Here is a 56,619-nt window from a genome sequence, read left to right as displayed (position 1 = left end):
GCGCACTTCGCAGAGGTTCCGCTCGAGGCCATCACCCCCAACCCTCGTCAGCCTCGTGAGGTCTTCGACGAAGACGCGCTGGCGGAACTGGTCACCTCCATCAAGGAGGTCGGTCTTCTCCAGCCGGTCGTCGTACGGCAGTTGGGGCCGGAGCGCTATGAGCTCATCATGGGTGAGCGGCGCTGGCGGGCCTGCCGTGAGGCCGAGCTGGAGCGGATCCCGGCGATCGTCCGGGCGACCGACGACGAGAAGCTTCTCCTGGACGCGCTCCTGGAGAACCTGCATCGTGCGCAGCTGAACCCGCTTGAGGAAGCCGCCGCTTACGACCAGCTTCTGAAGGACTTCAACTGCACGCACGATCAGCTCGCCGACCGGATCGGCCGCTCGCGTCCGCAGGTCTCCAACACGCTTCGGCTGCTGCGGCTTTCGCCATCGGTGCAGCGGCGTGTGGCTGCAGGCGTTCTGTCCGCCGGTCACGCACGTGCGCTGTTGTCGGTGGAGAACGGTGAGGAGCAGGACCGCCTCGCTCATCGCATCGTGGCCGAGGGGCTGTCGGTGCGTGCGGTGGAAGAGATCGTCACGATGTCGGGCGGCTCCACACCGAAGAGCACGTCGAAGTCGAAGGGCCCCCGCGCCGGAAAGCGGTCCCCCGCGCTGGACGAACTGGCCGGCCGTCTCTCGGACCGCTTCGAGACCCGGGTGAAGGTCGACCTGGGCCAGAAGAAGGGGAAGATCGTTGTCGAGTTCGCGTCGGTCGACGATCTCGAGCGCATCCTCGGACAGCTGGCCCCGGGCGAGGGTCGAGTGCTCGGTCAATTGACGGCGGAGTCGGAAGAGGAGGCTGCGGAGGAGAGCGAGGACTGAATCTGTGCTCGGGAGCCGCGAGAGCGGTGAACCTCGGATACTTCGATACCGGCCCGCAAGAACCAGAACGAGCTGTCGCCCCATGGATACGATGGATCCATGGGGCGACAGCTCGTTCCGCTCACACTGGACAACCTCGCGGATCTTCCCGGGCGTTGCCGCGCCTGCGTGTTCTGGGAGCTTGATCCCGTCAGCGGTGAGGCCGCGGTGCGAACCGGGCGGCCTGAGGTTGAGAAGGAGTCATGGATCTCCGCGGTCTTGCTGGAGTGGGGGTCCTGCGGACGCGTGGTCTACGTGGACGAGAAGGCGGTCGGCTTCGTCCTGTACGCACCTCCGGCGTACGTCCCCCGGTCCTTCGCGTTTCCGACGAGCCCGGTCTCCCCTGACGCCGTTCAGTTGATGACGGCCTCGCTGTTGCCGGAGTACCAGGGACAGGGACTGGGACGGGTCATCGTGCAGACCGTGGCGAAGGATCTGCTGCGGCGAGGCTTCAAGGCGATCGAGGCGTTCGGGGACTCGCGCTGGAAGGAGCCGGCGTGTGTGATCCCGGCGGAGCATCTGCTGGCGGTCGGCTTCAAGACCGTCCGCCCGCATCACAGCTTCCCGAGACTCCGGCTCGAGTTGCGCTCGACGGTCTCCTGGCGGGAGGACGTGGAGCGGGCACTCGACCAATTGCTGGGAGCGGTGCAGAAGGATCGAGTGCTTCGGCCGTTGTGACCGAGGCGCGGCTGTGCACCGCCAGGGACGTGACCGAGGGAAGGTGTGGCAGCGAGTGTCGCGGGGCCGAGAAGTGCGGCACCTACGGATGCGGCATTCATGAAAGCGGCACCGAGAAGCATGAAGCGCGAGAGGTGAGTCCCCACTCGGTGGTTGGACTCGGCGCTGGTTTCACGTGAAACAGGGCCGGGGAGTCTCGCAGCACGGAGGCGGCGGGTGATCGCCGCAGACCGTTCGGCGACGGCGACATGTTGGACGGTGCACCCGGATCACAGCTTCCGAGGCGGCGGTTCGAGCAGAAGGCCGGGGTGAATCGTTCCCAGGGTCGGCGACTTCTGGGTCCCCGCGGGGCGCTCCTGACGACGGACCGGTGGCCGGGAGGTCGGCGACCGAACCGGAGGCCCTCGCAGATATCGCCCCGTAGAAAGTCGCCCCGCGAGGGTTGGGCGCCCATCTCGCTGATGAGGTTCTGCATCCGGAACGCCGAACCGCGCAGGGACCGCGCCGTGGTGATCGCGCTCCAGAAGCGCACTGCCGCAGGACGGGGTACAACGAGAAGCGCGCCGCCGAGAGGCGCGGTGACTGAGACGCGCGGCAGAGCGACTAACGCGCCATCGAGAAGCCCGGTGCCGGGAGGCGGGGTCGACAGGCGCGCACCGAGAAGAGCGGCGCCGGCGAATGCGGGACCGAGCGCGGCCCTGAAATCACCTCGCCCGTGAACGCCGCATCGCTTTGGCATGGGGGCGCGGGAGGGGGCGTGCCCTCCCCCGTGGATGACTCGCGCTCGGTTTCACGTGAAACGGCCCGGCGTTCGTACGCCGGGCCGTCCCGTGGTTCTGTCTGGCGCGGCGGAATCCGCCGCCCTCGCTCAGCCGATGAACTCGGCGAGGTCCTTCTCGATCGCCGCACGCGGCTTCGCGCCGACGATGGTCTTCACGACCTCGCCGCCCTTGTAGACGTTCATCGTCGGGATGGACATGATCCCGTACTTGGCGGCGACAGCCGGGTTCTCATCGATGTTGAGCTTCACGACGGTGAGCTTGTCGCTGTTCTCTTCCGCGATGGCCTCCAGGGAAGGGGCGATCTGACGGCACGGACCGCACCAGGCGGCCCAGAAGTCGACGAGCACAGGCTTGTCGCTCTTGAGCACGACCTCTTCGAAGTCGGCATCGGTCGCGGTCACGGTGGCACCGGCCATTGTGGTTCTCCTCGTTTCTCGTGATGGTGCGTGTGTTGCGTTGATGTCTGTGTGGGTCCCCTGGAAGTCCGTCAGAGCGCCGCGGCCTCTGCCTCCGCGGCCTCCTGGGCCTCTTCGGCCTTCTCGGGCTCGGCGACGTGGTCGCTGTGGGCGCCGTCGAGCTGGGCGGCGAGGTATCGCTCGGCGTCCAGGGCGGCGGAGCACCCGGTGCCGGCCGCAGTGACTGCCTGCCGGTACGTGTGGTCCACGACGTCGCCCGCGGCGAAGACGCCCGGCACGTTGGTACGGGTCGAGGGGGAGTCGACCTGCACGTAGCCCTCGTCGTCCAGAGTGAGCACGTCCTTGAACAGCTCGACGCGGGGGTCGTGGCCGATCGCGACGAAGAGCCCCGTCACCGGGAGTTCGGACGTGGCACCGGTCTTGGTGTTCCGGAGCGTCAGGCCGGCCAGCTTGCCGTCCTTCTCGTGGATCGTCTCGACCGCGCTGTCCCAGGCGAAGGTGATCTTCGGGTCGGCGAAGGCGCGCTCCTGCATCGCCTTGGAGGCGCGGAGCGCGTCGCGCCGGTGGATGACGGTGACGGAGTCGGCGAAGCGGGAGAGGAACGTCGCCTCTTCCATGGCCGTGTCTCCGCCGCCCACGACGGCGATGTTCTGATTGCGGAAGAAGAAGCCGTCACACGTGGCGCAGTAGGAGACGCCACGACCGGACAGCTCCTCCTCGCGGGGCAGCCCCAGCGAGCGATAGGCGGAACCGGTGGAGACGATCACGGTCCGGGCGCGGTGCACCGTGCCCGCCGAGTCGGTGACGGTCTTGATCTGGCCGGAGAAGTCGATGGCGGTCACGTCGTCCGGGATCAGCTCGGCCCCGAAGCGCTCCGCCTGGCCGCGCATCTGGTCCATGAGCTCCGGGCCCATGATCCCGTCCGTGAAGCCCGGATAGTTCTCGACCTCGGTGGTGTTCATCAGCGCACCGCCCGCTGTGACGGACCCCTCGAAGACCAGCGGCTTCAGTGATGCCCGCGCTGTGTAGAGCGCGGCGGTGTAGCCGGCGGGCCCTGAGCCGATGATGATCACGTTACGGACGTCGCTCACGGGAGTCTTCCTTGTCTGCCGACTGCTTTCCGGTCTGTGAGGTTCTCACCCCACCCAACGGATCCTAGGGGGCAGACATTCCCGCCGTGCCGGCTGTCAGGCCTCCGGGCGAAGCGTGTCAGGGGCGGTCGTAGGTGTGCCTGGTGAGCACCTCTCCCGGTCCGGTGCCCTCGTCTCGTACACAGGACGGGTCGACGACGTAGGCGTCGACGCGCTGGGCGTCGTCCTGGTTCGGGAGGACGACGAGGTAGGCGGTCTCTCCCTTGTACGAGGCGTGCTGATCGACGGCGAGTGGCGTACCTGAGCGGCCGATGCCCGCGCGCACACAGGACGGCATGGATGCTGCACCTCCCGCGAGCGGAGTGTTCCCCTGGCTCTCCTGCGTCTTGAAGTCCCGCGACGGGCCATCGCCGTTCCCTTGCGAGGACTCCCGGGCCGCATGCTTCGCGAGTAGACCGTGGACCTGCTTTTCGAGCGCGCTGCCGGCCTGCGTGCGCTCACTCGCATCGGAGCCCGATCCTGCGGTGGGAGGCGCCGAGTCGTTCATGGACTGCAGGACGACACTGCCGAGCCCAAGAGCGACGACCGCGCCCGCACCCGCGAGAATCGCTGACCGCCACCGGCGTACGCGGCGGGCCGGACGGTGACGCCCGGGACCGGTGCCTCCGCCAGAGGGTCGTCCTGCCGGACGGTCGGCGGGACGGCGCGAGGCGCTTGTTTCACGTGAAACAGCGGCCGCGGAATGCCTGTGCGCCGCTGCTTCCCGTCCGGGCTTCGCGTAGGCAGCGCTCCGGTCGGAGGTCGCGTCGGTTTCACGTGAAACAACGGCTCCGTCGCCGCGCGGTGAGCCCAGCGTTGCCTCTGCGGCGAGCGCCGCGTCGATGCGGCCCGCGATGTCCTCGGGCATGGAGGACGCATCCGGCAGCGTGCCGAGCGAGTCGCGGATCTCCTCCAGCGAGGTCAGTACATCCGCACAGAGGCGGCAGCCGGCCAGATGAGCCCGAAGCTCGGACGACCGGTCCCGGGGCAGCAGATCCTCATCGAGGGCGGAAATCTCGGCGACGTCCGGATGGCCGTCGATGTTGCGCGCGCCGGGCGTGAAAGGGGTGGGTGTCATGCGTGCTCTCCTCCTCCCTTCACGGCTCCGGGGCGTTGCGTGATGCCTTCCGAGGGTGGGACGGATGGCTCGCGGGTCCGGTTCCTTCTCCCCTCTCGCTGTGGCTTCTCCCGCTCCACGCCTTCCGGACGTAGATGGGTGACGAGGGGCAGCAGTCGGGCCCGTCCACGGGCGCAGCGGCTCTTCACGGTGCCGACGGCGATTCCCAGAACTTCGGCGGCCTCGGCGACCGGGTACCCCTGCATGTCCACGAGAACGAGGGCCGCCCGTTGTTCCGCGGGGAGTTGGGAGAGCGCGTCCACGAGTTGCCGGTTGAGGTCTTGGCGCTCGGCGGGCAGTGCCGCGGACTCGTGCGGTTCGAGGAGCAGATCCAGGCGCTCGGTGTCGTCCGTGAGCTGAGTGCGGCGCGAGGCGGCCTTGCGTGCGCGGTCGAGGCAGGCGTTGACGGTGATGCGATGCAGCCAGGTCGTGACGGCGGACTGCCCGCGGAAGGTGTGTGCGGCCCGGTACGCGGAGATCAGAGCGTCCTGCACAGCGTCGGCGGCCTCTTCCCGGTCGCCGAGGGTGCGTATCGCCACCGCCCAGAGCCGGTCGCGGTGGCGTCGTACGAGCTCGCCGAAGGCTTCGGGGTCGCCGTCGACGTGCCGCGCGAGGAGCGTCTTGTCGTCCGGTGCGTCAGGGCCGCGATCCTGGGCGGGGACGGGCGGCCGTGCCTGTCTCTCGCCCGCGCCGGCTCCGCCGCGGCCATGTCTGGGGCGGCGGCGCATTCCCTTGCCCCCGCTGTCGTCGCTCACCGTCGGACGCCTCCCGTCATCCTCGCCCGCCGGCCGTGCCGTGCGTCAGTGCCGAGGGATCAGCTCGATACCTGGATCTCAGTGATCCGGCCACGGTAGTTGCCGTCGTCCGAGAGCGGGAGCTTGGTGAGCCATACCAATACGTATTGAGTCCTGATGGGTTTCTTCGCCTTGAGGTTCAGATGCTCACCCGTGCCGCTGCTGACCTTGCTGAATCCCGCGAGCGAGGCCGGCATCGAAGTGGTTCCCCTGGGTGCGGCGAGGAAGTGGGCCTCGGTGGCGCCCATGAAGTCGACCTTGACCGAGCTCACCTGCTGCGGCTTGCCGAGGTCGAGCACGATCCCGGTGCCCGGCTTGAGGTTTCCGAAGTCGGGGCGGCCGTAGTACTTCTGCGTCAGCCAGTACGTATTCGGGGCGCCGTCGTAGGCGTCGGGGACCTTCGCGGGGTTCTCGCTGCCGTTGCCGCCGGGCGGCGGGTCGAAGTCCTTGGCGTCGACGATTTTCACGGACTTGCCTGAGGCGCCGGACTCGTCGTTGCCCTGTGTCGCGCCCGTTCCCTGTCCCTGGGAGTTGTCGCCCTTGAGGAGCGTGTCGGCGACCTGCCAGCTGCCCAGGCCGAGCGCGGCGATCAGCAGCGCGGAGACTCCCCATTTGAGGATCTTGCCCGTACGGCCCGGGAGGGCTGGTGGTGCCGCGGACTCGGCGGGTGCTGCGGGACCGCCCCTGCCGGCGGCCGGGCGGGCGTGGGCGCCCTGTCCGTACGCGCCCTGCTGGAAGCCGCTGCGCTGGTACGGACGCGGTGAGCCGAAGCCGGTCTCCGGCGGAGGGATCCGCGGCAGCGCGGAGGCGGCCTTGGCCAGCTCCTCCGGAGTGGCGCAGGGCTGCTCCTGACTGGATGCGGTGGCTCCGTCGTTGACGAGGGCCCGCATCGCCAGCTGGGAGAGCCCCCGGTGCACGCCCGCACGCACCTGGTCCGGCGCGACGAGGGTGCGCTTGGCGAGCGAGCCGACGCCGGTGAGCCCGTACGCGTCCTCCTCGTACGGCCAGCGCTGGGTCAGCGCCGCATAGAGCACGGCTCCGACGCCCTCGGTGTCGGCGCGCTGCGGGGAGTCGCTGGTGATGCCGCGCAGCGCGGCGCTCACGGCCAGCCCGCGGATGCGGTACTGCCCGGAGCCGGTGCGCAGAACCGTGCCCGGCGTCAGCCGCAGATGGGCGAGACCCTCGCGGTGCGCGGCGGCCATCGCCTGGGAGAGCTGGATGACGAGCTGCTGGGCGTCATGGGGCTCCATGGCGCCGGTGGCGAGGATGTCGCTGAGGGGAGTCGCGTCAGGAAGCCACTCGTGGACGATGTAGACGAGATCGTGGTCCTCCACGGCGTCGAGGACCTGCACGAAGCGCGGGTCGCCGAGAAGGGCCGAGGAGCGGGCGGCGGACAGCACCGTACGGGCACGAGGGTGGCCCGAGGGAAGGACGTGAACCCCGACAGCGCGGCGCAGCTTCTCGTCGACGGCACGCCAGCTGCTGAATCCGTCCAGACGGGTGACGCACTCCTCCAGACGGTACCGCCGTGCGAGCTTGTGGCCGCTGTGCAGCTCCGGGGGCGCGGGCGTCTCCGTGGTGCCGGGGGAGACGGCTTCCGGGCCGTCACCGGCGCTCTCGTCGGTGCCCGGCTGCTGGTCCTGCGAGTGGGCCTGCGGCTGCGTTTCTGCGGGCACGGCGGAGTCTGGGCCCGTGCTCCCGCTGCCGGCGCTGTCGCCGTCCTGTCTGGTGTCCTCCGGGGGCCGGTCGCTGCCGCTCTTTCCGTCCGTAGCGCTGTCGACGCTGGCCTTGTCCGCCCTGGTGGCGAGTGTTTGCTCGTCACCGTTGTTCTCAGCCACGCCGACGGCAGCTGTGCTCCGTTCCGCCACCGTCGTTCCTGCCTCCCCAGTTCATTGCAGCCACTCTGTGAAACGGCTCGACAATTGTGCCCACAGTCCGCCGCTATGCACGACACGCAGTGGCCGCGGATGGTTGTACGGTCAGCGCCCGAGACGGGCACGCACCATACCGACCATGGCCGTCATTTCCTCGATCCGCATCCTCTTCGCGGCTAGGACGAAAACCACGGCCAATGCGATCCCTCCGGCGATCAGGGAGGCCAGCGAACCGAGCGTTCCGCTGCCGAGAGCCACGGTGACGCCGTAGACGGCGGCACCCGCGGCGGCGGTGGCGGGCACTGCGGCGCCGGCGAGCCTGATGTACGTACGCAGCACGTGCGCCGTGTCCAGGTCACCGCCCAGCCGCAGACGCAGGCGCCGCCACGCGATCCCCACGCCGACGACGTAGGCGAGGCCGTAGGAGGCGGCCATGCCCACGACCGCCCAGCGGGCCGGTAGCAGCAGGAAGCACGCCGCCGAGGCGACGGCGTTGGCGATGGCGACGACGACGGTGTTGAAGAACGGGGTGCGGGTGTCCTCGTACGCGTAGAAGGCACGCAGCACCACGTACTGCACGGAGAAGGGGATCAGGCCGACGCCGAACGCCATCAGCGCGTAGCCCATGGAACGTGCCGCGTCGATGCCGGAGGGGCCGTAGATCAGGGTGCACATGGGCACGCCGAGGGCGAGGAAGCCGAAGGCGATGGGCACGATGGCGACCGCGGAGTTGCGCAGACCCTGCGAGATGTCGTCGCGGACGGCGCCGGTGTCGCCGTCGCTGGCCGCGCGGGAGAGGCGCGGCAGCAGGGCGGCCATCACGGAGACCGTGATGATGGCCTGCGGCATGTTCCAGATCAGCTGGGCCTGGGAGTAGGCCGTCCAGCCCGCTCCGGCGTGGCCCTCCGCGGCGGCCGACTCCTGGGCCCACGTGGAGAGCTGAGTGACGACGAGGACGCCGGCCTGGTTGGCGAGGACGAAGAAAACCGTCCACTTGGCGAGCTTCGCGGCCTTGCCGAGGCCGTGGCCGCGCCAGTCGAAGCGGGGCCGGATGCGGAAGCCGGAGGCCCGCAGGTACGGAATCATCGCGAGGGCCTGCACGACGAGTCCGAGCAGGGTGCCGATGCCCAGCAGCCGCACGCCCTCCGGCGGGATGTTGCCCACCGTCAGGCCGGAGTCCTCAGCGGTGCCGTAGACCCACAGGAACGCGCCGACGGTGGCCATGATGACGATGTTGTTCAGGACCGGAGTCCACATCATGGCGCCGAAACGGCCGCGGGCGTTGAGGATCTGACCCATCACCACATGGATGCCCATGAAGAAGATGGACGGCAGGCAGTAGCGGATGAAGGTGACGGTCACCGCGTTCGCCTCGGGGTTCTCCGCGAGGCGAACGGACATGACCCGTACGAGCAGGGGAGCCGCGAGCACCGCGAGCACGGTCAGCGTGCCGAGGATGACGGTGACGAGGGTCAGCAGGCGGTTCGCGTACGCCTCGCCGCCGTCGCCGTCCTCCTTCATGGCGCGGACGAGCTGCGGGACGAAGACCGAGTTGAGGCCGCCGCCGACGGTGAGGATGTAGAGCATCGTCGGCAGCGTGATGGCGAGTTGGTAGGTGTCGCCGAGCACGGCGGCGCCGATGGCGGCGACGACCATCGCGGAGCGGATGAAGCCCGTCAGGCGGGAGACCATCGTGCCGGCCGCCATGATGGCGCTGGAGCGCAGCAGTCCCCCGGCTCTGCCGCCGCCTCCGCCCTTCGACGCCGCTCCCTGGGCGGCTTCCTGCGCGGCCACGGAGGCGGGAGCGTCCGGCTCCGGGGGCGGCGGGGTCGCCTCGGCCGGTGCGGCGTGTGCGGCCTCGAAACCGGGGCCCTGGCCGGGCCCGGCGGGCTCCTCGTCCGGCAGCGGCCGACGCCCTCCGTGCGGCCCTGAGGCGGACGCACGCGGTGCCTGCGGGGGCATGCCCTCGGAACGCGGCTGGGGCGGCGAAGCGGACGTGTGTGAGGCGTGGCCGCGGCCCTGGTCGCGGAAGAGGTGGGCGAAGGCGTCCTCGGGGTCGCGCCCCTCGGTGCTCACCTGCGGTGTCGCCTCCCGAGCCGGTTCCTGCGCGGACGGTTCAGGGTGCCGTGGGCCGGACGGGTCGGGGTGCTCTCCCCGCGGTGCGCTCCCCTCGTCGTCGCGTGAGCCGCTGAGGAGTCCGTCAACACCCGTGTACCGGACGGAGGCGGGGTCGTCGCCGTAGGGCAGGCGCCGGGACGGGCCGTCGGGTTCGGGCGCGGGTGTGGCGGCCCAGCGCCGGGGATCGGGCGCGTCCGGGCCGGGTTCGGGCCGTTCGTAGAGCGCCTGCGGGTCGGGGAGGGTGCCGGGCGGAGGGGGAGGGTCGGCGGCACGGTCGTCGAGGGCTTCGCTCACCGGGTCCTTGGCGGCCGGGTCGCGGTCCCGGTACGGGTCACGCGTGCGGGCGTCCCGTACGTACGGGTCCTCCGGCGGCTGCGAGCCGTCACCGGCGGCCTGGCTGCCCCGGTCACCGTCGTGCGGCGCATTCATCGCTACCTACCCCTGCCCCTGCTCGCAAGCTGACTCAACGGTCCACTTTCTCACCCGCGTCGGGAACGGTTCCGCTTCCCTTACCGGTGTCGGCAGGCCCGGCCGTGCCGTCCTCGTCGTCCCGGCCGTGGCTCCCGGCTGCCGGAGACGCCTCGTCCGCCTCGTCCGGTTCTCCGGGGCCGTCCGCCGGGCCCTTGGAATCGGCTGTGCCGGCGTCGCCGCGCTCCTCGGAGCCCGAGCCGGAGTCCGCATCGGAGCTCGGCTGCGCCGCGTCTCCCGCATCGTCGTCGGGGCCGGAGGGGTCCTGCCCGTGCGCCGAGCCACCGTTCCGCTTCCGAGTCGTGTACATCCGCACGCCCGCGAGTACGACGAGCAGGACACCGCCCGCGATGACGAGCAGCACCGTCGACGTGATCGAAGTGACGTTCACCTGGAAGACCATGCGCTTCCCGTAGGGCTTGCCGTCCTTCGTGTACAGCTGGGCCTCCACGAAGGCACGCCCGTTGGCCTTGGACGTCGTGGAGAACTTCACGGACTGGCTGTGCTCACCGTCGATCTTGACGGCCTGCGGCTCACCGACGTCGAGTCCGATCCGGCGCCTGGACGTCAGGCGCAGTTCCAGGTCGTCGACCCCCTGCACGAGGTTGTTCTGCACCGTCACCGGGATCGTGGCGCTGCGGCCGGAGAGGGTGATGGGCGACTTCTGGATCAGGTGGACCTCTTTGGTGAGTCCCATCAGGTAGCCGCGCACTCCGTCCCGGTAGTTGGCGGCTCCCTTCGGGTCACCGCGCCAGGAGTTGGACTCGCCCCGCTCCACCGCGCTCCCGAACGGGGTCTCCACCCGGTCCTCACGGGTGAGGATCTTCTGAAAGTCGCCGACGAGCCGGCTGGTCTCCTGCACGTGCCGGTACGCGTCGCCGGACAGTTCCTGCTTGCGGAGCGAGGCCGGGTACTGGCTGCCGCTCGGCACACGGCGGTTCGCACCCGGGTCGGGCTTCGCCTTGGCCGCCTCCGAGAGGTCGCTGCCCTCGGCCCAGCGGCCGTCCTTCTGCAGGGAGCTCAGCGCCAGCGCCATCGCCCGCGCCTGTCCGGCGCTCGGCTTCCTCTGGGGCGCGACGAGGATGCTGCGCTGCTTGTTCGGGACCTGGGCGTTGACGGCCTGGGTCTCGCCGAGGAAGCGCTGCACGGCCTTGGACGTCGCGCCGGGGCGGGACATGTCGCCGTCGAAGGCCTTGGAGAGGCGCGCGTCGGCGACCAGGGCCGTGTTCCCGCCCCCGATGGGACGTGCGGAGGTCGGCGTGTACGAGAGGGCCGTGTCGCGGAGGCTGTCGCTGCGCGCGATGACGTTGTGGGCGCCTGCGGAGGTCGCCACGTCCACGATGCTCGGGTCGAGGGCGCCCTCGACCGGCCAGGCGTAGTCGGTGCTGGGCTTGGCGTGCAGGATCGGCTCGACGGTGTTGGTGGCCCGCTTGGTCGCGGAGTCCAGGTCGCCCAGGGCGCCGGGGACGTTCCTGCCGCGGTGCGCGAGCGAGGCGACATCCGCGTCGGCGAAGGGCAGCGTCGCGACCTCCTCGCCCTTCACGGCGCTCTGCAGGTCCATGAGCCACTGCTTCGCGTACGCCTGGCCCTTGCCGGCGGTCGTGCCGCCGCCCTTCTTCTGCACGCGGTACCGCTCGGTCATCGCGTCGACGGTGGCCAGCAGGTCGGGGTCGATCATCCACGTGATCGGCAGGTCCTTGCCGAGGTGGACCAGCTGCTGGAGGCGGCCGCCGGGGGCCAGTTCCTTGGCGAGGCCGTCGTTGCGGAAGACGGGGGTCTGCTCCTCGTCGGACTGTGTCTGCGCCGTCAGATGCGACGAGGAGATCAGCGGCCAGAGATAGGTCAGCTCCGTCTTGTTCTCCGAGTCGGAGGTCTGCCAGGGCAGGAAGCTCCGCTCGATGCCGAGGATCTGGTCGTACGGGCGCTCCCGCGTCTGGCCGGTGAGCGTCACGCCCAGCTGGTACACGCCGGCCGAGCGCATCTTGAGCGCGCTGACGGGAAGCTTGATCGAGAAGGAGCGGCGGATGCCCGGGCGCATGCTGCCGACCTTGACCGTCGCGCGCTTGCCCTCGACCTTCTTGCCGTCCGCCCCGGGCAGGTAGTCCTTGCGGGCGGCGTTCTGCTCGAGTGCGCCGCGGCTGTTCTCGGCCTCGCCGATGCGCAGACCGATGCGGCCGTCGGTGATGGACGAGCGGCCCTTGTTGGTGACGGTGCCGGTGACGCTGAGCGTGTCGCCCTTCTGCGGCGTGGCCGGAGAGAGAGTGCTGATGGAGATGTCGGCGGTGCGGGAGCCGGTCCCCGTACGGTCGGCGGCCGTCGTGTGCGCCGCGGACCGGGCGTGGCTCTGCGCGGTGGACGCGACTGCGGCGGCGGGTGGGCCGACGGTCTCGGCGGCCGCGGCCGGACCGGGCAGCAGGCCGCCGATGAGGGGCCCCGTGGTCAGCAGTACGACGGCGGTGCCTCGCAGCCACCGGCGGGCGGGAGCGGTCGGGGTGCCCTGGTTCTCAGCCGCCTCGGCCACGCGCTCGTCCGTCCTCGTGTCGTCGTGGATGCGTCTCGTTGGTCTGATGGTAACGATGCCCGCTGAGGGCTCGCGCCGCGGTCTGCGTCACATGATCGCCCGGAGTTGTGACCGGGCGCGGGGCGGGGTCCGGGGGTGGCAACGTACCCTGTTCTGTCGTGCCGAACGCCAATGATGACATCCAGCCGACACCGCCCGCCCCCGCCGCCAAGGAGCACCTCAGTGCGGCGCAGCGACGTGCGGTGAGTGAGCTGCTGCGGGTCTCCCCTGTCGCCGACGACCTGGCCCGGCGTTTCCGGAGCGCGGGTTTCCAGCTCGCGCTGGTCGGCGGCTCGGTGCGGGACGCGCTCCTGGGGCGGCTCGGCAACGATCTGGATTTCACCACCGACGCACGCCCCGAGGACGTTCTGCGCATCGTCCGGCCGTGGGCCGACGCGGTGTGGGAGGTCGGCATCGCCTTCGGCACGGTGGGCTGCCAGAAGAGGACGAACGACGGGGGAGAGACCCGCACCTACCAGGTCGAGATCACCACGTACCGTTCCGAGGCCTACGACCGCACCTCACGCAAGCCGGAGGTCTCCTACGGCGACTCCGTCGAAGAGGACCTGATCCGCCGCGACTTCACTGTGAACGCGATGGCTGTGGCGCTGCCGGAGAAGGACTTCATCGACCCCCACGGAGGTCTGGAGGACCTGGCGCGGCGTGTGCTGCGCACCCCGGCGGCCCCCGAGACGTCGTTCTCCGACGACCCGCTGCGGATGATGCGTGCGGCGCGCTTCGCGGCGCAGCTCGACTTCACCGTGGCCGACGACGTGCTCGCGGCGATGAAGTCGATGGCGGAGCGGCTCGGCATCGTCTCTGCCGAGCGCGTGCGGGACGAGCTGAACAAGCTCCTGCTCTCCGACCGTCCGGTCAAGGGGATCCGGCTGATGGTCGAGACGGGACTCGCCGACCAAGCGCTGCCCGAGATCCCGGCGATGCGACTGGAGCGGGACGAGCACCACCGTCACAAGGACGTCTACGAGCACTCGCTGACCGTTCTGGAGCAGGCCATCGACCTGGAGGAGAACGGCCCCGACCTGACGCTGCGGCTCGCCGCGCTGCTGCACGACATCGGCAAGCCGAGGACCCGGCGGTTCGAGCCGGACGGACGGGTCTCCTTCCATCACCACGAAGTGGTGGGCGCGAAGATGACGAAGAAGCGCTTGGTCGCGCTCAAGTACCCCAACGACACGGTCAAGGACGTCTCGCGGCTCGTGGAGCTGCATCTGCGCTTCCACGGGTACGGCACGGGCGAGTGGACCGACTCCGCGGTGCGCCGCTATGTGCGGGATGCGGGGCCGCTGCTCTCCCGGCTCCACAAGCTGACGCGTTCGGACTGCACGACCCGGAACAAGCGCAAGGCGGGCGCCCTCTCGCGTGCGTACGACGGCCTGGAGCAGCGGATCAAGGAGCTGCAGGCGCAGGAGGAACTCGACTCCATCCGCCCGGACCTCGACGGCAACGAGATCATGTCCATCCTCGGCGTGAAGCCGGGACCCGTGGTCGGCAAGGCGTACAAGCACCTGCTGGAACTCCGGCTGGAGCACGGCCCGATGGAGCATGACGAGGCGGTCTCTGCCCTCAAGGAGTGGTGGGCCGACCAGAGTCAGGATCCGGAGTCAGAGCGCACCCGGTGACGACGGGGGCGGCGCCGAGGACGAGGCGGTGCTCCGGGCCGGTTGCGAGCGTTTCACGTGAAACATCAGCGCAGCGACCCCGGCGTACAGCACGGCGACTCCTATGACGAGCGTGACGGAGCGCCCGTCCGGCGGGAGTATCAGCGCGGCCACTCCGGCGGCGCCGACGAACGCGACGTTGAAGAGCATGTCGTAGAGCGAGAACACCCGGCCGCGGTAGGCGTCGTCCACCGTCGACTGCACGGCCGTGTCGGCGGTGATCTTCGATGCCTGCGTGACCAGTCCGAGGACGAACGCCGACAGCAGGATGGGCACCGGAGCGAAGCTCAGCCCGAGGGCGGGCTCCAGTACGGCAGCCGCCGCGGCGCACAGTGCCAGCCAGCCGAAGCGGCCCGACCGTCCGACGCCCCAGGGCGTGACGACGGCAGCCGCGAAGTAACCGATCCCTGACGCGGCCACCGCGAGGCCGAGCAGCTTGAGGCCGGCGCCGACGTCCACCGCTTCGACCGCGTCCCCCACCTTGCCGTCGGTGCCCCACGCGTACCGGCACAGCATCAGCACCATCACGGTCAGCGCGCCGTAGCAGAACCGCATCAGGGTCATGGCGGTGAGCGCGTACGCGGCGGTGTGCCGTTGCCCGAGGTGCCGCAGGCCGTCGACGAGGCCGCGGGTGGTGGTGGCCAGCGTCGTGAGCAACCGCAGGGGCACCCGTGCGGCGTCGGGACCGGGGCCGAGACGGTCGCGGCCCATCCGCAGCGCTGTCGCGCCGGCGAGGAGATAGACCACGGCTCCGGTCAGGACCACCCAGGCATTCGTCGCCCGGCCGCCGTCAGGTGATGCCAGCCTGATGGCGAAGGCGATGCCACCGCCTGCCGTCGCGGCGAGCGTTCCGGCCGTCGGGGAGAGGGAGTTGGCGATGACGAGACGGGGCTCGTCCACGACGCGGGGAAGTGCCGCGGAGAGGCCGGCCAGTATGAAGCGGTTCACGGCGGTGACCGAGAGGGCCGAGAGATAGAACAGCCACGCGGGAGTGGCGCCCAGCACCAGCGCCGCGGTGCCTGCGGCGAGCACCGCCCGCAGGAGATTCCCGTAGAGCAGGACCTGGCGTCGGCGCCACCGGTCCAGCATCACGCCGGCGAACGGGCCGAGGAGTGAGTACGGGAGCAGCAGAACGGCCATCGCAGACGCGATGGCCGCCGGTGAGGTCTCGTTCTCGGGAGAGAAGACGACGTAGGCCGCGAGAGCGACCTGATATATGCCGTCGGCGAGTTGGGACAGCAGTCGCACCGCGAGGAGTCGCCGGAAGTCGGGGAAGTGCAGCAGGCTGCGCAGATCTCCGACGACACTCATGGGCCCAGCTTCACACACGCCGGGGTGGCTGCGCGTCCCGATCCGGAGCGGGGTGGAGGCTGCGCGCGGCGGACGCCTGGTCCTGTTTCACGTGAAACAGGGAGACGCACGAGCGGGGGCCCGTGATCCGTACCGCGTCCCGCCCTCGCCCGGCCGGGCCAGTGCCCGGTCCTCAGTGGGGCGTCGTCGTCGTGCCCCAGCGCACCTGCGGATCCTCGAAGGGCACGGGCTTCCCGTGCTGTGCCCGCCGTCCCCCACCGCCCAGCGTGAAGACGTCCGGCGCCCGGTCCAGTACGCCGCCGCCGGGGTCGTCCGAGCCGTTCCGGCGTACGACGTCCCGCTCCGGCATCAGTGCGTCCCGCACCACCACCGCGCACAGGTAGAGCGTGCCGGCCAGGTGGATGAGGATTACCAGCTGGTAACCCTCGGGTGGCAGGCCGTGGTGCTTGTCCCCGCTGCCCGTGTAGGCGAGGTAGAGCCAGATGCCGATGAAGTAGATCACCTCGCACGCCTGCCAGATCAGGACGTCCCGCCATTTGGGGCGTGCGAGGGCCACGAGCGGGATCAGCCATAGCACGTACTGCGGCGAATAGACCTTGTTGGTGACGATGAAGAGCGCCACCACGAGCAGCGCCAGCTGAGCCAGGCGCGGCCGGCGCGGCGAGCGCAGGGCCAGTGCGGCGATGCCCGCGCAGCCGAGCGCCATCAGCAGCGTCGCGTAGGTGTTGGCTTCGGGGACAGGGCTGTCGGTCCGCTGGGAGATGATCAGCCAGATCGAGCCGAAGTCGACGGGCCGCTCCTGGCTGAAGCTGTAGAACTTCGACCAGCCCTGGGGTGCCAGAAGCATCACGGGCAGGTTCACGCACAGCCACGAGACCGCGGCGCCGCCCAGTGCCTTGCCGAACGCCCGCAGATGTCCGGCGCGCCAGCACAGCACCAGCAGCGGGCCCAGCAGCAGGACCGGATAGAGCTTGGCCGCCGTCGCCAGCCCGATCAGCACGCCCGCGGCGAGCGGGCGGCTGCGGGACCACATCAGCATCGCGGCGGCGGTGAGGGCCACGGCAAGCAGGTCCCAGTTGATGGTGGCGGTCAGCGCGAGAGCGGGTGCGAGGGCGACGTGGAGTCCGTCCCAGGGGCGGTCGCGGTGGGTGCGGGTGGCGCACACGAAGAGCACCGCCGCGCAGACCATCAGCATGCCGCCGTTGACCATCCAGTAGAGCTGCTCGCGATGCTGGAGGTCACCGCCGCCCGGTGTCAGCCACGACGCGACCTCCATGAACACGCCTGTCAGCACCGGGTATTCGAGGTAGGTCATGCCGCCGGAGACGCGCTCGGGGATGCGGTCGAAGTACGGGACGAGCCCGTCGGCGAAGCCCCGCCCGGCGAAGAGATGCGGGATATCGGAATAGCACGCGTGTACGTATTGGCTCGTCTGGCCGGTGAACCAGGCGCCGTTGAAACAGGGCGCCTTCTGCACCATGCCCAGCACGAACATGCCCAGCCCCAGCAGCGCCACCACCCGTACCGGCGTCCACCAGCCGCCCGCACCCGGCGCGACCCGGCGGCCCACCGGGCCCCCGATCAGCTCGCTGCCGGCGGCGGCGACCTCGTCCTGCTCCGTGGGATGGACGGGGGCGGCGTTCCGGTCGGGGCGGTCCGAGAGGTAGGCGCGCGTCATGGGGCACATCCTGCCGTACGGCCGCGGACGCCAGCAGCCCCGTCACGGTATGACCCGTGACGGGGCTGCGAGGTCCCGCTCCGCGGCTTGCGGCGGGAGGGTGCCGGGGGCTGGGGCCTGGCGGCCCTTAGTCCCTTTCGCGGCCTCCCGACGGTCCGCCGAAGAGTCCGCCGTTGTCACCCCCACCGGTATCGCCGCCGGTGTCTCCGCCGGTAGCGCCGCCGTCCTGGCCCTGGTTGGTGCCGGCGTCCTGACCTTGGTCGGTGCCGGCGTCCTGGCCCTGGTCGGTGCCGGCGTCCTGGCCCTGGTTGTTGCACAGGATGCCGTTGCAGCTGTCCGTCGGCGACGGCGACTGCGAGGGCGACTGCGAGGGCTGTTGCGACGGTGTGTCGCTCGGCGTCGGCGTCGGCGACGGGCTGGCCCCGGCTCCGAAGACCCTGTCGCCGATCGGCTCGGGCACCGGGAAGGGCTTGGCGTAGGTGCCCTTCAGAGCGCCCGTCATGTACTTCGTCCAGATCTCGGCGGGGAAGGACGCACCGTGGATCGACTCCTGGCCGCCCACGCCGTACATCTTCTGGAAGCGCTGCGTCTTCGCCTTGTCGTTGACCCGCCACATGCCGATCGACGTCGACAGCTGCGGCGTGTAACCGGTGAACCAGGCCGACTTGTTGTCGTCCGTCGTACCGGTCTTGCCCGCCGCGGGACGGCCCAGCGCACTCGCCGCCTTGCCGGTGCCGCCCTTGACGACCGTCTCGAGCACGTTCGTGACGTTGTCGGCCACGCGGGCCTCGAACTTGCTCTTGACGTTCTTCTGGTGCGTGTAGATGTTCACGCCGTCCTCCTCCACACGTGTGACGGAGTACGGCTCGGACTTGTTGCCGCTGCTGGCGAAGGTCCCGTAGGCGTTGGCCATGCGGATCGCGCTGGGCGCCGACGTGCCCAGCGAGAGGGTCGGAGTGCTGCGGGCCAGGCTGTCCTCGTTGAGGCCGGCGTCGAGCGCCGCCGCCCGCACCCTGTCGACTCCGACGTCCATGCCCAGCTGGATGTAGGGCGTGTTCACCGAGAACTGCATGGCCTCGCGCAGCGAGATCCGGCCGCGGTTCTCATTGCCGTCGTTGCGCTGGCGCCACTCCTTGCCTTCCTCGTTGCGCCAGATGCTGCGGTCGTAGTTGCGCAGCTTCAGCTTGTTGTCGCCGTTGTAGATGCTCTTGGGCGAGACCGGCGTGCGGGTGTCCGCGGTCTGCACGTCCGGGCCCTCGGGGTCACGGACACCGTCGCGCATCGCGGCCGCGAGGACGAACGGCTTGAACGTGGAGCCGACCTGGACGCCGGTGTAGTCGGCGTTGTTGGTGAAGTGGGAGGTGGCGTCCTCGCCGCCGTACATGGCGACGATCGCGCCGTCGTTCGGCTTCACCGAAGCGCCGCCGAACTGGACGTACTTGTCGACCTCGCGCTCCTTCGGCTTGATGTTCGCCTTGCGCACCCGCTCGACGGCGGCCTCCATCTCCTCCATCTTCCGCTTGTCGAAGGTGGTGTGGATCCGCAGGCCGCCCTTCTTGAGCCTGCGGTCGGAGATGTTGCTGTTGGCCGTGATGTAGTTGTTGACCGTCTCGACCATGTAGCCCTTCTGGCCCTTGAGTTCGGTCGACTTCTTCGGCTGCTTGGGCATCGGGAACTTCGTGTACTTCGCCCGCGTCGCCCCCTCCAGCCTGTTCGTCTTCACCATCCGGTCCAGCGTCCACGACCAGCGGTCCTTGGCCCGCTCCAGGTTCTTGTCCTGCGTGGCGGCGGAACCGATGCCGCCGGCCGGGTCGTAGAGGTTGGGGCCGTTGAGCGTCGCGGAGAGGAACGCGCACTCGCTCGCGGTGAGGTCCTTGGCGTCCTTGCGGTAGTACGCCTGCGCCGCGGCCTGGATGCCGTACGCGCCGCGCCCGTAGTAGCCGGTGTTGAGGTAGCCCTCGAGGATCTTCTGCTTCTCCACGGTCGCGCCGACCTTGATGGAGATGAACAGCTCCTTGGCCTTACGCGTCAGCGTCTGCGACTGGTCGAGGTAGGCGTTCTTCACGTACTGCTGCGTGATCGTCGAACCGGACTGCGTCTCGCCGCCGAGCGCCATCCTTCCGACGGCGCGGGCGATGCCGATCGGGTCGACGCCCGGGTCCTTGTAGAACGACTCGTTCTCGGCCGCGATCACCGCGCTCTGCATCGCCTTGGGGATCTGGGCGAGCGGCACGATCTGCCGGTTCTGGTCGCCGCCGCCCGCGACGACCATCTGCTTGCCGTTGGCCCAGTAGTAGACGTTCTTCTGCTGCTTCGTCGCCTCGTTGACGCTCGGCGTGCCCACCATCGCCAGTGCGATGCCGGAGAGGCCGATGATCAGCCCGAGGAAGCCGGCCATGGAGCCCAGCACCAGCTTCCAGGACGGCACCCAGCGGCGCACGCCGGTCTTGTTCCAGCGCGGGTAGTCGACGAACCGCTTGTTGGGCGGCGGCTGGAAGCGGCCGCGGGCCCTGCCGTACGCGCCCGCGGCTGCGCGCGCGCGACCCCCTCCGCCGAGGCCGCCCGCTGCCAGGCCGGCGCCGGCTGCGGCGCCTGTTCCGGCCGCACGCCGGCGGCCGCCGCCGCCTCCTCCGCGCGGTGCCCCTCTCCGTGCCTCGGCGCGACCCCCGTAAGGGCTGCCGCCGGCCCTGGGCGGCGGCGCGGAACGGCGGCCGGTGCCGGATGGCGGCTGCGCTGCGCGCCGGCCGCGTGGCGGCTTTCGACGGTGCTCGCTCATGGAACAGCTACTCCTCGGGCAGGCGCTCGCGCCTGAAGGTGGCAGTTGACGTCGTCTGGTCCCCCGAGCGCGACCCGCGGACACACGGTCTGCCGGTCGCACTGCACCCAGGACGATGACGCACTCGAGCGTCGTCTGGTTCCCGGTGGTGGTCTGCACGCGCACAGACTACGCAGATCCAAAACGCCCGTTAGCAAGCATTCATCTCAATCGAGGCAAGTTGCCTTCAACTAATCAGAGATGTGAGTCCCTTCACCCGGGGCCCACTTGTCGCCCGGGTGACAGAGTTCTATCGTGCTGATGTATCGAGCCGATACATCAGCACGACACAAGTCCACGATCGATGCTCGGGGTTGAGGGGGGCGGTGCAGCATGAGCCGGCGCTCGGGAATCCTTGAGTTCGCCGTACTCGGCCTGCTTCGCGAATCACCCATGCACGGCTATGAGCTGCGAAAACGGCTCAACACCTCGCTGGGTGTCTTCCGCGCCTTCAGCTACGGGTCGCTCTACCCATGCCTCAAGACCCTTTTGCAGCGCGGATGGTTGAGCGAGGAGCACGAGCCGTCCCGCCCGCCGGCGGAGAGCGAACGCACCGAACGGGAGGCCCTCTCGGCGTCACTGGCGGGCCGCCGGGCAAAAATCGTCTACAGATTGACCGCGGCCGGAAAAGAACACTTCGAGGAGCTTCTTTCACAGACCGGACCGGACGCGTGGGAAGACGAACACTTCGGTGTCCGCTTCGCCTTTTTCGGGCAGACCTCGCGGGACGTGCGGATGCGCGTCCTGGAGGGGCGCCGCAGCCGCCTCGAGGAACGCCTCGCGAAGATGCGCGCCTCGCTCGCCCGCACACGCGAACGGCTCGACACCTACACCCTCGAACTGCAGCGCCACGGAATGGAATCCGTGGAGCGCGAAGTCCGCTGGCTCACCGAGCTCATCGAGAGCGAGCGGACCGGGCGCGACCTGGAGGCGGGCATCGAGCCCGGTTCTCCACCGCGCCGGCAAGGAGACGCGGGAGGCCGGCCCCGGCATGGGGATCGCACCCCGCCGGATCCGTCCGAGGACACCGCATGAGGCCCCGTACGAACGCGGGTCTCACCGACCAGACACAGGGAGCAACCGGAATGGGTTCGGTTCGTGTAGCCATCGCAGGCGTGGGCAACTGCGCCGCCTCGCTGGTGCAGGGCGTCGAGTACTACAAGGACGCCGACCCGGCCACCAAGGTGCCGGGTCTGATGCACGTTCAGTTCGGCGAATACCACGTGCGTGACGTGGAGTTCGTCGCCGCCTTCGATGTCGACGGCAAGAAGGTGGGCCTCGACCTGTCCGATGCGATCGGCGCGAGTGAGAACAACACCATCAAGCTCTGCGACGTCCCGCCCTCCGGCGTGACGGTGCAGCGCGGCCACACGCTCGACGGGCTCGGCAGGTACTACCGCGAGACGATCGAGGAGTCCGACGCTGCGCCGGTCGACGTCGTGCGCGCCCTGCGGGACTCCGAGGCCGACGTCCTGGTCTGCTACCTGCCCGTGGGCTCCCAGTCGGCGGTCGAGTTCTACGCACAGTGCGCTGTCGACGCGGGCGTCGCATTCGTCAACGCACTGCCCGTCTTCATCGCGGGCACGAAGGAGTGGGCGGAGAAGTTCACCGAGGCCGGTGTGCCGATCGTCGGCGACGACATCAAGTCGCAGGTGGGCGCGACGATCACGCACCGCGTGCTGGCCAGGCTCTTCGAGGACCGCGGCGTCATCCTCGACCGCACCATGCAGCTGAACGTCGGCGGCAACATGGATTTCAAGAACATGCTGGAGCGCGACCGGCTGGAGTCGAAGAAGATCTCCAAGACTCAGGCCGTGACGTCCCAGATCCGCGACCGCGAACTGGGCGCCGACAACGTGCACATCGGCCCGTCCGACTACGTGGCGTGGCTGGACGACCGCAAGTGGGCCTACGTACGGCTGGAGGGCCGCGCCTTCGGCGACGTGCCGCTCAACCTGGAGTACAAGCTGGAGGTCTGGGACTCGCCCAACTCCGCCGGCGTGATCATCGACGCCCTGCGCGCAGCGAAGATCGCGAAGGACCGGGGCATCGGCGGGCCGATCCTCTCGGCCTCCTCGTACTTCATGAAGTCGCCGCCCGTGCAGTACTACGACGACGAGGCGCGGGAGTTGGTGCAGGCGTTCATCGACGGGAAGACGGAGCGCTAGGCGCTGCCCGGCGGCCGTTGGCCGCCGGGTCCGGCGGACCGGCCCCGTCCCCTTCAGGGGCGGGCGGGCATTGGTCCGCCGGACTTTCCCCGATGTCACCGCTACTTGCGGTCTCCGCCCGCGCGGCGGAGACCCCCGGCGACGGCGGGCCCGGCCAGGGCCCCTCCCGGTGCGTGCCGCCTCAGCGGTCGACCGTGCGGTCCACCATCGTGGTCGTGTGCCGTAGTTGGGCCGTCAACTCCTCGCCGACCTTGGGCTCCGCTGCGTCCCCCGGTACGAACAGGATCGACATCTGCATGTGCGGCGGCTCCGCGAACCACCTCTGCTTGCCGCCCCAGAGGAACGGCGAGAGATTGCGGTTCACCGTCGCCAGCCCCGCACGGGCCACGCCCTTCGCCCGCGACGTCATCCCCTGCAGCGCCTTCGGCGACTCCAGGCCCACGCCGTGCGACGTGCCGCCGGCGACGACCACGAGCCAGCCGTCGCCCGGAGCCTTCTGCTGCCGGTAGCCGAACCGGTCGCCCTTGACGACGGGCGTCACGTCCAGGATCGAGCCCCTGTACTCCGTGGCCGTGTGATCCCCCAGCCACAGCCGCGTACCGATGCGCGCCCTGAACTTCGTCCGCGGGAACTGCTGTTGGAGCCGGGCGAACTCATCGGGGCCCAGGTGCGAGACGAACATCGTCTCCAGCGGCAGCCTCGCCGCACGCAACCGGTCCATCCAGCCGATGACTTCCTCCACCGCGTCCGAACCGTCCGTACGGTCCAGCGGCAGATGGACGGCGAAGCCCTCGAGCCGCACCTCGTCGATCGCGGCGTGCAGCTTCGGCAGGTCCTGCTCGGTCACGCCGTGCCGTTTCATGCTGCTCATGACCTCGATGACGACCCGCGCACCGCGCATCAGGCCGACGCCCTCCACCGAGGACACCGAGCGGATCGCGCGGTCGGGCAGCGGCACCGGCTCCTCGTCCTTGCGGAAGGGGGTGAGGACCAGCAGGTCACCGCCGAAGAAGTCCTTCATGCGGGCGGCCTCGTAGGTCGTGCCGACAGCCAGGATGTCGCTGCCGAAACGCGTGGCTTCGTCGGCCAGCCGCTCGTGGCCGAAGCCGTAGCCATTGCCCTTGCAGACCGGAACGAGGCCCGGGTACTGCTGGATCACCGACTGCTGGTGCGCCCGCCAGCGATCGGTATCGACGTAGAGGGTGAGCGCCATGGCCGGTAGGGAACCTTTCTTCCGTCACTCGTCTCGGTCATCTGATTGCGACCTCTCATACAGCGCGTCCCCCCGCGCCGTCAGCGTCGCGACATGTAGATGTCGAGCGCCTTGTGCAGCAGCTTATTGAGCGGGAAGTCCCACTCGCCGAGATACTCGGCGGCCTCTCCCCCTGTGCCCACCTTGAACTGGATCAGCCCGAAGAGGTGGTCGGACTCGTCCAGCGAATCGCTGATGCCGCGAAGGTCGTAGACGCTCGCGCCCAACGCGTACGCATCCTGAAGCATCCGCCACTGCATCGCGTTCGACGGTCGTACCTCACGCTTGTGATTGGCCGATGCACCGTACGAGTACCACACATGGCCCCCCACGATCAGCATCGTGGCGGCAGCGATCCGCTCGCCCTCGTGCTCGGCGAAGTACAGCCGCATGCGGTTCGGGTCCTCGGCGTTGAGCACCTTCCACATGCGTTCGAAGTAGGCCTTGGGCCGCGGACGGAACTTGTCGCGCTCCGCGGTGATCTCGTACAGCCGCTGCCAGTCGTCCAGATCCTGCAGGCCGCCCTGCACGACCTCGACGCCCGCCTTGTCGGCCTTCTTGATGTTGCGCCGCCACAGCTGGTTGAAGCCCTTGTGCACCTCTTCCAACGACCGTCCCTCAAGGGGCACTTGGAAGACGTAACGAGGCTGCACGTCACCGAATCCGGCGCCGCCGTCCTCGCCCTGCTGCCAGCCCATCCGGCGCAGCCTGTCGGCGACTTCGAACGCGTGCGGCTCGATGTGCGTCGCCTGCACGTCCCTCAGCCGCTTCACGTCGGGGTCCTGGATGCCGCTCTTGATCGCGGGCGCGTCCCAGCGCCGGATCACCACCGGCGGGCCCATCTTCACCGAGAAGGCACCCTGTTGCTTGAGATGGGCGAGCATCGGCCGCAGCCAGTCCTCCAGTTGGGGCGAGAACCAGTCGATGACCGGGCCCTCCGGGAGGTACGCCAGATACCGCTTGACCTTCGGCAGCTGCCGGTAGAGGACGAGGCCCGCGCCGACGAGCTCTCCGTTGCCGTCGAACCAGCCCAGGTTCTCCGACCGCCACTCGCCCTTCACATCTGCCCAGGCCGGCACCTGGCAGTGGCTGGCCGAAGGAAGGCTGCGGACATAGGCCAGATGCTGCTCACGGCTGATGGCCCTCAGGGTCAGACTCATGCGGGACGCTCCTCCGGCGCAGGTGGGTGACTCGCCGGGAAGCCTACTGTGCGTCGGGTGCGCATCACGTCCCGCCGCCGGGCTCGGCACGCTCGGCACGCTCGGCGGCAGGAGGCGGCGCGGACAGGGAGCACGACCTGCACACGGCGTCCACCGTCTCCTGCGTCGGCACCGCGGGCCTGACGAACAGCCAGGCCGTGGCACCCGCGGCCGCGAGCAGTGCGGCGCAGATCAGCATCGAGCCCTGGAAGGCGGCGTCGACATCGGCGGGCGAGCGGTACTCGTCGCCGGACAGGCCGACGATCGCGGGAATGGCCGCCACGGAGATCAGGCCCCCGGTACGTGCGGCGGCGTTGTTGATGCCGCTCGCGGTCCCCGACCTGTCGACGTCCACTGAGTCCAGCACCGTCGCAGTGAGCGGAGCGACCAGCAGCGTCATGCCTGCCCCGAGCCCGATGCCCGCGGGCAGCACGTCGGCGAAGTAGGAGGAGTCCGGACCGATCCGGAGCATCAGCAGCACGCCGATGCAGGCCAGTACCGGCCCTGTCGTCAGCGGGATGTGCGGCCCGATGCGCTTGCCGAGCTGGGCGGCCCGGCTGGAGAAGGCCAGCATCAGCAACGTGAGCGGCAGCAGCGCGAGCCCGGCCAGCAGCGGCGAGAAGCCCGCGGTGGTCTGGAGCTGAAGTACGAGGAAGAAGGACACCGCGGCCAGCGCCCCGTAGATCAGCACCGTCACCACGTTCGTGTACGTGAACAGCCGCACGGAGAACAGCCCGAGCGGCACCATCGGATGCGGCGAGCGGCGCTCCGCCACGATGAACGCCGCACCGAGCAGCACGGCCGACGCACCCGTCACGATCGCGGCGAAGGGATGTGTGGAGGCGACCGTCAGGGCGTAGGTGAGGGAGCCCAGCGACAGCGCCGCGAGCACGGCACCGGGGACGTCGAAGCGGCCGCTCGCCGTCTCATCCCTCGTCTCCGGTACGTGGCGCAGGGCGACGGCCGCGGTCAGGACGGCGAACGGAAGGTTGATCAGGAACACCCAGCGCCAGCCCGGCCCGCCGGCCAGCCAGCCGCCCAGCAGCGGCCCCACCGCCCCGGCCACTCCGCCCAGACCGGCCCACGTCCCTACGGCGGCGGCACGGTCCTGGGGACGGAAGACCGCCTGGATGATCGCGAGCGAGCCCGGTGTCAGCAGCGCGCCGCCCACCCCTTGCAGGCCGCGTGCGCCGATCAGCAGCGGCGCGCTCGGAGCGAGCCCGCACATGGCCGAGGACACCGCGAACCACAGCACCCCGGCGACGAAGATCCTGCGCCGCCCGTACCGGTCACCGAGGGAGCCGCCCAGCAGGATCAGCCCGGAGAGCGTCAGCAGGTAGGCGTTCACGGCCCACTGCAGCCCCGCGAGGCTCGCCCCCAGGTCCTCGCCGATGCGCGGAAGGGCCACGTTCACGGCGGTGCCGTCCAGCAGCACCATGCTGGAGCCCAGGACGGTGGCGAACAGCACCCAGCGCCCGGTGGCGCCGGACATCTTCACCTCTCCCGCGCGCGCAGATGTCATGGCACCCATCCTGCTGCCCGCACCCGGGATCAGCAGCGCCGCGCACGCACATGTCCGGCCCTCCCATGGCCGCCCGGTCGCGCATGCACGGTGCGGCCCGCCGCGCACATGCCGGACACCTGCGATGTCGTCATCATGGGAAGTGCCAGGCCCGCAGGCCCGGCGCGAGGCGTGCCGGAGCAGGAGGGCAGGAAGCACCACAGCAGGAAGGGGGAGGACGCCATGGAGCTCTTCCCGCCCCTGCCTCTCACCGAGTGGCGGGACACCAAGGAGACCCTGCACCGCTTCGAGCAGCTCGTCGGCAAGATCCGGCTCACCTCGAGCAGCCGCCGGAACCACTGGTGGAACGTGCCGTTCCACATCACCGGCCGCGGCATCACCACGCGCCCGATGGGCCAGGCCGACGGCAACCCCGTCTTCACGATCGACTTCGACTTCGTCGATCATCAGCTCGTCGTCGCGGCGCTCGACGGCACGGAGATCTCCTTCCCCTTGCTCGGCCAGTCCGTGGCCTCCTTCCGCCGGATGACGCTGGAGGCGCTCACGGACCTCGGCATACACGCCGAGATCCCCCACCCCGAGCCCTTCGATCTGCCCGACTCCGCAAGGCCGTTCTCACGGGACACCGAGCACGCCACGTACAACCCGGAGCACGCCAACCGCTATTGGCAGATCCTCAGCCAGGTGGCACTGGTGCTCGAGGAGTTCGCCGCACGCTTCTCCGGCAAGAGCAGCCCCGTGCACCACTTCTGGCACACCTTCGACATCGCCCATACGCGCTTCTCCGGCCGGCACGTGGAACAGCCGCCGCAGACGGACGCGGTGACCCGCGAGGCGTACTCACGCGAGGTGATCAGCGTCGGCTTCTGGTTCGGCGACGACTCCTTCCCGGAACCCGCCTTCTACGCCTACGCCGCCCCCGAGCCCGCGGGACTGGAGACGGAGCCGATCCGTCCGGAGCAGGCGCGCTGGGTGCCGCAGAACGGCGGTCATCTGGCGCTGCTGCGCTATGACGACGCGCGCGCCTTCGCCGATCCCCGCTCGACGGTGCTCGACTTCTACGAGAGCGCGTACCGGGCGGCGGCCTCGCGTGCCGAATGGGACATGGAGGCGTTCACGAGCCCGCACGGCGTCACGGATCAGCAGCTGGTCGGGCACCACCGCTGACGGCCCAGGGCGAACTCCGGGCAGGCTCCCGAGGGGGCGAACTCCGGGCGGGCCCCCGAGGGGCCCCGACGCGCGTCGGCCCGGGGCAGTGCGCGGCGCGCAGATTCCGCGCCGCGCACAGGCCCGGGGCCGGGCCCGCATCCGGAGCGCAGGCTCAGTGCAGCTGCCGCTGCCAGTCCGCGGGGACCTTGCCCTCCGGGCCCGGAGTCGGCTGTGACTGCGGATGAGACGTGGGCGGGGCGAGCCGCGGGCCCTCGTAGATCTGCTCGGTGTCCGCGTTCCAGAACCAGTCCTCGCCCGGCTCGAAGCTGGCCAGGAAGGGATGCCCGGCCTGGTGTGCGTGCATCGTGGCGTGCTGTCCCGGCGAGGAGTCGCAGCACCCGATGTGCCCGCACTCCGCGCAGCGCCGCAGATGGAACCACCACCCGGGGCCGTCGCCCGCCGAACACTCGACGCACCCGGTGCCGCTCGGCGGCGCGGAAGGATCGATGCCAGGGACTCCGTCCTGCTGTGACATGTGCAGACTCCTCTCGCTCGCCCCCGTCCCTCCCCTCGGACTTCTCCCTCGGCCGCGGGGGCCGCGTCGTTGCGACGCCGGCGCGACGAAGGCGCACGTACGGGCGCGGGAGGCGCGGGCCTGCGCGGTGAGGCGCGCATGCGCCCTGAGCCGGCAGCCATCGGCCGAGTGGTCACACGATCGGTTGATGACCGGACGCCGACCGCCCGCAGCCGTACATCCGCCAGAGTAAGGAGAGCTGGCATTCCCGGCATTTCGGAAGGCGGCGGACAGCCCGACGGCCGGTACGACGCCCGGCCCGCCGTCGGAGGAACAGCGAGCCCGGGGCCGGACCGGCCGTGTGCTGGGGGCCTGGTTCCGGGGCCGCGGTCGCGGCTGGGCTCAGACGAGCAGTCCGCCGTGAGCCATGCCCAGATAGAAGCCGAAGGCGGCCCCGCCCAGCCCGATGATCAGTGCGAAGCGCTCACCCGTCGTGGCGGAGATGAACTGCCCCCACGCCCCCGTGACGATGCCGACCAGGCCCGTCCAGGCGCTGAGCACATGCAGCTCCGGCGACAGCAGTGCCGTCAGGAATGCGACCACGCCCACAACGACCGTCACCGCCGCGAGTGAGCTCTCCAGCGGGTGAGCCCTGCTGTCGTCGAGGACCATGGAAACCGGGTTGTGCCGTACTGCCTGTGCCATGCGGCACCTCCTGACAGAGGCCAGCAACGGCGGCGCCCCAGTGACGCCGCTCACACCGTTGCGTCCAGGTTGCGGCGACTTGCCCCCGGATTTCAACCGGAAGGCTCAAGCCGGGTAGTCTGAACGGTCTGCACCCACCCGCCGCCGAGCTGAGGCGGCGCCGGTGCGGAACGCATCACGAACCTCCTGCCACGGAACGACCGTGGCCGCGAGTCCGAAGGAGGTGGGTTCCACATGCGTCACTACGAGGTGATGGTGATCCTCGACCCCGATCTCGAGGAGCGCGCGATCTCGCCGCTGATCGAGAGCTTCCTTTCCGTCGTCCGCGACGCAAAGGGCAAGGTCGAGAAGGTCGACACCTGGGGCCGTCGCCGGCTCTCCTACGAGATCAACAAGAAGCCCGAGGGCATCTACTCGGTCATCGACGTGCAGGCCGAGCCTGCGGCCGTCAAGGAACTCGACCGCCAGATGAATCTGAACGAGTCGGTTCTGCGGACCAAGGTTCTGCGCCCCGCCGCCCACTGAGCCTCACGGCACACAGGGCACCACGGACGGGCACAGCACCGGACACCGAGTAGCAGCAAGCCACAGCACGAGCCACAGAAGCCACAAGCAGCCAGCAGCACCCCGCCGAGAGGTTCCCCATGGCAGGCGAGACCGTCATCACGGTCGTCGGCAATCTTGTCGACGACCCCGAGCTGCGCTTCACCCCCTCCGGTGCGGCGGTCGCGAAGTTCCGTGTCGCGTCCACCCCCCGCACCTTCGACCGCCAGACCAACGAGTGGAAGGACGGCGAGAGCCTCTTCCTGACCTGCTCGGTCTGGCGGCAGGCGGCGGAGAACGTCGCCGAGTCCCTCACCAAGGGGACGCGCGTCGTCGTACAGGGCCGCCTCAAGCAGCGTTCGTACGAGGACCGCGAGGGCATCAAGCGCACGGTCTACGAGCTGGACGTCGACGAGGTCGGCGCCAGCCTCCGCAATGCCACCGCCAAGATCACCAAGACCACGGGCCGAGGTGGCCAGGGCGGCGGCTTCGGCGGCGGCCAGGGTGGCGGCGGCTGGGGCGGAGGCCAGGGCGGCGGCCAGCAGGGCGGCGGCGCACCCGCGGGCGACCCGTGGGCGACCGGCGCACCGGCAGGCGGCGGCCAGGGTGGCGGCGGAGGCGGCTGGGGCGGCGGCTCCGGCGGCGGCTACTCGGACGAGCCCCCCTTCTGACAGGACGCGCACCCGCGCGTACCGGCCGGAAAGACCGCCGCGGAGCACCCGCGGTCGGTCAGGGCAGGGCCAGACAGCTGCACACTTCTTGAATTTCAACGGAGAGAGACATGGCGAAGCCGCCTGCTCGCAAGCCCAAGAAGAAGGTTTGCGTGTTCTGCAAGGAGAAGATCAACTACGTCGACTACAAGGACACGAACCTGCTGCGGAAGTTCATTTCCGACCGCGGCAAGATCCGTGCCCGCCGAGTCACCGGCAACTGCACCCAGCACCAGCGCGACGTCGCCACGGCCGTCAAGAACAGCCGTGAGATGGCGCTGCTGCCCTACACCTCGACCGCTCGATAAGGGAAGGGTGACCGACAGATGAAGATCATCCTGACCAACGAGGTGTCCGGCCTCGGTGCCGCGGGCGATGTCGTGGAGGTCCGCGACGGCTACGCACGCAATTACCTGATCCCGCGCCGCGTCGCCATCCGGTGGACCAAGGGCGGGGAGAAGGACGTCGAGCAGATCCGCCGCGCCCGCAAGATCCACGAGATCGCCACGATCGAGCAGGCCAACGAGATCAAGACCCGGATCGAGGGCGCCAACGTGCGTCTGAAGGTCCGGGCCGGCGACCAGGGCCGTCTCTTCGGCTCCGTGACCCCGGCCGACATCGCCGGTGCCGTCAAGGAAGCCGGCGGCCCGGAGATCGACAAGCGCCGCATCGAGGTGGGTGCACCCATCAAGACCCTGGGCTCCCACCAGGTCTCGGTGCGTCTGCACGCCGAGGTGGCCGCAAAGATCGACATCGAGGTCCTCGCCGCCTGATCAGCCGCCACGGCTGAACGGAACGGCAGCGAACTCCGGCCGGCAACGGCAACAGCGGAGGGCCGTACCCCTGAAGTCAGGGAGTACGGCCCTCCGTTCATGTTCGCGGTGCCTTTTCCGGGCGGGCTCATGCGCCGGCTGAGGGCAACGGCACCGGTTCGAGGTCGGCGGATCGCGGCGGCCCTGCGCGGGGTCAGGCCCGTACGGCACCGGTCACGACCCAGCGGCCGGAGCGGGCGCGCACCCACAGCGTCACCAGCCGCACGCCCATCATCACGCCCGCGATCGTCCACCACAGCGCTGTCAGACCGCCCCCCACCAGCGGGACGAGCAGTGCCACCGGCGCGAACACCGCCAGGGTCACCAGCATCGCCGCCGCAAGATACGGACCGTCACCCGCGCCCATCAGCACACCGTCCAGCACGAACACCACACCGGCGATCGGCTGCGTCACCGCGACCACCAGCAGCGCGGGCGTCAGTTCGCCGATCACCGCACCGTCGGACGTGAACAGCGGCATGAAGAACGGCCGCGCCGCCGCGACCAGCAGACCCAGCACCACACCCGTGACCACGCCCCACTGCACCATCCGCCGGCACGCCGCCCGCGCACCCGCCTCGTCCCCGGCGCCCAGGTACCGCCCGATGATCGCCTGTCCCGCGATGGCGATCGCGTCCAGGGCGAACGCCAGCAACGACCAGAGAGTCAGCGCGATCTGATGCGCCGCGATGTCCGCGTCGCCCAGCCGTGCCGCGACCGCTGTCGCGATCATCAGCACGGCACGCAGCGAGAGTGTGCGGATCAGCAAAGGCGTACCCGCCTGCGCGCACGCCCGTACACCTGCCAGGTCCGGACGCAGGGACGCGCCGTGCCGACGCGCACCGCGTACGACCACGAACAGATACACCGCGGCCATCGCCCACTGCGCCAGCACGGTCCCCCAGGCGGAGCCCGCGATGCCGAGCCCGAACCCGTAGACGAGCAGCACGTTCAGGGCCGCGTTCGCGGAGAAGCCGCCCACCGCCACATACAGGGGCGTCTTTGTGTCCTGAAGACCCCTCAGCACACCGGTCGCCGCGAGCACGACGAGCATCGCGGGGATGCCGAGCGAACTGATGCGCAGATAGGTCTCGCCGTGCGGGGCCGCGGTGGCCGAGGCACCGAAGAGGTCGACGAGCAGCGGAGCACCCGGCAGCACCACGACGATCACGGCCAGGCCGAGCAGCAGAGCGAGCCAAATGCCGTCCATGCCCTGGCGGATGGCCGCGGGGAGATCGCCGGCGCCGACGCGCCGGGCCACGGCGGCGGTGGTGGCGTAGGCGAGGAAGACGAAGATGTTGACCCCGGTCTGCAGCAGTGCCGCCGCCACCCCGAGGCCCGCGAGTTGGGGGGTTCCCAAGTGGCCGACGATGGCGCTGTCCACCATGACGAAGAGAGGTTCGGCGACGAGGGCGCCGAAGGCGGGGAGTGCCAGCGCGACGATTTCGCGGTCGTGGCGCCGCATGGTGGAACGTGTGGCAGCAGGGTCGTTCATGGGTTCGATCCAAGCATCCACAAGTAATGGCTGCAAGGGGATACTGACTATTACTCGTGTGGGGCTCGCGTGCGTGTGCGGCAACTGTGCGCCAAGCCGCGTAACGATCCTGGTTCGAGGGCCGACTTTTTTCCCCGCACAGGCAGTGGATGCCGTCGTCACAGGTCAGAGGTGGTCGGCGTGGGCGGGACCCGACTTCTCCACAGGGCTGTCCCCCGTGCCGTACACAGCTTTCGCGGTCTTCTCCACAGAAACTTGTCCACCGTCCACATCACCCTGTGGATAACAAGATTGGCTGACGCCTACTCGTCCCCATAACGTGGGCAGTCGCCCGCCCCACAAACCCCTCGTCAACTCCGTTGTCCCGACGCGCCGATGGAGAGCCGGGCGGCCATTGTCAGAGCCGTGCCGTAAGAAAGAGGGGCACTGCGGTCAGGTCCGGTCGTGCTTGATCACCAGGACGGGGAGGAGGTGAACGCGTGACTCAGCAGCCCGAACAGGTCGAGGACCCCTGGGCGTCGGAATCCGCAACCCGCAGTGCCGCGCGTCCCGCCCACGGCGACCGCTTCCCCGCTGCCCGCAGCCGTCAGCACGGGCAGGGCGGCCACAACGGATCGGGCGGCAACGGGCGCGGCGAGCGCCACGACCGGGGCACGGAGGAACACTCCCCGGCACCCGCGTCCGTCTCCTTCGAGCGCGTGCCGCCGCAGGACCTCGAGGCCGAACAGTCCGTGCTCGGCGGCATGATGCTCTCCAAGGACGCCATCGCCGACGTCGTCGAGGTCCTCAAGGGTCACGACTTCTACCGCCCCGCGCACGAGACCGTCTACGAGGCGATCCTCGACCTCTACGCCAAGGGTGAGCCGGCCGACCCGATCACCGTCACCGCCGAACTCACCCGGCGTGGCGAGATCAGCCGCGTCGGCGGGCCGGGCTACGTCCACTCCCTCGTGCAGACGGTGCCCACGGCGGCCAACGCCGAGTACTACGCGGAGATCGTCCACGAGCGGGCGGTGCTGCGGCGGCTCGTCGAGGCGGGCACCCGGATCACTCAGATGGGATACGCGGCCGACGGCGACGTCGACGACATCGTCAACTCCGCCCAGGCGGAGATCTATTCGGTCACCGAGCAGCGCACGTCGGAGGATTACCTCCCCCTCGGCGACATCATGGAGGGCGCCCTCGACGAGATCGAGGCGATCGGCTCGCGCAGCGGCCAGATGACAGGTGTGCCCACCGGCTTCACCGACCTCGACTCGCTGACGAACGGGCTCCACCCGGGCCAGATGATCGTCATCGCGGCAAGGCCCGCCATGGGGAAATCGACCCTTGCCCTGGATTTCGCCCGGGCCTGCTCCGTGAGGCACAACATGCCGAGCGTGATCTTCTCGCTGGAGATGGGGCGCAACGAGATCGCGATGCGGCTGCTGTCGGCGGAGGCGCGCGTGGCGCTGCACCACATGCGGTCGGGGTCGATGACGGACGAGGACTGGACACGGCTGGCGCGCCAGATGCCCCAGGTGACGGAGGCGCCGCTGTACATCGACGACTCCCCGAACCTGTCGATGATGGAGATCAGGGCGAAGTGCCGCCGGCTGAAGCAGCGGAACGACCTGAAGCTGGTCGTGATCGACTATCTCCAGCTGATGCAGACGGGCAGTTCGCGGCGTCCCGAGAGCCGTCAGCAGGAGGTCTCGGAGATGTCCCGGAACCTGAAGCTGCTCGCGAAGGAGCTCGAGGTTCCGGTGATCGCGCTGTCGCAGCTCAACCGTGGTCCGGAGCAGCGCACGGACAAGAAGCCGATGGTCTCCGACCTCCGCGAGTCGGGTTCGATCGAGCAGGATGCCGACATGGTCGTTCTGCTGCACCGTGAGGACGCGTACGAGAAGGAGTCGCCGCGCGCGGGGGAGGCGGACCTGATCGTGGCGAAGCACCGCAACGGTCCGACGGCGACGATCACGGTGGCCTTCCAGGGGCACTACTCGCGCTTCGTGGACATGGCGCAGACGTAGGGACGTTCACGTTTTCCGGGGGACTGCTGACACGGCACCGTGCCTGTAGAGGTCAGTCCGGCGGGCCCCCGAACTCCTCGAACGACATCGTGCCGTCGCCATCGAGGTCGTACGCGTCGAAGACCTTGCGCGCAGCCGCTTTCATATCCACCACGTGAATTCGCCCTGCCTCGGTGGACCCTCGTGTCACTTTCGCCAGAGCAGGTGATGGGTCACGCCGCTCGGGCTGGGCACGACCTCGAGATGGAATCGGTCGCTCAGCTCATCCGGGGACTCCCACAGCCGTAGCCCGGACCCGAGCGTCACCGGCGAGACCGCGACATGCAGGGTGTCGACGAGGTCGGCGTCGAGGAACTCACGGATGGTGGTGACCCCGCCGCCGAGCCGGACGTCCATGCCCTGCGCCGCCTCCCGCGCCTGCTCCAGGACCGTGGCCGGGTCCCCGTCGACGAAGTGGAACGTCGTGTCGGAGAGCGTGAACGAAGGACGCTGATGGTGGGTCATGACGAACACGGGAGTGTGGAACGGTGGCTCGTCGCCCCACCAGCCGCGCCACTCATGGTCCTTCCAGGGCCCCCGCTGGGGCCCGAACTTGTTGCGGCCCATGATTTCGGCGCCGATGTTGCGTGGGTAGTCCCGCGTGAAGTAGTCGTCGAGGCCGCGGCTTCCGCCGGGGTCGGTGCGCATGGGCCAGCTCGCCGTGGCGCCGGCCCAGGCGAACAGCCGCTCGGGCTCGACGTGGCCGAAGGGGCGCTCAAGGGTCTGGTCCTCACCGGCACCGATGCCGTCACTTGAGACGTTGAAGTTCTGCACTCTCAGGAGCTGAGCCACGGGGGCCTCCGATTCGGTGGGCAACGGTGGCGAGACTCTCCGGGCCGGAAGAATTCATCGCCGCGCCCGTGACCGGCCCAGCCGGAACCAGGGTCACCGGGCGCGAGGGTCCTCGCGTACCGGTGCGCTGCGTCCCGTCGAACGGGCTCCCATCGAACGGGCTCACAGAACAGGTTCACACCGAACGCGGGCTGGGCTCACCCCGAACGGGTCTCGGCGTCCGCCGCACCCCCGGCCGGAGATCAGCGGCACTCATGCGCCGGCGGCCATGCGACTCGCTGAACGGACGCCGCCTCAAGGGGAATTGAGGGGTTGGGCGGCCGTGGCCGGGCGCGGGGGCCAGGCGTGGGGGGCGAGGATGCCGAGGACGTAGGCACGGGCGACGAGTGCGGGTCTGGTCGCGGCGCCCAAGAGGTCGCGCAGCCGGCTGAGGTGGTAGTCGACGGCCTGCCGGGAGAGCTTCAGGGAGGTGGCGATCTCGCCGTTGGTGCTGCCCTCCGCGAGGAGGGACAGTATGCGGACCTGCGCGGCGGTCAGCGGCGGGTGGGCGTCGTGGGCGAGGCTCTGGTGGGTGACGACTGCCCATACGTGGGTGGCGCGACCCGCGGACCGGCCCACCGTGGTCAGGTGGAGCTGCGCGCGGCGCTGCCGTCCCCGGGCATCGAGGAGCACGGCGGAGGTTTCCACGCGTCTGACGCGGCGGGTGATCAACCCCTCCCACACGAGGCGCAGTTGGGGCAGGTCGGTCGCGGCGGCGAGGAGGGTGTGCGCGCGGCGGCCGACGAGGTCGGACAGACGTTCGCGGAACAGCTCGGCGGCGGCCGTACTGGCCTGCTCGATGCGGCCGTTGGCGGAGAGCAGCGCGCAGGGCAGACCGCTGTGGTCGCGCAGGGCCCGCAGGTTCTCCTCGGCCTCCCGGCGCTGGTTCATGGCGCGGGTGTGCTCGGTGATGTCGACGTAGATCCCGGCCACGCAGATCTGGCCGTTCTCCCGGACGGGGAAGCGGTGGCCGGCGGCCTGCCCTATGCCGTCCGGGCGGTGGTAGCTCAGGGTGTGGCGCACCGGCTTGCCTCTGCTGAGGATCTCCTGGTCCAGAGCGCGGAACTGCGCGGCGTCGGAGGGGGAGTCGAAGTCCTCGATGCGGCTGCCGACGACCCGCTCGGGTGTGGTGCCGTAGAGGTGGGCGTAGGAGTGGTTGGCCCACAGGTAGCACCCGTCGGGGTCGCGTATGAAGGCCGCGGCCGGGGCGAAGTCGGCGAACTCCGCGAAGGCGGCGTAGCGGCGGCCGCCTGCGGGCCGGGCATCGGCCTCGACCGCGAGTCCGCGGGTGCAGCCCTGGCCCCGGCTCTCGTCCGGCGGCCACCTCACGTCGAAGTTCCGGCCGTCGAAGTGGACCAGGCAGTGGCCGTCTTCGAGGGAGTGTCCCGGCGAGGCCATCTCCTGGCGCATGCGGTCGAGGAAGCGCTGCGCGGTGGGCAGGTCGGCGAAGGCGCCGCCGCCCTTCTCCAGGAGGTGCCACTGCTCGTCGGCCTCCCACCAGGAGACGGGGAGGTGCTCCAGCAGTGCTCTGATACCGGAGTCGTCCACGAAGACCTTTCCGTCAGTGTTTCCACCGTCCGGCCGGAGGTGGCACGGCGATGCCTATCCCCTGCCGGTCCCGCCCATGCCCGGTTTCCGGCCGACTGCGAATTGTGAGCGCATCCCCGGCGAGGCGCCCGGATGTGATCACCGGCGTTCACCATTGCTCGGCGATGTCCGCGACTTTGGCATTTGCCTGACCGGTGCCCCGCTTCCGCGGCAATTCTGCGATCCGCGGTCTGATTCCCTTGAGTGTGCCGCCGGTTACCTGCCGTGATCTACGCGCGTTGAGCAATCCTATGCCCCGGTCGCGGTCCGAGAGCAGGGGCGGAACCGGCCCGGCGGCCGGTCAGCGGGGCCGAGCCATCGCTCGGGACCTCGACAGGACAAGCGATGGGAGACGAACTCCAGTGAGCACAGTGCTGTTGGTGCACGCCAAGGGTGGTCCGCCGCTCGGTCACGTCCTCTCCAGGGCGGCCGCGAGAGCGGAAGTGCATCTGCTGGCGCTCAGCGCGCTTCCGTCCGCGATCGCGGCGTCCGCCGGAGAGCTGTGCGCATCGGTTGTGACGCCCGCCGAAGCGCAGCCGCGCGACCTGGTCTCGCTGATCGTCTCGCGAGCAGAGGCAGTCGGTGCGGACGCGGTGCTCACCTTCTCCGAGTACGCGGTCGTGGCCGTCGCCGAGGCCTGCGAGGTGCTCGGCCTCGCCGGGCCGGGGGGCGCCGCCGCCCTCGCCCGCGACAAGCGGATGATGCGGCACACCTGGCATCGGCGTGGCCTGCCGCAGCCGGAGTTCCGCCCCGTCGCCACGCAGGCGGACCTTCACGAGGCCGCCGCCACCCTGCCCCTGCCCATGCTGCTGAAGGCGGCCTGGAGCGCGGGCTCCACCGCCCACCAGATCATCGGATCCCCGCAGGAGGCCGACGCCGCCTGGCAGCGCTCGCGTGAAGTGATGGCCGAGTCCGCCCAGTTGGGGTTCGCGGAACTCCATGTGGCCGAAGCGGACGCGCACTTCGTGGTCGAGCAGATCGTCACCGGTACCACCGAGCAGTGGTTCGACGAGCCCGGCTGGGGCGACTACGTCAGCGTCGAGGGCGTGGTGGCCGGCGGCGTCTTCCACCCGGTCTGCGTCAGCGGACGGATGCCCACGGTGGAACCGTTCACCGAACGTGCCAGCATCACCCCCGCGTTGCTCCCCGCGGACCTCCAGGACCGCGTCGTCGCCCTCGCCCGGGAGGCCGTGGACGCCCTCGGCCTTCGCGACTGCGGTACGCACACCGAGATCAAGCTCGGCGCCGGCGGGCGCATGTGGCTGATCGAGACGGCGGCCCGGTTCGGCGGCGCGATGACGGTCCCGCAGATCGAGGAGGTCTTCCGGCTCGACCTCGTCGGCATGCTCGTGGACCACCTCCTGGGCCGCCCGGTCGACTGGCCCGAACGGGCCCTCGGCCCCGGGCAGGCGCGGGGAGCGGCGGGTTCCCTCGTCGTCCTCGCGGTGGACGGCCAGGGCGAGGCCTGGCGGGACCGCAGGGTCTGGGACTTCCCCGTGGCGAAGGAGGCCGTCGCGCTGAGCGAGGGCAGCAACCTCTCGGTGGTTCCGGAGAGTTCGCTGCCCGACGGCAGCACCGTGCCGGTCTACGATCCCGTCGGCGGAGCGAACACGATGGCGGCGCTCTGCCTGCTCTCCGCCGCCGACGCGCGCACCGTGCTGCGCGACTTCACGAACCTGGTGGACGCGCTGCCCGCCGTGCTTCCGGCCGCCGTTCCGTCCGTGCCCGCCGCGTCGCAGCCCGCGCCCGCCGCCCGTTCCCAAGTCCGGCCGACCGCCGAGCCCGAGGGGGTCGCCGCGTGAGCACCGCCGCGCTCTCCACAGGCGCCCCGGAACCCGCCACCGACCGCACCGTTGTCGGCGAGAACCTCTCGCTGCCGCTGTTCCGCACGCTGTCCGGGGTTCTGGCCGGCCACTCGTACCTCAAGGTCGTCATCGACCGCGCAGAGGCAACCTGGCACCTGCTCGACACGGCCGCGCACCCCTTCCACGTCAACTACATCGCGACCCGCGTCCTCGGCATGGACCTCGCCGAACTCGACGCCGCTCTCGACGAGTTCAACGCATCCGTCTACATGGACCCCGAACGCCGCTTCCTGCTCGGGGTGCTGTCCCTGCACACCGACGAGGACGCGGAGGGCCGCGAGCGCACCTTCCTCGTGCTGGAGACGACCGAGGCCGACACCATGCACGGGGAGTTGCTGGAGTACTTCCACGCCTTCGTCCGGGAGCGTGTCGACGGCAGGCTGCCGCTCCTGCTCAAGCCCGCCAACCACGGGCAGGAGGAGGAGCTGGCCGCGATCAGTGAGCAGCGGGTGCCGCGCATCCTCAGCCACGAGCTCTTCGGCACCAGGACCCGCTCGCCGCTCAACCTCGGGGAGGCCACGGGCCGGTTGCGCTGGTTCCGGACCGTGGAGGAGTACGAGGCAGCGGCGGCCGGGCTCGGCTGGTCGGACATCGTGGCCATGCCCTGCCTGCCCGACGACGTCCAGCGGGTGGCCGGATTCGTCAACACCGCGCCCATCACCCCGCTGTCCCACACCAATGTCCTCGCCTCCGGATGGGGCATCCCGAACGCGATCGTCCGCGACCTGGAACAGCTCGTCGAGAAGGACGGCCTGGACGGCGCCTGGGTCCGCTACCGGGTCCGCGAGGACGAGATCAGCCTGGAGCGCCTGGAGCAGGCTCCCGAGCTGCGGGCCCCGGCCTGGCACCAGCAGCGGATCCGGCTGGAACCACCGGGGCTCGAGGACGCGCCCGTGCTCTCGCTGCACCGGCTGCGCAGCGCCGACCGGGACCGCTACGGCACCAAGGCGGCCAACCTGGGCGAGCTGCACCACGTCCTCGACAGCCGCACTGCCGATCTCACCGCGTTCTACGGCCGCCCCCGCCCGCCGCGGGAGGACCTGTACGGGCACCTCGCGTCCCGGCTCGGCCTCGTCACGCCCTCCGCCGCGGAACTCCGCGCCGCCGCGACCTCCTTCGTCGCGGACACGGTCGAGGCTCCGGAGGGCGTCGCCCTGCCCTTCTCCCTCCAGCAGCGCTTCCTCACGTCCTCCCCGGCGCTCCAACAGGGCATCGGCAAGCTGAAGATGGCGCTCGAACTCGACGCGACCGACGTGCTCGACTCGCTCTGCCTGCAGATCCAGCACCTGATCCGGCACACGCCGATACCCGATTCCGTCTCCAGGGAGATCACCCGGGCCTTCCCCGACCGGCTCGCCGAGGGCGGCCGCCTCGTGGTGCGCTCCTCCTCCAACGCCGAGGATCTCCCGGGCTTCTCGGCGGCCGGTGTCTACGACTCCGTCACCTCGGTCCGCGGCACCGGCGAACTCCCGGACGCCGTGCGGCAGGTGTGGGCCTCCCTGCTCTCGCCGCGCAGCGTGCGGCTCCGCCACCAGGTGGGCATATCCCTGGACGACACGTACATGGGCGTGATCATCCAGGTGTACGTCCCCGCTGCGCTCGGCGGCGTCCTGGTGACCTGCAACCCGACTCGGCGCGAGGACTTCCGCAACGTCTATCTCAACTGCTCGCCGGGTTCGCCCGAGCAGGTCGTCGAGGGAGCGGTCCTGCCGCAGCAGTACCTCTACAACACCGTCGAGGGCGGCGGCCGCACCGTCGCGCTCGGCTCGTGGAGCGAGGGGCTGCCCGCCGGCACGCGTGCCCGGCTCGCGGATCTGTCCCTGACCGGGCGGCTGCTGCAGTCCCACTTCAGCGCACCCGAGGTGGACGAGCCTCTGGACATCGAGTGGCTGCTCACCGACCAGGGCGACTTCCGCCTGGTCCAGATCCGGCCCTACGCGCTGTGAGCGCCCGTCGCACGCGGTCGGCCGCGCGGCCGCCGGCCCCCGCCCCGACCCGCACGGCCCGCCGCATCATCCGGCTCAACTACGGCTTCCAGCTGCTGTTCAACCTGCTGTGGTGGATGCCGGTCTTCTACGCCTACCAGAAGGACGCCGGGCTCTCCGACGGGCAGATCTTCGGCATCCAGAGCATCTACTACGTGGCCTTCTGCCTCTTCGAGATCCCGACGGGGCTGATCGCCGACCGCATCGGCGCCCGCAACTGCCTGCGGGCGGGCGCCGTCGTGATGACGGCGGCGAATCTCGCCCCGGTGTTCAGCGCCTCGTACGGGGGGTTCCTCGTCCACTTCCTCGCCATCGCCGCGGGCCGCTCCCTCACCTCGGGGGCGGCCAGCGCCTACCTGTACGACGGGCTGCGTGCCGAGCGGTGCGACGAGCACTACCTGAAGGCGGAGGGCACGGCCCGGGCGCTCGGACTCGCAGCGAAGGTCGTGTGCTGGCCGCTGGTCGGACCGCTGATGGCGGTCGCCCATCCTGCGCCGTACGTCCTGAGCGCCGTGAGTGCTGCGGGATCCCTGGCCTGCGTCGTGGCCCTGCCCCGATTGGCAGCCCCCGCCGGGGCGGCCGGTACGGCCACGTCCGGCGGGACGAGGAAGGCCTCCCGGGCGGCGAAGAGCCGTCGCGGGCGCGCCACTTCGCTGGGCGAGGCGAAGGCCGCGCTGCGCTGCATCGTCTCCTCGCCGTGGCTGGCACTGGTGATGGTGCAGGGAGTGGCCGTCTTCACGCTGTCCCGGATCTGCCAGGTCAACCTCTTCCAGCCGATCCTGCTGGACCACGGCATCGGCGAGGCCTCGCACGGCGGGGTGCTCGCCGCCATGACGGTGGCGGAGGCCGTCGCCTCGGCGCGCCCCCAGTGGCTGGGCCGCCGCCTGACACCGGTGGCCTGGGTCTCCGTACTCAGCCTCGTCCTCGCGGGCACCCTGGCGGGCATCACCCTCGGCGGGCCCTGGACGGTCGTCGCCCTGCTCTGCCTGTTCGCCGCGGCCACCGGCTTCGCCTACCCGGTCCAGCGCAAGCTGGTCAACGACGCCGTGCCCGCCCACGCCCCGAGGGCGACGATCCTGTCGGTCGAGTCGATCGTCGATCGCGCAGTGTGCGCACTGGCGGCCGTCGCCGTGGGTGCCTACCTGTCCGCCGGGCACCTGGACGCCCTGCTCTGGCACAGCGCCCTGGCGACCGCAGTGCTGCTCGGTGCCTTCCAACTGGTCCTGCGCAGCGGGGTGTTGCGGCGCGTTCCCGACGGGAGCGCGGAGGCGAACGCCGGCCGGGGGACGGCCGGCGGGGCTGGTACGGGCGTGGCCGGGGCGGAGCACCCGAAAGAGGACGCACAGCCCAAGGCAGGCGTGTAGGACGGGCACACGCCCGCCCCCTCGGAGAGGGAGCGGGCGTGCCGGAGGTCGCGCAGGCGCCTTGAGGGCTGCCGTCGGCGTCGAGGCTCGCGGGCGTCAGGAACCGTGCGCGAGGTGTTCGATCACGCGGGCCGGGAGGTAGGCGGGCCGGGAGGGCTGCCCGGTCTGGTACGCCACGTAGCCGAGGGAGGCGGCCACATCGGTCTCGTCGGCGGTCTCGGCCTCGTAGACGAGGCGGCAGCCGTTCGCGTCCGCCTTCGCACGCTCCCAGAGGACGGGCGCCGGCTTGCGCTCCGCCTCGGTGCGCGGGGTGAGGATGCGGTCGCCGAAGTCCTTCCATGCGAAGGGAGTTGATCCCTTCCAGGTCTTGTCGACCTCCTTCTTGAGGGCGGCGGCACGCTCGGCGTCCGTCTCGCCCCAGGAGGACGGCACGTTGGTGATCAGCCCGACCTCGATGTCCCGCTCCCGCAACTCGCGCAGATACGTGGCGGCGCCGGGCATGTAGCTGGTGCTGGAGTTCTCGGCCGTGTGCACCAGGGTCTCGCCGAGATCGAACCAGACGACGGCGCAGCCGTGCGCGGCGTCCGCACGCTCCCCGGCCGGAGTGTCATGCGGGACCCCCGCGGGAACGGCCGCGCTCGCCGTGGTGCTCAGCGCTATGGAAACCGCGGCGGCGCCCAGGAAGGCGAGGCTCGTACGGAGTAAGCCGCGGGAGGCGGATCTGTTCATGGCGTTCGGCGCCTTTCTTCTCGACGCATCGCACGGATGCGTCCATGGCCGGTGCATGACACGCCGGGGCGCCTGGAATGCCCATGCGGTCCCCCGCGTGCCCGGAAGAACGTTCTTCCTGCCACCGCTCCCTCCCGCCATACCCCTGAACAACACGCACCACTCGGCTCCCCTGGATCTCGGCGAGCCATGGCTGCCGGTCAGCCGACGGGCCGGCGGGAATGAGAGCGGCTCACGACGCGTTGCCGCAGACATGTCGGATGAGACTGTGGAGTTCCTCCCCGTCGACTGGGTGCGGGACCAGACGCGGAAGATCCTTGAGGCCGGTACCACCGAGGGCATCGAGATCCGTGGTGCGCCGATCGTGCTGCTGACGCTGCGCGGCGCGAAGAGCGGCAAGCTGCGCTACACCCCCGTGATGCGGGTGGAGCACGACGGCAAGTACGCGGTCGTCGCGTCCAAGGGCGGCGCCCCTGAACACCCCGGCTGGTACTACAACATCAAGGAACACCCCGAGTTCCCGCTGCAGGACGGGACCGTGACGAAGGACTACGTCGCACACGAGGCGGCGGGTGCCGAGCGGGCCGAGTGGTGGGAGCGAGCGGTGGCGGCCTTCCCCTCGTACGCCGAGTACCAGCAGACGACCGACAGGCAGATCCCGGTCTTCGTGCTCGAGCCGAAGTGACCGGTCGTCCGGCCGCGTCGCGCCAGTGGTCCCGGATCCCGGGCAGGCTGCGACTCACCGGACGGGAGCACACGTCAGAGCCGGGCGGAGCGCTCCCCGCCAGGTGAGTGCCCGTGGCGACGGCTGAGCGCGGGCAACGAGCCGGGCCGTTCGAGCCGGGTCGGAGGGCCCAACTCCTCTGTGAGTGACGCTTGTTGGTGGCGTCACCGCGTACCGCCGGGAGGGGCGAAAACGCTTTGCCCTGGTCCGGGGAGAGGTGGTTACCGTCACGCGAGCGCGGGAGGCGCGTGATCACGGGACAGGGAGGTTGATGAATATGGCCGCCGTCGGCCTTCGTCAGCATGCCCTTGTCCGGCCCGCGTGACAGCAAAGCGCGAGCCGGGTCGTACGACGACCAGGAGTGACACGTGTCTTCGTCCCCTTCAGGACCTCACACTCAGCTGATCACCGACCGCCTGGTTCTCCGGCCGTGGACCACGGCCGAGGCCACCGCGGTCATCGGCAACGCCAGATCCGCCCATTGGGCTGACGACTTCCCCGCCGAAGGCGACCGCGTCATCGCGGGCCTCTTCGACGAGCGCCCCGCCTGGCTCGGTGAACACGGCCATCGCCTGATCATCGAGCGCGCCAGCGGCCAAGTGGTGGGCTCGATCGGCCTGTTCTGGCCGCCCAGCGAGGGAATCCTCGAGATCGGCTACGGCATCGTGGCCTCCCGTCGCGGTCGGGGCTACGCGCCTGAAGCCGCCCGGGCTCTCGCCGGGTTCGCCCTTGCGGCGCCCGGCGTCCACACCGTGTCTGCCGACGTGGAGCTGTCGAACCCGGCCTCCATCCGTGTGCTGGAGAAGGCCGGCTTCCGCAGATGGGCCACCGAGGAGAACAAGTCCCGCTTCAGGATGACGAATTCGGGCTTGCGGGAGAGGTGACCCGGCGGGGCCGGCGGCTTGCCGTCGGCCCCTGCGGCCCTGTGAACTGCGCGCCGGAGAAGGGGAGACGGGACCGCCGCCGCTCCGACTTCAGGAGGCGAGCGTGAGGGCCAGCGCCGCGGCGGCGGGGAGGGCCTGGACGTGGAGGATGCGCCGGCTGACGGTCAGCGCGCCGTAGAGGCCCGCGGCGACGACGCAGCACAGGAAGAAGATCCGCGCCTGGGGGCCGGTCGGCTCCTGCGCGACGAGGCCCCAGATCAGCCCAGCGGCCAGGAAGCCGTTGTAGAGGCCCTGGTTGGCGGCCAGCGGAGCCGACTGCTCGGCGAACTCCGGCGTGGTCCCGAAGACGGCCCGGCCGCGGGGCGTACGCCACAGGAACATCTCCAGTATCAGAAAGCCCAGGTGGAGCAGGGCGACAAGGGCGGTGAGCGCGACAGCGGCGGTGTGCACGAAGTCCTCCGGGAAACAAGTGAGTTGGAATTAGCAACCAACTGGTCGATGGACCCTAGCACGGAGGTTTGATTTTCCAACCAAGTGCCTGGTTGTATTGCCGCATGGCGAGGAGAGAGGTGAATCCGCGGGAGTGCTCGCTGGCTTCGGCGCTGAACGTCGTCGGCGAGAAGTGGTCGCTGCTGGCACTGCGCGAGGTGTTCTACGGCGTGCACCGCTTCGACGGCATCGTCCGCAACACCGGTGCCCCCCGCGACGTGCTCGCCACCCGGCTGCGCACGCTTGTCGACGGCGGGGTGCTGCGGAAGGTCCGGTACTCGGAGCGTCCGCCGCGCGACGAATACCACCTCACCGAGGCCGGCCGGGAGCTCGCCCCGGCCATGCTCGGCCTCATGCGCTGGGGCATGCGGTGGGTCCCCGGCGCCCCCGTGGGACCGACCGTCTTCACCCACAGCTGCGGTGGGCAGCTGGACGCCGGGATCGTGTGCACGTCCTGCGGGGAGAAGACCGGCTCCGGCGACGTCGCTCTGCCGGACTCCGGTACGGCAGAGGGGACTTGAGTCCGGCCTGCGCCTGAGTCCGGCCTGCGCCTGAGTCCGGCCTGCGCCTGGGTCCGGAACGGCAGCGGGACTTGAGGGGCCGGGTCTCCGGCCCGCTCACTCCAGCACGCGCAGCTTCGCGCCGTTGTTCCACGCTTCCAGCAGACCGCGATGGACGGCGGTCACCTCATGCCGGGCGGCCATCAGGAGGGCGTCCCGGGTGAAGGGTGCCGTGGCGACGAGCAGAGCGACGTCGGCCTCGTACTCGACCCTGGCCATGCCGATGAATCCCCGCACGTCGGCGCACGTGATGTTCGATGAGGGTGTGCGTGCCCTGCACCGGACGACGAGGCGGCGCCCGTCCGCGGTGTGGCCGAGCACGTCGGCACCGGCGTCTGCGTGCCCGCCGGTGACGGTGACCTGTTCGCAGCCGTCCCGCCGGCACAGCCAGGCGATGTGCCGCTTGAACTCCCGGCCGTTCATGGCGTCCAGCGCCGCCATGGAACCCGCCGCCTCGTGCTCGCGAAGAACTCTCCTCAGCTGCACCATCTCGGCCTCGTTCTCCGCGAGTTGCAGGCGCAGCTCACGCTGGGACCCGATCGCCTGGTTGAGGAGGGGCACGATGGTCCGGCCGAGGACTCCGCGCACGGCTTCCTCTGCCAGCTGCCTCACCCGCGTCTCGTCGACCGCGGGCCCCGGCAGCGTCTGCTCGGCGACGGTCTGCGCGATGCGCCGGTCGAGCCACGCGATGAGGTCGTGGACAACGGAATCGTCCACGTGTGACGGCCCGGGCAGTGCCGTCGACGCGGCGCGGTGGGCCTGTTCGGCGTCGAGCAGATAGGTACGGATCCGCCGCGCGATCTCGCTGTCGCGGAGCAGCATCGCGACGTTGAGAACGGCTCGGCGGGTGAAGAGAGTGAGGTTGGAACGGGGCTGTGGATAACTCCCGGGAAAGAGAGACAAGGTGTCTCTCTTGAAAAGCTCCAGCTCAGGGCCTCGGAGTGTACGCATCCCGTTGTCGGTCAGCTCGTCGCGGTGGCGCTGCATCAGCCTGTTGACGGTGCGTTCCGCGACGTCGAAGTAGTCGGCCACCATCCGCGTCGTCACATGCAGGCCGTCCGGCAGAAGCGAGAGAACTCTGACCTTGTCGAGTACTTCGGTTCGTTCCGCGACGGACGCACGCAGCGTCCGCGATTCCAGCAGGGCGCCCTCGTGCACCATGCGACCCCTCCCTTCCGATGGGCACTCCCGGGTCGTAGGCCTTGTGGGAGGACCCGGACATGGATGGGCATCCCTGCTGATCCCCACCCCTACCGGGATCAACGAGGGCCGCAATGTGAAGACACGCTCGAATTGCGATCGTTCTTGCGATTCGAACCGAACAGGAGCGGAGCTCCCTGGCCGTCGCGCCGGTCAGAGCTGCATCTTGAAGCCCAGGTGGGACGCCTCGAAGCCGAGCCGTTCGTAGAAGCGGTGGGCCTCGATGCGTGTTGCGTCGGAGGTGAGCTGGACGAGGGTGCAGTCCTGGCGGCGGGCCTCTTCGATGGCCCACTGGATCAGCCTGGAGCCGAGGCCGTCGCCGCGCGCGTCCGCGTGTACGCGGACCCCTTCGATGAGGGCGCGGGTCGAACCGCGCCTGGACAGGCCCGGAATGAGGGTGAGTTGGAGGGTGCCGACGGGGTGCCCGTCGCGTTCCGCGACGACGAGGTGCTGGTGCGGGTCCGCATCGATGCGGTCGAACGCCTCGCGGTAGACGGCCGTCTCGTCGGGACTCTCGCGCTGGGCGCCGAGGGGGTCGTCGGCGAGCATGGAGACGAGGGCCGGTACGTCGTCGGCTGTCGCACGCCGCATGGTGATCGGCTCCGGTGCCGGTGCCGGTGATGACGGCGTGGAGGGGGTCCCGGTGCTCATGATCGCAGCTTACGCCCCGGTATTGGCCAGAGGTTGGACTCGGTGGGAAAGTGCGCAACGGGGCACGTGTGCGGGGTCTGGGGTGATGACGCCGGTTTTCACGGCGAACTCGCCCTCACCGCACGCCTCTTACCGGCCGCGCGCTTCTTCTTCCTGGCCCGGCGCTCTGGCCTCTTCCTTGCCGCGCTCTCCGCGCGCACCGCGCTCAGGGGCGCCCGCCCCCGGCCGGCCGCTCGTCACGCCGTCGGCTGAAGTGCCCGTACGGCCCGTACGAGGGGCGCCAGTTCGCTGCGTTCCTCCGCCGCGTCGAGGGCTTCGCGCAGGGCGGCGTCGTTCGTGGGCCGCGCCGACTTGAGCAGGGCGTGGCCCGCCTCTGTGACGTCGGTGTAGATGCCGCGGCGGTCGTCGGGACAGAGGTACCGGGTGAGCAGGCCGCGCTCCTCCAGCCTGTTGACGAGCCGGGTGGTGGCGCTCTGGCTGAGGACGACCGCGTCCGCGAGCTGGTTCATGCGGAAGTGGCCGCCTTCGCCGCCGTGTTGCTCGCTGAGTACGTCGAGGACGGAGAACTCCCGGACGCTCAGCGCGTGTTCGGCCTGAAGCGCGCGCTCGATACGGGCCTCGATGCGGCCGTGCAGGGCCGACAGCGCGCACCAGCCCTGGGCCAGGCCGGGGTCCGGTCGTGACATGGCTCCTCTGCTTCCTCTGCGGGGCGGGCGTGCGGGCCGGGAGGGTCGCCTGTGGCCCGGCGTCTCCACGGGCCGCCTCCGGCCGTCCAGGGTAGTCCACTCGCGAAATAGCCCGCGCTTGCAAATAGTCGGCGTCTGCAATTATTGTCTGCGCCGGTTAACGACGTACGCATGCAACAGTGAAGGGCTCACCATGCCGCTCGCTCTACTGGCGCTGGCCCTCGGCGCCTTCGGAATCGGGACCACGGAGTTCGTGATCATGGGGTTGCTCCCCGAGGTGGCGGACGACTTCGGGGTCTCCGTCCCCACGGCCGGCTACCTCACCACCGGCTACGCCCTCGGCGTGGTCGTCGGTGCTCCGCTGCTCGCGGTGCTCGGCGCCCGCGTCCCGCGCAAGCGGATGCTGATGCTGCTGATGGGCCTCTTCGTCGTCGGCAACGTGGTCTCGGCCGCGGCCCCCGTCTTCGGCGTGATGCTCACCGGCCGCGTGATCGCGTCGCTCGCCCACGGCACCTTCTTCGGCATCGGGTCGATCGTCGCGGCGGGCCTGGTGGCACCGCACCGCAAGGCCGCCGCGATCTCGATGATGTTCACGGGGCTGACGGTCGCCAACGTGGTGGGCGTTCCGGCGGGCACGATGCTGGGCCAGGAGCTGGGCTGGCGGGTCACGTTCGCCGCGGTCGCCGGGCTGGGGGTGCTCGGACTGCTGGGCATCGCGGCCCTCGTACCCGCGGGGCGGGCAGGAGGTCCCGACGGCGCGGCTCATCCCGCGGGCCGCTCCCGCGTACGCGGCGAGCTGGCCGCCTTCCGCAACGTGCAGGTGCTGCTCGCCATGGCGATGACGGTCCTCGGCTTCGGCGGGGTCTTCGCCGCCATCACCTACATCGCGCCGATGATGACCGATGCCGCCGGCTACGAGAGCTCGTCCGTGACGTGGCTCCTCGTCCTCTTCGGACTCGGCATGGTGGCGGGGAACCTCGTCGGCGGCCGGCTGGCGGACCGCGCCTTGATGCCGCTGCTCTTCACGGCGCTTTCGGCACTCGCCGTCGTCCTGGCGCTCTTCGTCTTCACGGCTCACGACAAGGTGGCCGCGGCGGTGACGCTACCCCTGGTCGGCGCGTTCGGCTTCGCGACCGTTCCGCCGCTGCAGAAGAGGGTGCTCGACCAGACCGCGGACGCCCCCACCCTGGCCTCCGCCGTCAACATCGGCGCCTTCAACCTGGGCAACGCGCTCGCGGCCTGGCTCGGCGGTCTCGCCCTGGACGCCGGTGCCGGAGTCACCTCGCCGAACTGGGTGGGTGCGCTGCTCGCGGCATCGGCTCTCGCGCTTGCCGTGCTGTCGGCGCTGCTCGAACGCCGCGCCGCCACTCCGGACCCTTCGGCTTCCGCTTCACCGCGAGTCGTCGCGACGGGTGGTACGCGGCACCCGGCCCGCGTCGTTCAGCCGAGCGCGACGGAATAGGGCGCGAAGCGGCGGGAGGCGTCGCCCAGGGGGCGGGAGCCGGAGCCGGAGCCGTGGATCATGCGGGTGCAGAGGCAGCTGCCCTCGAGACCGTGCCGGCGCGCCCACGTCTCCAGGCCCTCGTGGCGGCCGTCGATGTCGAGGCGGATGTCCCCTGCGGTGTGTTCGCCCAGGTCGCGGACGAGGGCCTGGGCGGTCGCCGTGTCCAGGGCGACGACGGGTCCGACGACTGTGCCGCCGGGGCCGTTCGGCCAGGCGGCCCCGAAACCGCGGAGCGATCCGTCGCCCGCGTCCGCCACGACGAGGCCGTCCGCGAACCGGGGGAGCCGGTCCAGGAGTTGGCCGCGGTCGGCGCCGAAAGCGTGAGCGTCGAGCGCGCGTACGGCGGGCAGATCCGTCGCCGTCGCGGGACGTACGTACGGGGCGGAGCCGTCGGCCGCGTCGGACTCCCCGTCGGAGGCCGGCAATCTGCCCCTGAGCGAGGTGACGGTGCCTGCCGCACGGAAGCCGAGCCGCTCATAGAGGGGCCTGCCGTTGTCCGTCGCGTACAGGAAGAGAAGCGCGTCGCCCGCCTCGGCGACGGCGTGTTCCAGCAGCCGGCGGCCCAGGCCCTGCCGTTCGCAGCGTTCCGCGACGAGCATCATGCCGACGCATGCCGCACCCGTACCGGGGTCGAGGCCGGCCCCCGAAACTGTCGGGGGAAGGGGGCCGTACGAGGTGAGGACGCAGGCGCCGATCAGGGTTCCGGGACGGTCGGGTGCCTCCACGCCGTACCCCTGTCCCGATGTGAGCAGCAGCCGCCACTTGTGTTCCTCGCGGCCCCATCCCCGGCTCTGCGCGAGGTCGGAGCAGGCCGCGAGGTCGGCGGCACCGAGGCGGTGGACGGGGAGATCCCGGAGCCTGGTTCCGAGGGAGCGGGGCAGCGATGGCCCGGGAGTCGTCGTCACGTACTCAGGCTGGCTGACGGGGACGCCGCCCGGCGACAGATTTTCCTGCCGCCGCCTCTTCCGGCCCGGTGGGACGTGCGGAAGCGGTACCCCTTCCCGTACGGGCGTCGCGCAGGCGCCGTCCGCGCCGGGTGAGGCCCCAGGGCTTGAGCACCGAGACCGCGGTGAGGAAGACGTACAGCGAGAGCGAGACCGCGGGCGGGACGAGTAGGTCGGAGCCCGGGACGGGCTCGCCCGCCGCCGCCAGCGCCGCCGCCTCGTCCGCGCCGGGCTTGAATGAGAAGACGGTCAGGCCCGTAGCGGCCAGCGTCAGCCAGAACTTCACCCAGACCCAGCGGTGTCGGGCCAGCCCCCACGACGTCCCGAGCGAGAGCACGAGCCCGGTGCCCAGGGAGATCAGCGCGACGGGCACGAGCAGCCAGTCCGCGAAGAGCTTCATGGCGATGGACGAGGGTCCGGCGAAGGCCTCCGGATCGCGGGCTCCCGCGATCGCGAGGGCCAGCAGGCACAGCGAGATGCCGAGCCAGCCGACCGAGACGGTGACGTGGGCGACGAGGAAGGCTCTGCGGGCGGGGCGCGGCAGGCGCGGTAGCTGAGGCATGTTGACACGGTGACGGGCGGGCACTGGTCGCCGCGTCTGACGGCGGGAGTACTTCGCCCTACTCGGTCCCGAGTACGCAGACCTCCGGCCCGGCACCGGGCCGGCCGCTTCGCCGGAGGGCGGGGTCCAAGCGCCCCCGGCGGGTGCTCGGGCCCGCACTACGATCGGTCGCATGGCCTCTTCGCTCTCCCGTTCGCCGGAGCGTCCTCCCAGGCTTCATCTCTTCGATCTCGACGGGACGTTGATCCACGGTTCTTCGGCGGCGGTGGAGATTTCGCACCAGCTCGGCGTGGACGCGGAGATCCGTGAGCTGGAACTGGCCTTCGCGGCAGGGGGAATGACTCCGCCGGATTTCGCGGCCCGTGCGTGCGCGCTGTGGTCGGAACTGACGGAGGATCACATAACCGCGGCCTTCATGGGCGCCCCGTGGCTCTCGGGAATTCGTGAAGTGTGGGCGGAGATCCGGGAGCGCGGCGAGCGTTCCGCGGTGATATCCCTGTCGCCGGATTTCTTCGTCGGCCGGCTGCTTCTCCAGGCGCCGCCCTCGCGTCCTTCCTCTCCTTTGCCCACGCCAGGGCGCGGGCCGTCCGGCATCGTCCGCACGCGTGGGACGGGTTCCGCTACGGACGACGCCGGAGGCGGTACCGGCGGGGGCGTTGACGCCACGTACGGCTCCCGCTGGCCCACCGTCCCCTTCCGTCAACAACCGGATCCGGCGGGGATTCTCTCAGCGGAGGCGAAGGTACGGATAGCGGACGAACTCTGCGCGGAATTCGGTGTATCGAGAAACGAATGCGTCGCGTACGGCGACTCGATGTCGGACGCTGCACTGTTCGCCGCCGTGCCGGTTTCGGTGGCCGTGAATGCCGACGGCCACGTCAGAGGTCTGGCGACGGCGGAGTACGAAGGGAAAGATCTTCGCGAAGCCTATGGACTTGTCCGCAAGAGTCCGTAATTCCCCGCGAGTGGTCCACGTCACGTAATTCGCCCCCGCACGGATGGGACTTGTGTGGCGAAGTGATAACGGTATGGTCGAGTCCGCATCGCGCGGTGCGACGCCATTCCGCGCGTCGGTGTCAGGGGGCGGTACCACCAGAACGCGTTCCGAATGCGTGCTGCGCAGATTCTTCGTACGAGTTCGAGGCGAGGCAGACCATGACGACCAAATCGGCCGGAAACGGTCCGTCCGCGGGGGACGGCAGCAGAGACAACGACAGCGCCTGGGGATGGTTCACCCGCTCACGGCGTGCGACCGGAACGACAGTGTCCAGTGAGGACGAGCAGCAGAACCAGCAGAACCAGCCGCAAGGGAACGAGCAGCAGAACCAGCAGAACCAGCAGAACCAGCGGCAAGGGAACGAGCAGAGGCGGCCGGCCCAGCAGAACGGGCCGGGCCGGGACGCCTACCGCCCGGCGGACGACGGATCGGATTGGCCCGCCCGGCCGGTGAGCCCCGTCGTCGACGCAACCGGTGCCGGACGCGCGCGCTGGGCCGAGACGCCGGAAGAGGCCGCGATGCCGGTGCCGGCACCACCGGACCCCTATGCCGGCGGCACCCGGGAAGGGCCCGGGTCCGGCCAGGGAGAGCGCGGAGCACCGGCACCCGGCGCGTGGTACGGCGGTGGCCCGGAAGCACCGCGTGAACATCCGGCACCCGCCCAGTACGGCGGCAACGGTGCCGCGCCCAAGACGCCCGCGCCTCAGGCCGAGCCCCGGCCACAGTCCCGGCCCGGTCCTCAGGCGCCGCCCGCAGCCCAGGGACCGCCCGCGCCTCAGGCTCCGCCCGCACCCCAGGCGCCGCCTCCGATGCCCGACCGGCCGCCGTCCGTGTCCCCGCCGCAGGCCGAGAGACAGACGCAGCCCCGAAGTGCCCCGTACGGGGACGAGCCGGCCGCCGCTGCGCCGCCCGTGCAGGCGCCCGCGCAGACGGCCGGGCACACGTCCGGGCCGGACGACGGCGAGCTGATCCGCCGGACGCTCGACGAGATCGAGCCCAGGGCCGACGCGGCCACCGCGTACTTCTACGCGCTGCTCTTCGTCCAGCAGCCCGAACTGCGCGAGCTCTTCCCCGCGTCCATGGACTCCCAGCGCGACCGCCTCTTCAAGGCGCTGCTCACCGCCGTGCGGCTGTCCGACGAAGCGGACGCGCTCTCCGAGTACTTGGCGGGTCTGGGCCGCGGCCACCGCAAGTACGGAACGCTCCCCGACCACTACCCGGCCGTCGGCGAGTGCCTGCTGGGCGCGCTCGCCCAGTACGCACCCAAGACCTGGGGCCCGGAGACCGAGCAGGCCTGGGTCCGCGCGTACACCACGATCTCCCAGGTCATGATCGACGCCGCCGCCGAGGACGCGGAGCGCGCCCCGGCCTGGTGGAACGCCGAGGTCGTCTCGCACGAGCTGCGCACGTCGGAGATCGCTGTGATCACGGTGCGGCCGGACCAGCCGTACTCCTTCCTCGCGGGCCAGTACACGAGCGTCGAGACGCCGTGGTGGCCGAGGGTCTGGAGGCACTATTCCTTCGCGTCCTCGCCGCGCTCGGACGGACTGCTCACCTTCCATGTGAAGGCCGTCCCCACGGGATGGGTCTCCAGCGCGCTCGTGAACCGTGCCCGCCCGGGCGACGTGCTGCGGCTGGGTCCGCCGGCAGGAAGCATGACGGTGGACCACGCGACCGACAGCGGGATGCTCTGCGTCGGGGGCGGCACGGGGATAGCCCCCATCAGGGCACTGGTGGAGGATGTCGTGGAGCACGGCCGTTCACGACCGGTCGAGGTCTTCTACGGCGCGCGCAGCGACCACGATCTCTACGACCTGGACACCATGATGCGGCTGGAGCGCGAGCACCGCTGGCTCTCCGTGCGTCCCGTGGTCGCCAGTCCGCCGGGGTCGGCGTTCGCGAACGCCCTGGCGGGACAACTCCCGGACGCCGTACGGCAGTACGGCCCGTGGTCCGCGTACGACGGCTATCTCTCGGGCCCGGCCGGCATGATCCGCAGCGGTGTCGACGCGCTGGTGGCCTCGGGTGTTCCCGCCGAACGCATACGGCACGATTCGCTGGCGGAGCTGATCCTCAGCGGTGAACGGACGCCCGGATGAGTCGGCGAGGACAGAGCATCCGGAGAACCACGCGCGCGACGGAGACCGCCGCCCGGCGCCGTCACCGTCCCGCGCTCCGCGCGCGGGCGTAACGCGAACGGCGAGGCCCAGCGCACTAGAACGAGAACGCGAGCGAGTGCAGGAAGAGGAAGGGGAGGGGTCAGCGTCGTGGCTGAGGCGGAGGAGCCACGTCCGTGGGTCGGGCAGGACTCACGGACGCGGCACGACCACGGGCGCGAGCCCGAACACGACAGGGCGGCACACGAGAGGCCGCGGCGCCGTCCGGGCAGTGACGGGGAGCGGCAGCTGCAGCGCAGGCTCGGCACATCGGACCGTGCGGAGCGCTTCTACGACGAGCAGGTGCTCGACCATCTCAACGACAGGATGCGGGAGTTCGTGCAGCGTCAGGAGATGTTCTTCCTGGCCACCGCGGACGCCTCCGGCGAGTGCGACAGCAGCTTCCGCGCAGGTCCCGCCGGCTTCCTCCAGGTGCTGGGCGAACGCACCCTGGCCTACCCGGAGTACCGCGGCAACGGCGTGAACGCCAGCCTCGGCAACATCCAGGAGAATCCGCACCTGGGCATCATGCTGATCGACTTCACCCGGGCGCGGATCGGTCTGCACATCAACGGGCGCGCCCGCATCGTCGAGGACGAGGAACTGCGCGCCCTGTACCCGGACTTGGCCGACGACCAGGTGCCCGGCAGGCGCGCACAGCTGTGGGTGCACGTGGAGGTCGAAGAGGCCTACATCCACTGCGCGAAGCACATACCGCAGATGCAGAAGGCGCAGCGGCGCACCGCCCGCGACTGGGGCACCGACGACTACAAGCGCAAGGGCGGCGACTTCTTCGGCACGGCGCGCGACGCACGCGAGCGTGTCGCCCTGGACGAGGGCGGTGCCCGCGAGCACGCCCGGCGCGCGGAGCCTTCCGCGCGGGGGAAGCAGGAGCCGGAGGAGGGGTCCGGGGCCGTTCCCTCGATCTCCGTCCCCGCTCCCTCTTCGTCCTACTCGTCCCCGTCCCCGTCCTCGTCCTCGTCGGAGGCGTCGTCTTCGACCTCCTCCTCGTCCCCGTACGACGAACTGCCGGGATTCGCACGGGAAGAGGCCCATGGGGACGCGGCCTCCGCTGCCCCTTCGCGCGAGGCGGGCAATGTGCTGGCGGTCGACGCGGATCCGCGCGACTCCGAAGTGGCCGAGCAGCGCTTCTCGTTCAGGTCCCGCGGTGTTCCGGAGCAGCGGCGCTCCCCGGACCTGGAGTCGCCCGACGTCACGTCGCCGACAGCGCCGTCGGTGTCGGCCTCGGCCTCCGCCAACTCCCGTGAGCAGACCGGCTCGACGGCGATGGACGGCGCTTCCGGTGCGCTCGCTGCCCGCGGTGCGCCCTCCCCGGGCTTCCGCATGATCGGTTCCGATCCCCATGCGTGGCGCCAGGAGGCGGAGCGTGCGCTGGCCGAGGCGCAGCGACGCGGTGCCGTGAGCGGACCCGGCTCGTTCCAGGGCTGGTTCGGCTGAGGGGCCGGAAGCAACGCGGCCTTACCGAGTGACTCGCCCCCGGCAGCTCATCCCATGTCGGGGGCGAGGAGCGCCAGTACGCCCTCGATGTTCTTGTCGAGGTACGCGCTCAGCGCCGGAGGCACGACGTCCACGGACGCGATGCCCTCGCGCGTGAAGGGCACCCGCACGAACTCGTAGAGCCCGCACGGTTCGTCCACCTCCGGGCCGTGTCTGCGTGAGAGGTCCATCGAGGCGAGGCGGCAGACGAAGAAGTGCTGCACCTTCACGCCCTCCGCACCGTCCTGCGCGGTGTGCGGAACGGTGTCGACGAAGGCGGGGACCACGTCCGTGACCTTCGCGCCGAGTTCCTCGTCGACCTCGCGGTGCAGCGCGTCGATCACGGTTTCGTCCACGCCCGGCTCGACGCCGCCGCCAGGGGTGATCCAGTACGGGTCACGGCCCGGCTTGGTGCGCTTGATCAGGACGAGTCGGAGGGTGCCCGTGCTGTCTCCGTCGAGGAGGATGGCGCGGGCCGTGCGCTTGACCACTGGGCGCTCATGGGTCATGGGTGAGGTCTGGCCCGTGGTGCGCCGGGTCAAACCCCTCCTGTGGCAGATGTACGGACATCCGGACCTGGTACTCCGCGGCGGGGGCGTGCTCCCGGGAGCGCACACGGGCGACGGGGAATATCTCCACGGAGGTATATCGATAATGTCGTCTCCGTCACTGGACATTGACGCAGAGTCAACTAATCTGGAACCGGCGGTTCTTCGCGCGTTGAGCCGTCACCGGGCGGTTCGAGGCATGAGGGGGGAGCCTCGAACCGCTTCGGCTTGCAAGGGGGTTCGGGGCCGTCGAGTCCTGTGAGGTTTCCGGCCCGCCGCGATCGCACCGTCCCCGGTGTTCCTGTAGTCGCAACTCGCGCCCCGCGCCTGCCACTTGATGCCTCCCGCCGGGCGTCGGCCGGGGTCCGCGCGGCTCGCCACCGCCTTGCCGCGCCGTCTTTCGTTCCTGCTCG

At 70.3% G+C, this 56,619-nt stretch carries 48 protein-coding genes (1 of these 48 only partly in view); 21 read left to right on the top strand and 27 right to left on the bottom strand.

The genetic code is table 11. The features are described from left to right. Positions 1–864, top strand: partial view of a ParB/RepB/Spo0J family partition protein gene (locus tag G4Z16_RS16180; RefSeq protein ID WP_197351484.1) — the 3' portion only. Its footprint begins 264 nt before the window's first position; 864 of the gene's 1,128 nt are visible here — the last part of the coding sequence; the start codon falls outside the window, past its left edge; it ends in the stop codon at positions 862–864. A gap of 99 nt (positions 865–963) precedes the next feature. Further along, positions 964–1,581 (top strand): GNAT family N-acetyltransferase, encoded by a 618-nt coding sequence (locus tag G4Z16_RS16175; RefSeq protein ID WP_197351483.1) that lies wholly within the window; start codon positions 964–966, stop codon positions 1,579–1,581. A gap of 868 nt (positions 1,582–2,449) precedes the next feature. Here G4Z16_RS16175 and trxA read toward each other — a convergent pair. The 7 genes from trxA to G4Z16_RS16140 all read right to left on the bottom strand — a co-directional run bounded on the left by trxA (position 2,450) and on the right by G4Z16_RS16140 (position 12,801). Then, positions 2,450–2,779 (bottom strand): thioredoxin, encoded by a 330-nt coding sequence (gene trxA / locus G4Z16_RS16170; RefSeq protein WP_197351482.1) that lies wholly within the window; start codon positions 2,777–2,779, stop codon positions 2,450–2,452. A gap of 71 nt (positions 2,780–2,850) precedes the next feature. Further along, on the bottom strand, positions 2,851–3,870 hold the full coding sequence (gene trxB / locus G4Z16_RS16165) for a thioredoxin-disulfide reductase (RefSeq protein WP_197351481.1): 1,020 nt from the start codon (positions 3,868–3,870) through the stop codon (positions 2,851–2,853). A 118-nt stretch (positions 3,871–3,988) separates the two neighbouring features. Then, a complete protein-coding gene (locus tag G4Z16_RS16160) occupies positions 3,989–4,987 on the bottom strand; it encodes an anti-sigma factor (RefSeq protein ID WP_197351480.1) in 999 nt (332 codons plus the stop codon). Next, a complete protein-coding gene (gene sigM, locus G4Z16_RS16155) occupies positions 4,984–5,781 on the bottom strand; it encodes an RNA polymerase sigma factor SigM (protein ID WP_246530889.1) in 798 nt (265 codons plus the stop codon). Before sigM ends, G4Z16_RS16160 begins: the two co-directional genes overlap by 4 nt. A gap of 59 nt (positions 5,782–5,840) precedes the next feature. Further along, on the bottom strand, positions 5,841–7,688 hold the full coding sequence (locus G4Z16_RS16150) for a protein kinase family protein (RefSeq protein ID WP_197351479.1): 1,848 nt from the start codon (positions 7,686–7,688) through the stop codon (positions 5,841–5,843). Between the two features lie 111 nt (positions 7,689–7,799). Beyond that, a complete protein-coding gene (murJ, locus tag G4Z16_RS16145) occupies positions 7,800–10,241 on the bottom strand; it encodes a murein biosynthesis integral membrane protein MurJ (RefSeq protein WP_197351478.1) in 2,442 nt (813 codons plus the stop codon). Positions 10,242–10,275: 34 nt separating this feature from the next. Then, a complete protein-coding gene (locus tag G4Z16_RS16140) occupies positions 10,276–12,801 on the bottom strand; it encodes a DUF6049 family protein (protein ID WP_197351477.1) in 2,526 nt (841 codons plus the stop codon). A 158-nt stretch (positions 12,802–12,959) separates the two neighbouring features. On the opposite strand from G4Z16_RS16140, the gene G4Z16_RS16135 reads away from it, so the two are divergent. Further along, positions 12,960–14,480 (top strand): CCA tRNA nucleotidyltransferase, encoded by a 1,521-nt coding sequence (locus G4Z16_RS16135; protein ID WP_197351476.1) that lies wholly within the window; start codon positions 12,960–12,962, stop codon positions 14,478–14,480. Here G4Z16_RS16135 and G4Z16_RS16130 read toward each other — a convergent pair. From G4Z16_RS16130 to G4Z16_RS16120, 3 genes are all read right to left on the bottom strand, one after another. After that, positions 14,463–15,830: an MFS transporter gene (locus tag G4Z16_RS16130; RefSeq protein ID WP_197351475.1), complete on the bottom strand. Its 1,368-nt coding sequence runs from the start codon at positions 15,828–15,830 to the stop codon at positions 14,463–14,465. The genes G4Z16_RS16135 and G4Z16_RS16130 overlap by 18 nt on opposite strands. A gap of 172 nt (positions 15,831–16,002) precedes the next feature. Next, positions 16,003–17,517, bottom strand: a complete 1,515-nt coding sequence (locus G4Z16_RS16125) for a glycosyltransferase family 87 protein (protein WP_425508083.1) — start codon at positions 17,515–17,517, stop codon at positions 16,003–16,005. Between the two features lie 118 nt (positions 17,518–17,635). Continuing rightward, complete coding sequence (locus G4Z16_RS16120; protein WP_197351473.1) at positions 17,636–20,284, bottom strand: transglycosylase domain-containing protein; 2,649 nt, start codon at positions 20,282–20,284, stop codon at positions 17,636–17,638. A gap of 372 nt (positions 20,285–20,656) precedes the next feature. On the opposite strand from G4Z16_RS16120, the gene G4Z16_RS16115 reads away from it, so the two are divergent. Together G4Z16_RS16115 and G4Z16_RS16110 are read left to right on the top strand one after the other, a co-directional pair. Continuing rightward, the gene (locus G4Z16_RS16115; RefSeq protein ID WP_197351472.1) at positions 20,657–21,358 is read left to right on the top strand and encodes a PadR family transcriptional regulator; all 702 of its coding nucleotides are present in this window, start codon (positions 20,657–20,659) and stop codon (positions 21,356–21,358) included. A 50-nt stretch (positions 21,359–21,408) separates the two neighbouring features. Then, positions 21,409–22,491, top strand: a complete 1,083-nt coding sequence (locus G4Z16_RS16110) for an inositol-3-phosphate synthase (protein ID WP_197351471.1) — start codon at positions 21,409–21,411, stop codon at positions 22,489–22,491. A gap of 181 nt (positions 22,492–22,672) precedes the next feature. Here G4Z16_RS16110 and G4Z16_RS16105 read toward each other — a convergent pair whose 3' ends face one another. The 3 genes from G4Z16_RS16105 to G4Z16_RS16095 all read right to left on the bottom strand — a co-directional run bounded on the left by G4Z16_RS16105 (position 22,673) and on the right by G4Z16_RS16095 (position 26,464). After that, a complete protein-coding gene (locus G4Z16_RS16105) occupies positions 22,673–23,704 on the bottom strand; it encodes an alanine racemase (RefSeq protein WP_197351470.1) in 1,032 nt (343 codons plus the stop codon). 80 nt (positions 23,705–23,784) lie between these two features. Next, on the bottom strand, positions 23,785–24,903 hold the full coding sequence (locus G4Z16_RS16100; RefSeq protein ID WP_197351469.1) for a lipid II:glycine glycyltransferase FemX: 1,119 nt from the start codon (positions 24,901–24,903) through the stop codon (positions 23,785–23,787). A 64-nt stretch (positions 24,904–24,967) separates the two neighbouring features. After that, complete coding sequence (locus G4Z16_RS16095; protein WP_197351468.1) at positions 24,968–26,464, bottom strand: MFS transporter; 1,497 nt, start codon at positions 26,462–26,464, stop codon at positions 24,968–24,970. A 222-nt stretch (positions 26,465–26,686) separates the two neighbouring features. On the opposite strand from G4Z16_RS16095, the gene G4Z16_RS16090 reads away from it, so the two are divergent. Continuing rightward, positions 26,687–27,631 carry a DUF5996 family protein gene (locus G4Z16_RS16090; RefSeq protein WP_197351467.1) on the top strand — a complete coding sequence of 315 codons (945 nt, stop codon included), beginning with the start codon at positions 26,687–26,689 and terminating at the stop codon, positions 27,629–27,631. Positions 27,632–27,785: 154 nt separating this feature from the next. Here the strand turns inward: G4Z16_RS16090 and G4Z16_RS16085 are convergent, their stop codons facing one another. Further along, positions 27,786–28,148 carry a UBP-type zinc finger domain-containing protein gene (locus G4Z16_RS16085; protein WP_197351466.1) on the bottom strand — a complete coding sequence of 121 codons (363 nt, stop codon included), beginning with the start codon at positions 28,146–28,148 and terminating at the stop codon, positions 27,786–27,788. A gap of 381 nt (positions 28,149–28,529) precedes the next feature. Further along, a complete protein-coding gene (locus G4Z16_RS16080; RefSeq protein WP_197351465.1) occupies positions 28,530–28,832 on the bottom strand; it encodes a hypothetical protein in 303 nt (100 codons plus the stop codon). Positions 28,833–29,066: 234 nt separating this feature from the next. Here G4Z16_RS16080 and rpsF point away from each other — a divergent pair, with 234 nt between their 5' ends. From rpsF to rplI, 4 genes are all read left to right on the top strand, one after another. After that, the gene (rpsF, locus tag G4Z16_RS16075) at positions 29,067–29,357 is read left to right on the top strand and encodes a 30S ribosomal protein S6 (RefSeq protein WP_197351464.1); all 291 of its coding nucleotides are present in this window, start codon (positions 29,067–29,069) and stop codon (positions 29,355–29,357) included. Between the two features lie 119 nt (positions 29,358–29,476). Further along, positions 29,477–30,046, top strand: a complete 570-nt coding sequence (locus tag G4Z16_RS16070; RefSeq protein ID WP_197351463.1) for a single-stranded DNA-binding protein — start codon at positions 29,477–29,479, stop codon at positions 30,044–30,046. 110 nt (positions 30,047–30,156) lie between these two features. Further along, complete coding sequence (rpsR, locus tag G4Z16_RS16065; RefSeq protein ID WP_028438380.1) at positions 30,157–30,393, top strand: 30S ribosomal protein S18; 237 nt, start codon at positions 30,157–30,159, stop codon at positions 30,391–30,393. 18 nt (positions 30,394–30,411) lie between these two features. Next, complete coding sequence (rplI, locus tag G4Z16_RS16060; RefSeq protein ID WP_197351462.1) at positions 30,412–30,858, top strand: 50S ribosomal protein L9; 447 nt, start codon at positions 30,412–30,414, stop codon at positions 30,856–30,858. Between the two features lie 193 nt (positions 30,859–31,051). Here rplI and G4Z16_RS16055 read toward each other — a convergent pair whose 3' ends face one another. Next, on the bottom strand, positions 31,052–32,392 hold the full coding sequence (locus G4Z16_RS16055; RefSeq protein WP_197351461.1) for an MATE family efflux transporter: 1,341 nt from the start codon (positions 32,390–32,392) through the stop codon (positions 31,052–31,054). A gap of 479 nt (positions 32,393–32,871) precedes the next feature. Between G4Z16_RS16055 and dnaB the strand changes: the two genes are divergently transcribed. Beyond that, entirely contained in the window at positions 32,872–34,404 is a 1,533-nt protein-coding gene (gene dnaB / locus G4Z16_RS16050) for a replicative DNA helicase (RefSeq protein WP_197351460.1), read from the top strand. A gap of 52 nt (positions 34,405–34,456) precedes the next feature. On the opposite strand, the gene G4Z16_RS16045 is transcribed toward dnaB, so the two are convergent. From G4Z16_RS16045 to G4Z16_RS16035, 3 genes are all read right to left on the bottom strand, one after another. Continuing rightward, the gene (locus G4Z16_RS16045) at positions 34,457–34,549 is read right to left on the bottom strand and encodes an EF-hand domain-containing protein (RefSeq protein WP_246531302.1); all 93 of its coding nucleotides are present in this window, start codon (positions 34,547–34,549) and stop codon (positions 34,457–34,459) included. A 41-nt stretch (positions 34,550–34,590) separates the two neighbouring features. Further along, entirely contained in the window at positions 34,591–35,235 is a 645-nt protein-coding gene (locus tag G4Z16_RS16040) for a dihydrofolate reductase family protein (protein ID WP_197351458.1), read from the bottom strand. Between the two features lie 294 nt (positions 35,236–35,529). Continuing rightward, positions 35,530–36,822: a PAS domain-containing protein gene (locus tag G4Z16_RS16035; protein WP_197351457.1), complete on the bottom strand. Its 1,293-nt coding sequence runs from the start codon at positions 36,820–36,822 to the stop codon at positions 35,530–35,532. A gap of 401 nt (positions 36,823–37,223) precedes the next feature. Between G4Z16_RS16035 and G4Z16_RS16030 the strand changes: the two genes are divergently transcribed. Genes G4Z16_RS16030 through G4Z16_RS16020 form a run of 3 tightly spaced genes read left to right on the top strand, consistent with a single transcriptional unit; the run spans position 37,224 to position 42,075 of the window. Next, on the top strand, positions 37,224–38,663 hold the full coding sequence (locus tag G4Z16_RS16030; protein WP_197351456.1) for an ATP-grasp domain-containing protein: 1,440 nt from the start codon (positions 37,224–37,226) through the stop codon (positions 38,661–38,663). Then, entirely contained in the window at positions 38,660–40,672 is a 2,013-nt protein-coding gene (locus tag G4Z16_RS16025; RefSeq protein WP_197351455.1) for a PEP/pyruvate-binding domain-containing protein, read from the top strand. The genes G4Z16_RS16030 and G4Z16_RS16025 overlap by 4 nt, the downstream gene beginning before the upstream one ends. After that, a complete protein-coding gene (locus G4Z16_RS16020) occupies positions 40,669–42,075 on the top strand; it encodes an MFS transporter (protein WP_246530888.1) in 1,407 nt (468 codons plus the stop codon). Before G4Z16_RS16025 ends, G4Z16_RS16020 begins: the two co-directional genes overlap by 4 nt. A gap of 96 nt (positions 42,076–42,171) precedes the next feature. Here the strand turns inward: G4Z16_RS16020 and G4Z16_RS16015 are convergent, their stop codons facing one another. Further along, positions 42,172–42,804, bottom strand: a complete 633-nt coding sequence (locus G4Z16_RS16015) for an HAD family hydrolase (protein ID WP_197351454.1) — start codon at positions 42,802–42,804, stop codon at positions 42,172–42,174. A 253-nt stretch (positions 42,805–43,057) separates the two neighbouring features. On the opposite strand from G4Z16_RS16015, the gene G4Z16_RS16010 reads away from it, so the two are divergent. Then, positions 43,058–43,489: a nitroreductase family deazaflavin-dependent oxidoreductase gene (locus G4Z16_RS16010; RefSeq protein WP_197351453.1), complete on the top strand. Its 432-nt coding sequence runs from the start codon at positions 43,058–43,060 to the stop codon at positions 43,487–43,489. Between the two features lie 407 nt (positions 43,490–43,896). Further along, positions 43,897–44,412: a GNAT family N-acetyltransferase gene (locus G4Z16_RS16005; protein ID WP_197351452.1), complete on the top strand. Its 516-nt coding sequence runs from the start codon at positions 43,897–43,899 to the stop codon at positions 44,410–44,412. A gap of 90 nt (positions 44,413–44,502) precedes the next feature. Here the strand turns inward: G4Z16_RS16005 and G4Z16_RS16000 are convergent, their stop codons facing one another. Then, complete coding sequence (locus tag G4Z16_RS16000; protein ID WP_197351451.1) at positions 44,503–44,862, bottom strand: DUF1304 domain-containing protein; 360 nt, start codon at positions 44,860–44,862, stop codon at positions 44,503–44,505. Between the two features lie 104 nt (positions 44,863–44,966). On the opposite strand from G4Z16_RS16000, the gene G4Z16_RS15995 reads away from it, so the two are divergent. Then, positions 44,967–45,422, top strand: a complete 456-nt coding sequence (locus tag G4Z16_RS15995; RefSeq protein WP_197351450.1) for a winged helix-turn-helix transcriptional regulator — start codon at positions 44,967–44,969, stop codon at positions 45,420–45,422. Between the two features lie 96 nt (positions 45,423–45,518). On the opposite strand, the gene G4Z16_RS15990 is transcribed toward G4Z16_RS15995, so the two are convergent. From G4Z16_RS15990 to G4Z16_RS15980, 3 genes are all read right to left on the bottom strand, one after another. Continuing rightward, positions 45,519–46,622, bottom strand: a complete 1,104-nt coding sequence (locus G4Z16_RS15990) for a restriction endonuclease (protein ID WP_197351449.1) — start codon at positions 46,620–46,622, stop codon at positions 45,519–45,521. Between the two features lie 192 nt (positions 46,623–46,814). Then, positions 46,815–47,252, bottom strand: a complete 438-nt coding sequence (locus G4Z16_RS15985; protein WP_425508168.1) for a GNAT family N-acetyltransferase — start codon at positions 47,250–47,252, stop codon at positions 46,815–46,817. A 296-nt stretch (positions 47,253–47,548) separates the two neighbouring features. Beyond that, complete coding sequence (locus G4Z16_RS15980; RefSeq protein ID WP_197351447.1) at positions 47,549–47,998, bottom strand: MarR family winged helix-turn-helix transcriptional regulator; 450 nt, start codon at positions 47,996–47,998, stop codon at positions 47,549–47,551. Between the two features lie 193 nt (positions 47,999–48,191). Between G4Z16_RS15980 and G4Z16_RS15975 the strand changes: the two genes are divergently transcribed. Beyond that, a complete protein-coding gene (locus G4Z16_RS15975; protein WP_197351446.1) occupies positions 48,192–49,460 on the top strand; it encodes an MFS transporter in 1,269 nt (422 codons plus the stop codon). Here G4Z16_RS15975 and G4Z16_RS15970 read toward each other — a convergent pair. Together G4Z16_RS15970 and G4Z16_RS15965 are read right to left on the bottom strand one after the other, a co-directional pair. After that, positions 49,439–50,407 (bottom strand): GNAT family N-acetyltransferase, encoded by a 969-nt coding sequence (locus tag G4Z16_RS15970; protein WP_246530887.1) that lies wholly within the window; start codon positions 50,405–50,407, stop codon positions 49,439–49,441. The genes G4Z16_RS15975 and G4Z16_RS15970 overlap by 22 nt on opposite strands. A 4-nt stretch (positions 50,408–50,411) precedes the next feature. After that, positions 50,412–51,008, bottom strand: a complete 597-nt coding sequence (locus tag G4Z16_RS15965; RefSeq protein WP_197351445.1) for a DUF2269 domain-containing protein — start codon at positions 51,006–51,008, stop codon at positions 50,412–50,414. A 172-nt stretch (positions 51,009–51,180) separates the two neighbouring features. Here G4Z16_RS15965 and G4Z16_RS15960 point away from each other — a divergent pair, with 172 nt between their 5' ends. The 3 genes from G4Z16_RS15960 to G4Z16_RS33275 all read left to right on the top strand — a co-directional run bounded on the left by G4Z16_RS15960 (position 51,181) and on the right by G4Z16_RS33275 (position 55,619). Further along, complete coding sequence (locus G4Z16_RS15960; RefSeq protein WP_197351444.1) at positions 51,181–51,963, top strand: HAD family hydrolase; 783 nt, start codon at positions 51,181–51,183, stop codon at positions 51,961–51,963. 200 nt (positions 51,964–52,163) lie between these two features. Further along, positions 52,164–54,104 carry a globin domain-containing protein gene (locus tag G4Z16_RS15955; RefSeq protein WP_197351443.1) on the top strand — a complete coding sequence of 647 codons (1,941 nt, stop codon included), beginning with the start codon at positions 52,164–52,166 and terminating at the stop codon, positions 54,102–54,104. Positions 54,105–54,272: 168 nt separating this feature from the next. Continuing rightward, the gene (locus tag G4Z16_RS33275) at positions 54,273–55,619 is read left to right on the top strand and encodes a pyridoxamine 5'-phosphate oxidase family protein (protein WP_425508082.1); all 1,347 of its coding nucleotides are present in this window, start codon (positions 54,273–54,275) and stop codon (positions 55,617–55,619) included. Between the two features lie 47 nt (positions 55,620–55,666). On the opposite strand, the gene G4Z16_RS15945 is transcribed toward G4Z16_RS33275, so the two are convergent. Next, positions 55,667–56,167 (bottom strand): NUDIX domain-containing protein, encoded by a 501-nt coding sequence (locus G4Z16_RS15945; RefSeq protein ID WP_197351442.1) that lies wholly within the window; start codon positions 56,165–56,167, stop codon positions 55,667–55,669. Between the last annotated feature and the right edge of the window lie 452 nt (positions 56,168–56,619).

This window comes from Streptomyces bathyalis (assembly GCF_015910445.1).
Lineage (GTDB): Bacteria > Actinomycetota > Actinomycetes > Streptomycetales > Streptomycetaceae > Streptomyces > Streptomyces bathyalis.
The sequence above is the reverse complement of the archived record's forward strand: the minus strand, read 5'-3'. Positions and strand labels throughout refer to the sequence as shown.

Bases quoted from the DNA above. Each gene is read 5' to 3' on its own strand.
- G4Z16_RS16175 (WP_197351483.1), top strand. From the start codon at position 964: ATGGGGCGACAGCTCGTTCCGCTCACACTGGACAACCTCGCGGATCTT.
- trxA (WP_197351482.1), bottom strand. From the start codon at position 2,779: ATGGCCGGTGCCACCGTGACCGCGACCGATGCCGACTTCGAAGAGGTC.
- G4Z16_RS16160 (WP_197351480.1), bottom strand. From the start codon at position 4,987: ATGACACCCACCCCTTTCACGCCCGGCGCGCGCAACATCGACGGCCAT.
- murJ (WP_197351478.1), bottom strand. From the start codon at position 10,241: ATGAATGCGCCGCACGACGGTGACCGGGGCAGCCAGGCCGCCGGTGAC.
- G4Z16_RS16130 (WP_197351475.1), bottom strand. From the start codon at position 15,830: ATGAGTGTCGTCGGAGATCTGCGCAGCCTGCTGCACTTCCCCGACTTC.
- G4Z16_RS16125 (WP_425508083.1), bottom strand. From the start codon at position 17,517: ATGTGCCCCATGACGCGCGCCTACCTCTCGGACCGCCCCGACCGGAAC.
- G4Z16_RS16120 (WP_197351473.1), bottom strand. From the start codon at position 20,284: ATGAGCGAGCACCGTCGAAAGCCGCCACGCGGCCGGCGCGCAGCGCAG.
- G4Z16_RS16115 (WP_197351472.1), top strand. From the start codon at position 20,657: ATGAGCCGGCGCTCGGGAATCCTTGAGTTCGCCGTACTCGGCCTGCTT.
- G4Z16_RS16110 (WP_197351471.1), top strand. From the start codon at position 21,409: ATGGGTTCGGTTCGTGTAGCCATCGCAGGCGTGGGCAACTGCGCCGCC.
- G4Z16_RS16105 (WP_197351470.1), bottom strand. From the start codon at position 23,704: ATGGCGCTCACCCTCTACGTCGATACCGATCGCTGGCGGGCGCACCAG.
- G4Z16_RS16100 (WP_197351469.1), bottom strand. From the start codon at position 24,903: ATGAGTCTGACCCTGAGGGCCATCAGCCGTGAGCAGCATCTGGCCTAT.
- G4Z16_RS16095 (WP_197351468.1), bottom strand. From the start codon at position 26,464: ATGACATCTGCGCGCGCGGGAGAGGTGAAGATGTCCGGCGCCACCGGG.
- G4Z16_RS16090 (WP_197351467.1), top strand. From the start codon at position 26,687: ATGGAGCTCTTCCCGCCCCTGCCTCTCACCGAGTGGCGGGACACCAAG.
- G4Z16_RS16085 (WP_197351466.1), bottom strand. From the start codon at position 28,148: ATGTCACAGCAGGACGGAGTCCCTGGCATCGATCCTTCCGCGCCGCCG.
- G4Z16_RS16080 (WP_197351465.1), bottom strand. From the start codon at position 28,832: ATGGCACAGGCAGTACGGCACAACCCGGTTTCCATGGTCCTCGACGAC.
- rpsF (WP_197351464.1), top strand. From the start codon at position 29,067: ATGCGTCACTACGAGGTGATGGTGATCCTCGACCCCGATCTCGAGGAG.
- G4Z16_RS16070 (WP_197351463.1), top strand. From the start codon at position 29,477: ATGGCAGGCGAGACCGTCATCACGGTCGTCGGCAATCTTGTCGACGAC.
- rpsR (WP_028438380.1), top strand. From the start codon at position 30,157: ATGGCGAAGCCGCCTGCTCGCAAGCCCAAGAAGAAGGTTTGCGTGTTC.
- rplI (WP_197351462.1), top strand. From the start codon at position 30,412: ATGAAGATCATCCTGACCAACGAGGTGTCCGGCCTCGGTGCCGCGGGC.
- G4Z16_RS16055 (WP_197351461.1), bottom strand. From the start codon at position 32,392: ATGAACGACCCTGCTGCCACACGTTCCACCATGCGGCGCCACGACCGC.
- G4Z16_RS16045 (WP_246531302.1), bottom strand. From the start codon at position 34,549: ATGAAAGCGGCTGCGCGCAAGGTCTTCGACGCGTACGACCTCGATGGC.
- G4Z16_RS16015 (WP_197351454.1), bottom strand. From the start codon at position 42,804: ATGAACAGATCCGCCTCCCGCGGCTTACTCCGTACGAGCCTCGCCTTC.
- G4Z16_RS16010 (WP_197351453.1), top strand. From the start codon at position 43,058: ATGTCGGATGAGACTGTGGAGTTCCTCCCCGTCGACTGGGTGCGGGAC.
- G4Z16_RS15995 (WP_197351450.1), top strand. From the start codon at position 44,967: ATGGCGAGGAGAGAGGTGAATCCGCGGGAGTGCTCGCTGGCTTCGGCG.
- G4Z16_RS15990 (WP_197351449.1), bottom strand. From the start codon at position 46,622: ATGGTGCACGAGGGCGCCCTGCTGGAATCGCGGACGCTGCGTGCGTCC.
- G4Z16_RS15985 (WP_425508168.1), bottom strand. From the start codon at position 47,252: ATGCGGCGTGCGACAGCCGACGACGTACCGGCCCTCGTCTCCATGCTC.
- G4Z16_RS15980 (WP_197351447.1), bottom strand. From the start codon at position 47,998: ATGTCACGACCGGACCCCGGCCTGGCCCAGGGCTGGTGCGCGCTGTCG.
- G4Z16_RS15975 (WP_197351446.1), top strand. From the start codon at position 48,192: ATGCCGCTCGCTCTACTGGCGCTGGCCCTCGGCGCCTTCGGAATCGGG.
- G4Z16_RS15965 (WP_197351445.1), bottom strand. From the start codon at position 51,008: ATGCCTCAGCTACCGCGCCTGCCGCGCCCCGCCCGCAGAGCCTTCCTC.
- G4Z16_RS15960 (WP_197351444.1), top strand. From the start codon at position 51,181: ATGGCCTCTTCGCTCTCCCGTTCGCCGGAGCGTCCTCCCAGGCTTCAT.
- G4Z16_RS15955 (WP_197351443.1), top strand. From the start codon at position 52,164: ATGACGACCAAATCGGCCGGAAACGGTCCGTCCGCGGGGGACGGCAGC.
- G4Z16_RS15945 (WP_197351442.1), bottom strand. From the start codon at position 56,167: ATGACCCATGAGCGCCCAGTGGTCAAGCGCACGGCCCGCGCCATCCTC.